Genomic DNA, 56,374 nt, shown 5'->3' on the forward strand with positions numbered 1-56,374 from the left:
CAGTTGAAAACTGCAAACCTCGCTCCAGATTTTACCATGTCCTCCACGTTCTTCTTCTGCACCTCCTCTGCCAGCTCATATTCACCCCACATCTGAAACACGGCTCCGCAGCAGATCCCATTCTCCCTGTCGTACTCTCTCTCAGTCCTCTCAACGCCGATGAGCTCGAAGACCTTGTCGAGAATCCTGTCCGTTTCGGGGCTTAGCCTGTTGGAGCAGTTCCTCTGATAGGCAACCTTAACGTTCAGCTTCCTTATCCTGTCCTCGTTCTCCTTCAGCCAGTTGTACAGGTACTCGTAGAGGTGGACGGTTTTGAAGGGCACATCTATGCCATAGGCCCTGGCATAGGAGTTGAAGAAGCCGTAGCACTCGTCGTGGAAGCAGACGAGCTCATCCACGCCGTACTTCCTTATATTCTCTATTGTCTGTCTGGCTCTTTCCTTTATAACAGACATGTTGGCGAAGTGCAGATAGACGAGGTTGCAGAAGACCTGTCTGCCCATTATAACCGGCAGACCCTCGAAAAGCTTGCCCTTCACGTTGTCTCTCAAATCGGGGAAAAGACAGAGGGAGAGGGCTTTGCTGCCAACCTCCCTTATTGCGGCCAGATCCTTTTCCTTTGCCGCATACATTTTAACAAGCTGCTTGGAGATCGGCTTCGGGGCGAGGTTTATTCCGTACTGCTCCTGAAGCTCCACTATGCGGTAGAAGGGGTGGTTGTCGTAGGGACAGTACTCCTCGCAGGCGTAGCAGGTCTTGCACTCCTCAAGAACCCTGCTGTACTCTCCCTTCGCGATCTTTATCCTCTCCTCCCTCGCAGACTCAAAATCGTAATTCAGATACTGACATTTCGTCAAACAGGCATAGCTATCGCAGTTAAAACACCTGTCTGGATCGAATTTAAGGTTCATAACATCACCTCCTCATAAATTCCTCCAAACCCATCTCCATGTAATGCTCATCCAACATCCTCTCCACATCTTCCTTAGTTAGCGGTTCGCCAGTAACGTAGTCCCGAAAGCCGTCATCTAACCAGTCCTCAGGTGGTAAATCATCTTCCCGAGTGAAACCAGCCCTGAAGTTTGCAAGCTTTAGCATCCTCCATACCTCCTTTGCCCTGTCCAAGAGCTGATTCTTGCTTATCTCTATTCCAGTAGCAGCAGAGTACAGTTCAGCGCAAATGTCAGCGTTGTAGAAGCGATTGATCTGAGCCCTAGCGCATATTCCGAGTGAAGCAAGGACTGTGAACCAGATGTGAGAGTAGCAGAGCAGCTTTCCTATCTTTATTCCACCACTCAGAATCTCCTCTATTTTTTCATCTGGTATGCCCATTCTGGCAAGGTGTTTTCTAAAACTCTCCGGAGGTCTCTTGGCGAAATAAGTAGGAGATCCGCCAGCAGCAACATGAGGGCCACGAGGATCAAGGATTTGGCCAAGCTCCATCGTTCCAAAGAGGTTCCATATCAATGGACCTTTAGGAGTTACATAAGCTCTCAAACCTTTAACAACGCTTTTTGGCTTAACTCCGAATTTCTTTTCCATCTCAGTAAAGCCGTTGGCGAGCAAATCTCCAGTGCCTTCTCTTAAGGCTATTTTCTTCGCCCAAGATAGCATTGAGTCAAGAGATGTGAAGTCTATCTCGCTATCAAGTTCAAGTTTCCCTTTCTCGCTCAGCTCCTTTGCAAAGTTGAGAATCCCCAAAAATTCGAACATGTCCATTCCATACTCATCGAGTTTTGCTGTAAGTCTCATCGCATCCTTGTAGTTCATGCCCATAACAGCCGGTGTCACCAAATTTACGGCTGAAGTCGTGTAAATCTCCTCTCCATCAAGCTCAAGGACATCTTTGTCTCCGATTGGACACGAAACGCAGGCTATTCTTCTCTTTCTGAGCTTCAGATAAACGTCTCGTGGAATCGCTGGAAGAGACTTCAGCAGACCGAGTTCCTGCCATTCCTTGAGGTAGGGATAGCTTCTCATTCTTTCAAGCAGCTCCTTAACGGCTTTATCGAACCTCCTCCTGTCCTTAACTTCAACACTTCCGCTTCCTCTGACGAACAAAGCCTTGAGGTTCTTCGATCCCATTACAGCTCCAATGCCTCCCCTTCCGACGGTTGAGAGTCTGTCTACATACATCATCGAGAATCTGACAAGGTTTTCTCCAGCCTGACCTATTGCCATAATTCCTCCCTCGCCGCATTCTTTCCATATCTTCTGGCATGTCTCGCTGATTCCAAAGCCCCAGGTATCCTCAGCATCACAAATACCAATGTCATTATCCTCTATCGTGATAAAAACCGGTCTGTCTGCTTTTCCTTCAATTATTACTGCATCGTAGCCTGCAAACTTAAGATTGCATGCAAAGGTTACTCCTCCACCGCCGCCCCACCCAATTGCTCCATTTGCGGGCAACTTGGTAAAAGCGTAAATTCTCGACGTTGCAGGAGCGTTTGTTCCAACAAGAGCTCCAGCACCGATTATTAGTGGATTTGATGGACTTAGTGGATCCATTTCAGGCTTAATATTGTCACAAGCAAGTTTTGCACAAAATCCGAACCCGCCAATGTAGTTCTTGGCCAAATCGGAATCATATTTGTTAATTTCGCAATTAGTTAAATCAATGCGCAGGATTTTTCCGGCAAAGCTCATTTTACCATCTCCAGCGCCCCATAAAAGCACTGCTCAACACACTTTCCACATTCATTACAGTCTTCGGTGAACTCTGCCCTGTACTCTCTTATTTTTATCCTTGAAGCTGAGAAGCTGAATTTTTTGGTGTACGTGTAAGAGCATACGAGCATACAGCGCATACAGCCAGTGCAGTTTTCAGGATGAACAACAATCATCCACAACCCTTACCTTATGTCCGCTTCGTCAATTCAACATCTGGAGACTTTTTTCTCGTTCTTATTACTTCTGATACCAAAATGACTGTTTGTACTTTGTATGATGCTAAACGCTCACCACTGACAAACTCTCCATCTTTTGTGATGCAAATTCCCATGTTTTTTTGTTTTATATGAAAATATATGAAAATTTCGATAGGTAAGAGAATAATCCAAGATTGTAGCTAACCTCTAAGGCCTGCTTAGGAAACTCCCAAAAAATTTAAATCACGATTTGGTGATTTGTAGGAAGTGTCCCAGATGAGCGCTGTCAAGCTTGTTGAACTTCTGCTTACCGCGGAAATATTTAACAGATATGAGGAGCTGACCGAGGACGACATACCAAAGGAAATCAGGAAACTGCTGTATAACAAGGGAGGTATAAAGAGACCTGTGGTGATTAGGGAGGATACTGTTGTAAGGTATGCTGGAAAAGTTGATCAAAGCCCACCATTCGTTGATTTGAACGCATTTTCAAAGCAGTACATTCTCACTTCTTTCGATCTGGCTGTTAAATGGTTCGCAAGTAGGGGAGTTGAGCTAATAAAGAAGAATCCTGCTCTCGCCTACTTCTACCAGAACTATGACTCCCTCGATGTTTCGTACGAGGAGGCGAAGAAGGCTAACCTGCCGAAGCATGGAGACAAAGAGTGGCTGAAGAGCTTGATAGAGGAGCTCGAGAAGAAGGATGAAACGAGGGAGATGCTCTCTCTTGTAAGAGTGCTATCTCCTGAAGAAATTCCCGTTGATTTCAGAGAGGTGGCTCTCAGTGAGGAGCAACTTGAAGAAGTGAGAAAGATTGAGATTGCGCTGGAAGAAAGAAGCTTTCTGAGAAAAATTGGGCTATCAGACATTGGAAAGCTTCTGTTCATCGGCCCACCGGGAACCGGAAAAACGACCACTGCAAGGGCATTGAGCAAGAAGCTCTACCTTCCGTTGCTCGAGGTCAAGCTGTCGATGATAACAAGCCAGTATCTCGGTGAGACTTCCAAGAATATAGAGAAAATTTTCGAAATTGCGAGGATGATGTCTCCCTGCATTCTCTTCATTGATGAGTTTGACTATGTCGCCAAAATGAGGACGAGCGATGAGCATGCGGCAATAAAAAGGGCGGTTAACACACTGCTGAAGTCAATTGATGATATCAACCTTGTTGAAGATGGTGTTCTGCTGATTGCCGCAACCAACCACCCCTCTCTTCTCGATCCGGCAGTATGGAGGAGATTCGACAAGGTTATCGAGTTCCCGGAGCCAGAAGAGGCGATAAGAAGGAGAATTTTTGAGATATTCCTGGCAAAAATCCAGGGAGATTTTGACATAGAAGAGCTTGTGAAGGAGACTGAAGGCTTCACGGGAGCAGATATAAAGCTTGTTGTCAGAGAGGCTGTTCTCGACGCTCTTCTTCAGGGGAGAAAGGAGCTTACTCAGGAAGACTTATTGAATGCGGTAAGAGAGGTTGGAGAGAGACTTAAGCTAAAGAAGTCTTACTAGCATGATAATTACCCTGCTCGGAACCGGCGACTCCCCAGGCACACCAATTCTCAACTGTCACTGCAGAACATGTGAAGATGCGAGAAGAAAAGGATGGGAGAGGAAGAGATTCTCGGTTATGGTTCAGAACAACGGCAAGACTGTTCTTATTGACACCTCTCCAGATTTGAGGAGACAGCTTCTCGATTGTAAGGTGGAGAAGGTTGATGCCGTAATCTGGACTCACTGCCACTTCGACCACTTTGGTGGGTTTGGAGAGTTTTACAGAGTTCAGAACAACGTCAGGGTTTACTCCACACCACAAATTCACGAGGATATCGGCCACTTCATGAAGTTCATGTCCTACAAGCCAATCGAGGTGGAAGCTTTTGAGAGCTTTAACGTGGGAGGTGTGGATTTCACCCTTCTGCCAGTGAACCACCCTCCCGTGAGTGCTGTTGGTGTAAAGGTGGAGTGGAAAGGTTACAAGGTGGTCATCAGCGGAGACACAAATGCAAGAATACCAGAGAGCACTCTGACGGAAATGCAAAATCCGGATTTGTTTATAGTTGAGGCTCTCGCTCCAACAGGCAGGTTCAGGAAACATATGAATGCCAGAGAGGCCATGGATCTCGGTAAAAGGCTTAACGCCGGAAAAATCGTTTTAACGCATCTTGGACACTTTTATCCACCACATCACATCGCCGTGAAGAGCTATCCTGTAGGTGAAGACTATCAATCCTTTTCGTTTGGAGAGGGGAGGCTAGATGAGTTCATTGGGGATTGATATTGGAGGAGCAAATCTTAAGGTTGCCTCACCTGACGGATGGGAAATTATCTACTTCCCCATGTGGAGGGAGGCTGAGAGGCTGGAAAGTAAGCTGAGAGAAATTGCTGAGAAATACTCAGCAAAAAAAGCCGGAGTTGTTATGACTGCTGAGCTTGCTGACTTTTTCAACTCAAAGTCCGAGGGAGTAGAATTTATTGCAAAGGCCTGCGAAAACGTTTTTGATGAGGTTTGCTTTCTGGATGTTGATGGCAATCTCAAATCCAGCATCGATGTCCCGGAAAACTTTGCTGCAAGCAACTGGGTTGCTTCATGCAGGTTTCTCTTAGAGGAAGGATACAGGAATTTTCTTTTCATCGACATGGGTTCAACCACAACAGACATAATCCCTGTTACTTCAAAAATTAATGCCGGAAAAACAGATTTTGAGAGGCTTAAAAGAAGAGAGCTCGTTTACTTCGGTATCCTTAGAACTCCAGTTTTTTATGTGCTTAAGGAGTTTAATTCTGTTCCTCTCTGCCCCGAATTTTTTGCGATAACCGCAGACGTTTTTATTCTAACCGGAGATATTCAGGAAAGGGACTATACCTGCAACACTCCTGATGGCAAAGGAAAGAGCGGAGAGGAGTGTATGCGGAGACTTGCGAGAACGGTTTGCAGTGATCTGGATGAGCTGGGAGAGAGTAACGTTAAGGAGCTTGCCCTTGAAGCCAAGTGGTCCATGATAGACACGGTTTCTGAAATAATAAAGGCCAAATCTGCAGAGTATGGTCTGAATAAGGTCTTCGCCTGCGGTATAGGGGAGTTTCTTATCAAAGAAGCTTGTGAGGAGGCAGAGATTGATTGCCAGCTGATTTCAGAACTCTATGGAGAGTACTCCAAGCTCTTCCCGGCCTACGCAATGCTAAAGCTTGTCGAGAAGCTTTAGCCTGTAAACAATCTCGCAGGAGTGCTCCGCATAGCTCGCCTTGTTGTACGCATCCCTTAAATTCTTCCCTGCTGCGTAAATACCGTGATTTCTTACAATCGCTATCCCCTTCATCCTGATAACTTCTGAGATTTTCTCTGCAAGTTCGGGAGACCCAAACTGTCCATCAACAACCTCTATTTCCCCAAAATACAGCTTACCCTCCAAATCTGCTGGCACGATTTTATCCATTAAACTCCCCAAAACGACATTGAACACACCGTGGCAGTGCAAAACTGCGTTGTAGTCCGTTTTCTCGTAAACTTTCATATGTATCAGCTGGTCAACCGAGGCTTCCTTAACGAATTCACCGGGCTTTACTTTAACAAAAGATGAGTCACTAAGGTCGTCAAGGTTTTCGCCAGAACGGGTTATGTAAATCGAACCGGCCATTTTGAAGCTCATGTTCCCGCTTGCACCGTCTATCAACCTCGATGCAGCGAGAAGCTTTCCAACTTTAATCGCCTCTTCGAACATAATTTCAAAAGAACGAAACATTTAAAAATCTTTTTTCTCTAATGAAAGATGCCTAAGGGCTATTTTAAAAACCAAAAACAAAGTGATGAGCATGATAGAGGAGAAGATATATAAAGGAACCACGACGGTAGGCTTGGTTTGTAAGGACGGAGTAGTCATGGCTACCGAAAAAAGAGCGACTATGGGCAACTTCATAGCGAGCAGAGCGGCCAAGAAGATATACCAGATCGCAGACAGGATGGCCATGACAACCGCAGGCAGTGTAGGTGACGCTCAGTTTCTCGCCAGAATAATCAGAATCGAAGCGAACCTTTACGAGATAAGAAGGGAGAGAAAGCCGACTGTAAGAGCCATCGCAACCCTCACATCGAACCTTCTCAACTCATACCGCTACTTCCCTTACTTAGTTCAGCTTCTCATAGGTGGGATAGATTCGGAAGGAAAGAGCATTTACTCAATCGACCCAATAGGAGGAGCCATAGAAGAGAAAGACATAGTTGCAACGGGAAGCGGCAGCCTGACAGCTTACGGTGTGCTGGAGGACAGATTCACACCGGAGATGAGTGTAGATGAGGCTGTCGAGCTTGCTGTGAGGGCAATCTACTCAGCAATGAAAAGGGACTCTGCTTCAGGCGACGGTATTGATGTTGTAAAGATAACGGAGGATGGGTTTTATCAGTACAGTCCTGAAGAAGTGGAGCAGATACTGGCAAAGTTCAGGAAATAAGGATGACGAAGTATCTGGATGAAATACGGGAGAAGGTAAAGGAGTATCTTCCATCGAAGGTCAGGGTTAAGAGCATAGAATTTGAGGGGCCTCAACTTGTAATCTACGTTGAGAACCCTCAGGAGCTGGCAGAAGTAGACATAGTTAAGAAGCTCGCCAAAGATCTGAGGAAGAGGATAATCATCCGCGCTGATCCAAAGTCGCTGAAACCCCCAGAGGAGGCAAAGGAGATAATACTGAAAATCGTTCCGGAAGATGCCAAGATCTCAAACATCTTTTTTGACGAAGAGAATGGAGAGGTAATTATCGAGGCAGAGAAGCCAGGAGTTGTGATAGGAAAACAGGGCTCTACATTCAGAGAAATAATGCGAGCTGTGGGCTGGAGTCCAAGGGTTGTGCGCACACCACCCATAAAATCGAAGATTATCGAGAACATCAGAAACTACCTCCTGAGCGTAAGGGAGGAGAGAGGCGAAATTCTGAAAAGAATCGGGGAAAGGATACACAGAACCTCGCTCATAGATGAAAAGTGGGTCAGAGTTACGTTTCTTGGGGGAAGCAGAGAGGTTGGAAGGAGCTGTTACCTGCTGCAAACACCGGAGAGTAGAGTCCTCATTGATTGTGGAGTGAATGTGAGCAATCTTTCAAGCACACCCTACCTCTACGTCCCCGAAGTCCAGCCACTCGACGCTCTTGATGCTGTTGTAATAACTCACGCACACCTCGACCACTGCGGTCTCGTGCCCTTGCTCTACAAGTTCGGGTATAAGGGGCCGATATACCTCACTCCACCTACGAGAGACCTCATGGTCTTGCTGCAGCTAGATTTTCTTGAAGTTGCAGGAAGGGAAGGCACTAATCCTCCTTACAGCTCAAATCTAATTAGAGAAGCTCTGAAGCATACAATCACTCTCGACTACGGTGTTGTTACGGATATAAGTCCAGACATCAGGCTGACCTTCTACAATGCAGGCCACATACTTGGGTCGGCAATAGCGCACTTCCACATCGGGGAGGGGCATTACAACATCGCTTTTACTGGAGACTTCAAGTTCGAGAAGACGAGACTTTTCGATAGAGCAGCGACAAACTTCCCGAGACTTGAGGCGCTTGTTATGGAAGCCACCTACGGTGGAGCAAACGATATACAACCATCAAGGAGAGAAGCTGAGGAAAGGCTGATCGAAATGATTAACCGAACACTTGATAGAGGAGGGAAGGTGCTTATACCGACTTTCGCTGTAGGAAGAAGCCAAGAGGTCATGATAGTTCTTGAGGAGGCGATGAGAGAGAAAAGACTAAGAGAAACCTACGTTTACCTAGACGGAATGATCTACGAGGCTACAGCGATCCATACAGCATATCCTGAGTATCTGAACGCACATCTGCGAGACCTGATTTTCTACCACGGAATAAACCCCTTCATAAGCGAGAACTTCGTGAGGGTTGACTCATCATCAAAGAGAGAAGAGGTAATCAGCGACCCCTCACCAAGCATAATTATCGCGACATCCGGTATGCTGAACGGTGGGCCGGTTATGGAATACTTCAGGCATCTCGCAGAGGACGAGAGGAACACGATCGTCTTTGTAGGTTATCAGGCTGAAGGAACGCTGGGCAGAAAAATCCAGAAAGGCTGGAAGGAGGTTCCATTCCCTGTTGCCGGTAGAAGAGAAGTTGTCGAGGTGAAGATGGAGGTTGAAACCGTCGATGGATTCTCTGGACATTCCGACAGAAGACAGCTAATGAACTACATACGTTATCTGAACTCCAAGCCTGAGAAGGTTGCGACTGTGCATGGAGACGAATCGAAATGCATTGATCTCGCTTCAAGCATATACAAGACATACAGAATTGAAACCAGAGCACCGATGAACCTTGAGACGATAAGGTTTGTTTGAGGAGAATAAATTTATTTGTTTGAAGTTGGTGAGATATTATGAAAAGAATTCTTATCTGTCCGGTATGCAAGTCAAAGGATGTTGAGCTTGATGCTGGAGGCTACACGGGAAAGTACTACTGCAAAAACTGCGGTTATGTGGGAAGCTTTGTTTTGGAGATGACTAAAGGAGAGTACAAAGAGATGATGGAAAAAGAGAAATTTGAAAGGATAGAAGATGAGAAATCGAAGCCAAAAGGAGTGAGAGAGGATTAAAATTAAGTTTATATTCCCTTGACCAACTTTTTTTATGCAAGAAATCTCTTCCCACGTAAAATCTGGAAAACCTGTCATGATTCTCGATTCGGAAAAAAGTGCTATATGCATTCCAGCAGAGGTTGTTAGCGGGGAGATACTCAACTTCATGATGAAGAACTGCGACGAAATTCGTCTGGCATTGACATGGAAACAGATTTTGAACTTGGGACTAAACAGGTTCAGATTTCAGAACGGTAATTTAATACCAATTGACCCGAATCTTGATAAGATTTCGGCTGATGAGAGAGCAGTTTTCATCAGGGAGCTCGTCGGTGGAAAGGTTAGGGACGTAAAGTATCCTGGCAGAATATTTGTGGAAGAGACGAAGGAGATGGGTGTGCTTGAAAGGCCGGGAATGGCTGAGGCATGTGTTGACCTTGCGAGAATGGCGGGCTTTGGCCCTTCAGCCGTCTATGCACCCCTCATGACAGCCGAGGGTGGTGTGGCTGGGGAAGATTACGCCCTCAAATTTGCAAAAGAACACTCAATGCCGGTTTTCAGAATAAAGGACATGATTGAGTTCAGAATCAAATCGGAGAAAATTGTTGAGAGAGTTGTTGAAGCCACACTTCCAACGAAATTTTATGGAACTTTCAAAGCAATGGGTTACAAAACGCCTCTGGGAGAGATCGTTGCACTCGTCAGGGGAGAAGTTGATAAGGGGGACGTGCTGGTGAGGATACACTCCGAGTGTCTAACCGGAGACGTTTTTCACTCCCTGCGTTGTGACTGCGGAGACCAGCTCGAAAATGCCCTTAAGATGATTGACAAAGAGGGCAAGGGTGTGGCAATCTATATGAGAGGACATGAAGGGAGAGGGATAGGTTTAATCAACAAGCTGATGGCCTACAAGCTTCAGGAGGAAGGGAAGGACACTGTTGATGCAAACATAGAGCTCGGCTTCCCGCCAGACATGAGAAGCTATGGAATAGCAGCTCAAATACTGATGGATTTGGGGGTTAAAAGCATAAGACTCCTCACAAACAACCCTCTGAAGATAGAGGAGCTGAAAAAATACGGATTCAAGATTGTCAGGGAGCCGATTGAGGTAGAGCCCTGCGAGGTCAACCTCCCGTATCTTAAGGCGAAAAAGGATAAGATGGGTCACATGATATGTTTCAACGATTAACCTGCGAATGTGGTGCAGAGTTAATCAGCGATGCTGCGTATTGCCTTAACTGCGGGAGAAAACACGCTATTGGCTGTGGTGTTTATGTTTCGGAAAGGAGAGTATACGTAAGAATTTTCGGTAAAAAAGGTTACGACGGGTTCAGTTTAAAAAGATACGACGAAGATGTTTCGATCAGAAACCTGTACGAGATTCTGGGTGAGAGAATTTACTTCTCAAGAGTGGAGGAGGTCGTTATTTCTGGAGAGAATAGGGAGTTGATAGAGGAAGGTGTTGAGAATCTTAAAAACAGCCTTTATCCCTTTGAGATTTCAGTCAGCGATGTTTTTGAAACGCATGAGGAATTTTTTGATAAACTGGAGCGTGTGCTGAGGTTGAAAAGGGAGCTGAAAACTGTCGATACACCACCAGAAGACAAGATACACGGCAGCCACTCAACGATAATTGGAGGGAGGGAAGGTTACAACCTCATCATTTCACTCGCTAAATCCCCATACGTGAAAAAGGTCGTTCCAGGAGTTATAGAAGGTAACGCGACGAGCATTGGTGGAGGAGTTAAGCTGAAGCTCACAAGAAGCGATGAAAAAGGGAATGTCAGGGCTTTGCTTATCGATGGCTCGTCTGTCCAGCAGGTTCACGTGATAACCACAGCGTCAAACAGGGAGAAGGGGGAGGAGGTTTTGAAGCTTCTGAGGGGGTATGTACGCGATATACAGGGCTGAGGGTATTGAGGTTGCAATCCCTTTCGAATGTAGAATGTGCGGGAAGTGCTGCGAAAAACTCAGCCAGTGCGTTTATGACCCGCTGTCGGGAAAAATAATCGCGGAGACAGAGTTTGGGTTGTTTGACTATATCGAGCTGAGTGTTGATGCGAAAAGTCCCGTTTTGATTAAACCCTGTCCTTTCCTCAAGGACGGAAAATGCGAGATTCATGAAATCAGACCGAAAAGCTGCCGGGATTTTCCTCTGACTGAGCGAGGTGACTGCGGTGTGGGATGCGAGGGTTACAGAGAGATCAAAGAGAGGGTTAAGAAAATTGAAAGTGCTGTGGGAAAGCTTGAATTTATTGGGGTAGAGCACGACAGCGATTAATATGTCTACAGAAGTCGTTAATTACCGAGATTATGAAGTGTTGGAAAGCAATCCGGGAAACAACAAACCTGTTCTTTGATTATAATTATTGGATAATCCAGTTTATAATTATATTTATAAATTTCCTCAAAAAGTATTAAATTTTGGTGAGGCTAAAGAACAACTATGAAATACGACGTTTTGATAATCGGTGGTGGGCCTGCAGGGATGGTTACAGCAACGACTGCAAAAAAGTTTTACCCTGACAAGAGCGTTGCGATAATCAAGAAGGAGGAGAAGGGTCTGGTTCCATGTGGAATACCCTACGTCTTCAGCACTCTCGGATCGGTTGAGAAGAACATAATGCCGACAAAGCCGGCAGAGAACCTCGGAATCGAGTTCATAATCGACGAAGTTACAGATGTTGACGTCAAAGCAAAGGTTGTAAAAACCAAGAGTGGCAAAAGCATCTCATACGAGAAGCTTGTTTTTGCCACCGGTTCAACGCCTGTAATACCGAGAATAGAGGGTGTTGAGAAAGAGGGAGTTCATGCGGTGTCCAAGAACATTGACGAGCTGAAGAAGCTCCATGAAGCTGTTGAAAAGGCTGAGAGAGTTGTCATAGTGGGCGGAGGCTTCATAGGTGTTGAGGTGGGGGAACAGATAGCCAGACTGGGAAAGAAGGTAGCAATAGTGGAAATGATGGACCAACTCCTTCCTGCTGCCTTCGACAAGGAATTTGCGAGAATTGCTGAAGAGGAGCTGAAGAAGCTTGGAGTTGAGCTTTACCTTAACTCAACCGTCAAAAAGATAGTCGGTAATTCCAAGGTTGAGGCGGTTGAGCTGGTGGATGGAAGGAAAATTGATGCTGACGTTGTCATTTTATCAGTAGGTTACAAACCGAACATAGAGCTTGCGGAAAAGGCAGGGTTGAGAATAAGCATAGGAAACAGGATATGGACGGATGAGTACGGCAGAACGAGCGAGAAAGACGTTTTTGCTGTTGGCGACTGCTCTGAGGAGAAGGACTTCTTTACAAGAGAGACGAGCAGAGTTATGCTCGCTTCAACCGCGACCTTTGAGGCAAGGATTGTTGGGGCTAACCTATTCTCTCTTAAAGTTGTGAGGGTGAACAAGGGAACTGTAGGCGTTTTCTCAACAGTTGTTGGAGAGGTCGCCTTTGGTGCTGCAGGTCTAACTGAAGAGGCTGCGAGAAAGGAGGGGTTTGAAGTTGTTGCAGGTTACGCTGAAAGCTTCAACAGACATCCTTCAAGTATCCCTGGAGGAACAGTAACAAGAGTGAAGCTTGTTTTCGCAAAGGAGAGCGGAACAATTCTCGGCGGACAGGTTGCGGGAGGTGCAGAGGTTGGAGAAATGGTCAACATGATTGCAATGGCAATCCAAAATCACCTCACTGCATCGGAGATCGACACATTGCAGATTGGTACACATCCGCTTTTAACCTCAGCACCTACGATGCCCCCGCTGATAATTGCAGCCGAGGATGCTCTGAGAAAAATGTAACTATCCAATATTTTTTTCAACCTCTCTGAGAACTTCTCGAAGAGGTATACCTAAGTCCTCTGCTATTTTCCTGAGATCCTCGTACTCCGGTTTTACGTTTATTACCTTTTCGCCCATCTTGGACGTTTTGACCGTTACTTCAAACTTCTTGCCAAAGAGCTCGATTTCAACCTTCTCCTTCTTTCTTTCTGCCACCAATCTCGGTAGCTCGTAAATCCTTACCCCTATCGTTCCTGTCTCCCTCATAAGAACCTCAGCCATTCTGTGGCAATTTTTGTAGTCACTGATCACGGAAATAACGTTTGCCGGTCGGTTTTTCTTGCCGATTACCTGAGTGACATACACATCAACAGCACCCTCATCGAACAGCCTTCTTACAGCATGCCCTACAATCTCCCCACTAGCATCGTCAACGTTGGTTTCGAGAATAACTATTCTGTCGTTCACAGCCCTGAAATCCTCTCCTTCTGCCACTCTCAGCACGTTAACGATTCCGTCAACCCTCTTAGTACCAGCCCCGTAGCCAATCCTACTTAGTTTCATAGGTGGAAAAACATCCACCACATTCTCAGTAAGATTTACCAAAAGCGCTGCTCCGGTCGGAGTTGTCAACTCCGTGTTGACATCAAAGTTTGAATATCTAAAACCATGTGCTGCCAGAATCTCAAGCGTTGCGGGAGCGGGAGAGGCAATTTTGCCGTGATCCATCTTTATATATCCCCCACCCAGCACGGGAGGAGTTGTGTAGATTTCAGCGTCGAAGTACCCCTCTCTGTCGAGTATTGTCGCAGTCCCAACAACGTCAAAAATTGTGTCCAGCGAGGCTATTTCATGCAGATGGAACTCCCCGCCGTGAAGTCGTGCCTCTGCCCCTACAAGGTCGTCAATTACGCGATAAACGAATTTTGATGCTCGCTCAGATATCTCTAAGCTCTCCACTACCGATTTAACAGCTTTTCTAAGATTTGCCGGACTTGAAAGCCTTCTCTCTTTGATGTCGATCTCCAGTCCCTTTGCAAGTATTCCCATATCTCTCTCAATCACTTCCACTTTGAACTTCTGACAGTTTTCAAGCCTGTTTATTGCCTCTTCTACGTCTAAAACTGCATCAGTGGAGTCTGTCAGATCAATGAGGGCCGAAAGTAGCATATCTCCAGAGATACCGGCAATTTTTGGATCCAAAACAAGGATTTTCATAAAAAATAAAGATTATGGAAGAATTTCTCCTCCCTCAACGAGCCTCGAATGTATTAGCTTGGCGAGTTTTGCAACCTCTTTTGCATTGTTTTTGGCACCTGGTATTGCCCTTGTCAGGTATGCACCGTTTTCAGCCTTCTTTGCAGCTTCATTCTCATCCATTCCGAGAATTGCTGCCACAGCAGCGGGAACAGTTACGTTGATGATAGTATGACCGATGTACTGAAGTTCCTGCCCAAGAACAGCGCCGGCAAAAAGAGCAGTTCCGTAGTCCGGATCGTCTCTTCCCTTACCTTCAAGTGCGTAATCCACGACAGCTTTGGCGGAGAGGTTCTCAATATGGTATGTTTTTCCGTCAATGGTTACATCGTAGGATATGTAGGAGTCGAAACCCCAGAACTTCTTGGTGAATCCGTCAGTTCTCCTCGCCTGCGGTCTGATTTCTGTAAACTTGAACTCAATCTTCTTGCCTGTGAAAGCCGAGAGTATTGCCGACCCCCTCTTCTCAACGTAAGCCTTCCTTTCTTCATCGAGGGTTCTCGCAACCTCTTCAACATCCTTGCCCTCTTTTAGCATTTCGTACGCCTTAACTGCCCTCCTGTAGATCGCTCTATCCCTCACGTCCTCACTTGCGAGCATGCATGCCCGTGTTACGGGACCCCTCTTAACCTCTTCAGCCTTCCTTGTGATCGTGTTGAGCGCGCACAAAGCCATCTCAGGATCTATGAAAGAGTTCATCTTGTAGTTCCTTATCTCCTCAGCAACCTTGTAAATGTCCCCGTACTTCATCATCAGCCTTATGGCCGGAACAGTATCACCGCACAGATGGCCCAGCGGTGGGTTTACCGGTCCACCTGAGAAACCGGCGCCAATGATGGGAGACTCCTCAAATCCCGCAAATATTTCATTTAGAGCCATTGATCCAATTACCGACGGTCCGCCTATGTCCTTCAGTATAAGTCCGAAGTCTCCAATTACCCTGGCAGTTTCGAATTCTTCCCTTGTGCCCCTTATGTGCAGCTTTTCTGGCAGGCCAGCAGCCTCCACAGCACCCTTTCCTGCCATGTATGCCGAATCGGCACTGCCAAACGCTCCGAATTCCTCCCCAAGGAAGGCATCTGGATGCACTATCTCCATCGCAACAGTTGCACCGATAAGTGCCGGCCAGAGTGGGTAGGGTGTGATTCCTGCCCCCTCCATCGCTCTCATCATCGCCTGAGTTCCGACCTTTGCAGCATTCTTGGCAAGTTCCGGTATGTTAACGTCCTCACCCAGAGCACTGTGTCCATAAATGGCTCCACCAGCTATAAACGGCGGAAGTACAGCTCCATCAACCTTCGTGAGCTTCTTATCGAGTAGTTCCTCAAAAACGGCTTTGTATGCCGGGAATGCGGGTATTCTATGAGTAAACTTGTTGGTAACAAGAGCTATACCGCTCGTTCTGCATGCCCCAGCATGCATCCTAGCCATCGCGCCAAGCTTTCTGTTAGCCATCGGAACTCCGGCTCTCGCTGCAGCACCGGCAAAGTAAGCAAGAGCCGCAACTATGAGCGCGGCATTCTCAGGAGAGGCTCCCGCATTTTTCGCCTCATTGACCGCCTTTTGAATTACGAGATCCAATGGAATTTGCGGTGCTGCAGCATCGACGAGCGTTGCCTCACTCATCAATTTCATTTCGGGCTCCTGAACACCACCAAACATATCCTCCGCAATAGAGTTTGCTGCACAAAAAACTGGGATTACCAGCGTACCATGACCCTTCGTTGCTGCTTCTATCTTGTCGTTTGTCATAAGGTCTGGCTTAAACGTTGCTGCAAGTGTTGCTGCTAATACTGCTTTCTCCTTTTCTTCCATACATTTCACCTCACAAAATTTAGGTTAACTTAAAATTGGATTGACCACTATAAAAACCTTCGGTTTAAATATTAAATTTTATTAAAATTTTATTAAAATTTTCGAAATTCAAAAAATTAATAACTTAAATTTATGAGAGTATGCACCGACTAACGCTGTTCAAAGTCGTTCTCTTAAGATTACGAGTGAACTTGAACTACCAGATTCGGATTTTTAGAAAAATTACTCGAAGTTTTTTGGTAATTATGATTTCCTGCCAAACGGCGCTTTGATAGCTGCAGCATGCAAGCATCGCGGGATAAAAAAGATTGCGGCTTTCGATTGAGGTGATTTTCTAGAGATGAGATGTTTAAGTTTGGCTGCTGCATATCTTTAAATAAACCTGAAGCAGCTAAAGTTCATGCAAAATAAATATATATCACCGGTCTAACACACATACATGAAAAAGCTCGTGATAGTACCCCTGCTATTACTTGCAATCTTTGTCATTGCTGCATACAGCTACCTCAACCTCCTTGCCCCCTTCAGCGGCAGCCTGTGGGAGGTGGACAGATCAACAGAGGTTCCAAATCCTTACGGCTGGGCTGAAGTTTACTTTGACGAATACGGTGTGCCACACATAGTTGCTGAAAATGAGAAGGCTATGGCTTTTGCAGTTGGTTACATCCACGCCAAAGACCGTCTCTTCCAGATGGACCTCCACCGAAGGATGATGAAGGGAGAGCTAAGCGAAGTTTTTGGTGAGGATTTCTTCGACTCCGATGAGTTCCACATAAAAATGGATTTTGCTGGTGCAGCAGAAGCTTCGTGGAGCATAATCAAAGATTCAGAAATTGGTGACTTTCTGGTTGCATACAGCGAGGGTGTGAATTACTACATCAACAACCGCCCTCTCCCGATTGAGTTCAAGCTCGCAGGCTACAAGCCCAAAGAGTGGACTCCGGTTGATTCTCTCCTGCTTGGAAAGGAGATATCGTGGAGTCTAACTGGTAACTTCTGGGATTTGAAAAGAGCTCTGATCGTCGAAAAGCTAGGAGAGAAGGCACTGGAACTATACCCGGAGTATATGAACCACTCTTACCCCATAATAAGGACCGAAATCGTTAACAAATCTCTCCTCGACTGGCTTAAGCCATTTGAGGCGAAAGAAGGATTGGGATCGAACAACTGGGTCGTTTCAGGAAAGTTCACAGAAAACGGAAAGCCGATGCTCGCCAACGACCCCCACCTGCTCCTGATGGCCCCGCCCGTCTGGTACGAGATGCACCTGAAGGTGGATGAGGAGAATGTCAGAGGTGTATCCCTTCCAGGCGTGCCGGTCATCCTGATCGGGATGAACGACTATGTGGCGTGGGGCTTTACCAACGTTGGGGCTGATGTAATCGACTTCTACTACTATGTCTGGGATGGCGAGAAGTACCTCTACAAAGGTGAGTGGCTCGAACCGGAGAAGAAGGTCAAGGTGGTGAGGGTTAAGACAGACAGCGGTGTTGAGGAGAGAGAAGTTGTTGTGGAAAAGACCGTTCATGGGCCTGTTATAGAGAAGCACGGAAGAAAGATTGCGGTTGCTTGGACTGGACTGACAGCAACGAGAGAAGCATTGGCAATTTACAAGTACAACCACGCACACAACATCTCTGAGTTCATTGAAGGTTTGAAGCTCTTTGATGTTCCCGCGCAGAATGTGGTTTATGCAGACATCTACGGAAATGTGATGTATTATCCAGCAGGAAAATTCCCGATAAGGCTTATTAACGGAACTGAAGTTCCCGGCAATGTCATATTCAACGGCTCGGCTGGAGAGGGAGAGTGGAGGGGGTTCAAACCCTATGGCGTTTCAACTTGGGAAGGCTTTATACCTTTCGAGGAGATCCCCCATCTCATAAATCCCGATTACGTTGGAACTGCAAACCAGAGGGTTGTTTTTGGCTATCAGCACTATCTTGGCGATTCGATGTACTTTGCAGACCCATACAGAGGTATGAGGATTTACCAAATGCTCGATGATGCTGCCAAATCAGGCAAAAAGATATCTCATGAGTACTTCATGGAAATGCAGAGAGACGTCTACTCCAAACCGGCGGAGTTCTTCACACCGTTCATTTTTGAGGCTGAAGGGAAAATGAGCGAAAAGGCGAAGAGCTACGCTGAGAAGCTGAGAAACTGGGACTTCAGAATGGTTAAAGACAGCGAAGCGGCACTGGTGTTCTCAATCTGGCTCGAAGAGTTTATAAACGAGACTTTTGGCGATGAGTTCTACTCAGCCGGGCTGGATAAAGACTTCTACCCCCACCTCTACGTTCTTCAGAACCTGCCTGCATACAGCATCTGGTTTGACGATATCAGGACTGAAGAAAGGGAGCAGAGAGCGGATATTGTGGCGAGAGCCATGGAGAAGGCAGTTGAAATAATAGAGTCTGAAGGTTACAGGGTTTATGGAGACTACAACAGGCTGAACATAGAGCACGCGTTCAGCAGCTTGGTTAAATTCTTCGACTATCCAAGCATGCCGATGAACGGCTCCACGTATACCGTTTTCAACTTCAGAAGGGCCGTTGACTGGGGAACTGGAGTATCGCAGGCAGGGAGTAGCTGGAGAATGATCGTCAACTTCGACAAGAACTACTGCATAATTCCGGGTGGAAATTCTGGCAACTACTTCTCCCCACACTACTACGATCAGCTTGAAATGTGGGCGAATGGAGAGTACAAGAGCTTCGATTTCAATGTTAGAGGTGAGAAAATTGTCTTCAGGGGGTGATTCCATGAACAGGTGGATTCTTATAGCTTTATCTTTCCTGTTAGCTCTCGCTTTATCCATCTTTCACTGGGCCAGCATAATAATCGGAGGACTGATTGCAGGATACTTCTCGAAAAATTTCAAGGAGGCACTTGCTGTTGGCTTCGCATTGGGCTTTTTCATATATGGGGCTTTCATGGCTTACCTGGCTTACATGGGAATGCTGGCAAAGTTTCTCGCCCTATCCCCACTGTCCTACCTAAGCTTGGTGCTGTGTCTGGCTCTTGCAGTAATTTCTACAATCATCACAAACTTTTTTTCACCTTACGCAGTAAAGAAATTGTGAAAGGTCTGCCGCCATCACTGAGAAGCAGAAAAAGATATATTGCCTTCAGGATTATAGCTGAAAAAAAGATAGACGAGAGGTCACTTTCCCGCGCACTCTCGGAGAAGATGCTTGGCCTGTTTGGTGAGTGCTTTGCAGCAAGCGGGCTGAGAGTAGTCAGCTTCGACGGGGAGAAAGGGATAATCAGATGCTACAGAGAGGCGCTCGAGATGGTGATGGTGGCCCTCACGCTAATGACCAGTGTTGGTGATGTAAAGGTAACTCCGCTGACAATCGGTGTCAGCGGGACTATAAAAAGGTGTAGAAGAAAGTATTTGGAGGTGTGAACATGCATTTACCGCAAATGGGATATGATAGAGCCATAACGGTATTCAGCCCTGACGGAAGACTGTTTCAGGTAGAATACGCCAGAGAAGCTGTAAAGAGAGGTGCTACTGCAATTGGCATGAAGTGCAGTGAGGGTGTTATTCTGATAGCCGACAAAAGGGTTGGCAGCAAGCTTCTTGAGGCAGATACGATCGAGAAAATTTACAAAATTGATGAGCACATCTGTGCCGCTACTTCCGGCCTTGTAGCCGATGCGAGAGTTCTTATCGACAGGGCGAGAATTGAGGCCCAGATTAACAGATTAACTTACGATGAGCCGATAACGGTTAAGGAGCTTGCAAAGAAAATCTGCGACTTCAAGCAGCAGTACACGCAGTATGGAGGTGTCAGGCCTTTCGGTGTCTCGCTGCTCATTGCTGGTGTCGATGAGGTGCCAAAGCTTTACGAAACGGATCCAAGCGGTGCTTTGCTTGAGTATAAGGCGACAGCAATAGGGATGGGCAGGAACACTGTTACAGAGTTCTTTGAGAAAGAGTACTGCGAAGATCTCAGCTTTGATGATGCGTTAATCCTTGGACTGGTTGCGATGGGGCTCTCCATCGAATCAGAACTCGCCCCTGAGAACATTGAAGTGGGCTACGTTAAAGTTGACGATAAAACTTTCAAGGAAGTGACGGCAGAAGAGCTCAGACCCTACGTTGAAAAGGCAAACGAGAGGATTAGAGAGTTGCTGAAGAAGTGAAGTATGGTATCCCTCGATAAGGCCGTAATTGCAAGGCTCAGAAAAGGAGGAGAGGAGTTCGAGGTCCTTGTTGACCCTTACTTAGCCAGAGACCTCAAGGAAGGAAAGGAAGTCAACTTCGAGGACCTTCTCGCTGCCGAGGAAGTCTTCAAAGATGCAAGAAAGGGTGAGAGGGCATCGGCAGAGGAACTGAGAAAGGTATTTGGAACGGAGGACATCTCCGAGATTGCCAGAAGAATAATAATCGACGGAGAAGTGCAGATAACTGCTGAGCAGAGAAAAGAAATGCTTGAGGCGAAAAGAAAGCAGATAATCAACTTCATTAGTAGAAACACAATCGATCCGAGAACAAACGCCCCACATCCCCCCTCAAGGATCGAAAGGGCAATGGAGGAGGCAAAGGTGCACATCGACATCTTCAAGTCGGTCGAGGCACAGGTAAAGGACATAGTTAAAGCCCTGAAGCCCATTATTCCGCTGAAATTTGAAGAAATGGAAATAGCCATTAAAATACCACCGGAATACACCGGAAAAGCCATCTCTGCCCTTTACAACTTCGGAGGAGTGACAAAAGAAGAATGGCAGAGAGACGGAAGCTGGATATGCGTGATGCGTATCCCGTCAGGAATGTACGGAGACCTGATGGACTTGCTCGGAAAGGTCGCGAAAGGTGAGGCTTTGACAAAAATTTTGAGGAGGATAGGATAATGAGGAAGATAGTACTGCCTGGAGATTTGCTCTCCACCAATCCACGTGCCGCTGGATACGGAACATACGTGGAAGGTGGGAAGGTTTACGCGAAAATAATAGGTCTTTTTGACCAGACTGAAACTCACGTTAGAGTCATTCCCCTAAAGGGCAGATACACGCCTTCCGTCGGGGATGTTGTTATCGGTATAATTAGAGAGGTCGCCGCCAACGGCTGGTCAGTAGATATTTACTCCCCATATCAGGCCTTTTTGCCCGTAAGTGAAAATCCGGAAATGAAGCCCAACAGGAAACCGAACGAGGTGCTCGACATAGGTGATGCAATAATAGCCAAGGTTCTCAACATCGACCCCAAAATGAAGGTCACACTGACGATGAAGGACAGAATATGCCGTCCTATCAGGTTTGGGAGAATCGTGGCCATCAATCCGGCGAGGGTTCCGAGAGTTATAGGCAAGAAGGGGAGCATGATAAAGCTTCTTAAGGGCGAGCTTGACGTTCAGATAGTTGTCGGGCAGAACGGTTTGATATGGGTTAATGGAGACCGCAGGAAAGTTTCCATTGCTGAGGAAGCAATCTACCTTATCGAGCAGGAGGCTCATACAGAAGGCTTAACAGATAGAGTTGCAGAATTTATAAAGAGGAGGAAGGCAGATGTCGGAATTCAATGAGAAACCAGAAAGGTTAATTGTGGATGGTTTAAGGCTCGATGGGAGAAAATTTGACGAGCTCAGACCAATAAAAATTGAGGCAAGTGTGTTGAAGAGAGCCGATGGCTCATGCTACCTTGAAATGGGTAAGAACAAGGTAATCGCAGCGGTTTTCGGTCCGAGAGAGGTGCACCCGAGACACCTTCAGGACCCAAGCAAGGCTGTTGTCAGATACAGGTACAACATGGCACCTTTCAGCGTTGAGGAGAGAAAGAGGCCCGGGCCGGACAGAAGGAGTGTTGAAATATCAAAGGTAAGCAAGGAAGCTTTTGAAGCAGTAATAATGAAGGAGCTGTTCCCAAGAAGTGCAATAGACATCTTCGTAGAGGTTTTGCAGGCTGATGCAGGGAGCAGGACAGCGTGTCTGAACGCTGCAAGCGTGGCACTGGTTGATGCTGGAGTGCCAATGAAGGGGATGATTACTTCAGTTGCGGTAGGCAAGGCTGACGGGCATCTCGTCCTGGATCCGATGAAGGATGAGGACAATTTTGGAGAGGCAGACATGCCCTTTGCATTCCTCATCAGGAACGGCAAGATCGAATCGATAGCGCTGCTTCAAATGGACGGCAGAATGACTAAGGATGAGGTGAGGCAGGCAATAGAGCTTGCAAAGAAGGGTGCGCTGCAGATTTACGAAATTCAGAGAGAAGCGATACTCAGGAGATATATAGAAGTTGGAGAAGAAATGGACGAAATAACAGAGGGTGGTGAAGATGTCTGAAGATATTCTGGCGGACATCAAGCGAGACTACGTCCTCTCAAAGCTTAGAGACAATGAGAGAATAGACGGAAGAGGCTTTGATGAGTTCAGAAATGTTGAAATAATTCCAAACGTTGTGGAGAAAGCCGAAGGTTCGGCTCTGGTCAAACTGGGTGACACGCAGGTAATGGTTGGAGTTAAGATGCAGCCAGGCGAACCTTATCCTGATACTCCCGACAAGGGAGTTATCATCGTGAATGCTGAGCTCGTTCCACTTGCTTCACCAACATTCGAGCCTGGACCACCAGATGAAAACTCGATCGAGCTTGCGAGAGTTGTGGACAGAGGAATTAGGGAAAGCGAGGCTGTTGATTTATCAAAGCTTGTTATCGAGGAGGGAGAGAAGGTCTGGATAGCATTCGTTGACATCCACGCTCTCGACGATGACGGAAACCTGCAGGATGCTTCAGCACTGGCAGCGATCGCTGCACTGATGAACACAAAAGTCCCGGCTGAGAGGTTCGAGGTAGGAGAGGACTTCCTGCTTCCAGTTCGAGACCTTCCAGTCTCAGTAACGTCACTCGTTGTTGGGAACAAGTACCTTGTCGACCCAAGCAGGGATGAAATGAGTGTTGGAGACACAACTCTAACAATCACCACCGACAAGGAAGACAACGTTGTTGCAATGCAGAAAAGCGGTGGATACTTGCTTGACGAAAAGCTTTTCGATGAGCTTCTGGATGTGAGTATAAACTGTGCCAGAAAGCTGAGGGAGAAGCTGAAGGAAATCTGAACTTTTTTTATTTTTAATATTTTCAGGCATAGTTTTTAGGTGTAGCACACCCAAACTTTAAATCCTTCTTTAGCATAATGTGTTTCGATGGAAAGAGTTGAAGGCTGGCTCATCGATGCTGACTACGAAACCATCGGTGGTAAGGCCGTTGTCAGGCTGTGGTGTAAAGATGATGAGGGGATTTTTGTCGCATATGATTACAACTTCGACCCCTATTTTTACGTTCTCGATGTTGATGAGGATATTCTCAAGAACGCCAGCGTTTCGACAAAAAAGGATGTTATTAAGGTAAAGTCCTACGAAAAAGCCCAGCTAAGGTCATTGGGAAGGGAGGTAGAAGGATACATCGTCTATGCTTACCACCCACAGCACGTTCCAAAGCTGAGGGACTACCTGTCCCAGTTTGGAGACGTGAGAGAAGCGGACATCCCGTTCGCCTACCGCTATCTGATTGACAAGGATCTGGCATGCATGGACGGGATTGCGGTTGAGGGGGAAAAGATTGAGGGAGTCATAAGAAGCTACAAGGTTGAAAAGGTGGAAAGAATTCCAAGAATGGAGTTCCCGGATCTCAAGATGCTCGTGTTTGACTGTGAAATGCTCTCGTCATTCGGCATGCCCGAACCTGAAAAGGATCCTATTATAGTTATCTCGGTAAAAACTGACGATGATGGCGAAATGATACTAACGGGAGAAGAGAGGAAAATCATATCGGATTTCGTGAAGCTTGTAAAGAACTGCGACCCCGACATCATCGTCGGATACAATCAGGATGCTTTTGACTGGCCCTACTTGAGAAAAAGAGCTCAAAAGTGGAATATCCCCCTTAACGTCGGAAGGGATGGCTCAAGCATCGTTTTCAGAGGTGGCAGGCCGAAGATAACCGGAAGGCTGAACGTTGATCTTTACGACATAGCGATGAGGATTTCGGACATAAAGATAAAGAAGCTGGAGAACGTTGCGGAATTTCTTGGGACTAAGATAGAAATCGCAGACATTGAAGCTAAGGATATCTACAGATACTGGAGCAGGGGGGAAAAAGAGAAAGTTCTAACCTATGCAAGGCAGGATGCCATAAACACCTACCTCATCGCCAAGGAGCTTCTGCCAATGCACTACGAACTTTCAAAGATGATAAGGCTACCAGTTGACGATATAACGAGAATGGGAAGGGGAAAGCAAGTTGACTGGCTGCTGCTGAGTGAAGCCAAGAAGATTGGTGAGATTGCCCCTAACCCACCGGAACATGCTGAGAGCTATGAGGGGGCTTTTGTTCTTGAACCAGAAAGGGGCTTGCACGAGAATGTAGCCTGCCTCGACTTTGCCAGCATGTACCCGTCGATAATGATAGCGTTCAACATAAGCCCTGACACTTACGGCTGTAGAGAAGACTGCCACGAAGCACCTGAAGTCGGCCACAAGTTTAGAAAAACCCCGGATGGATTCTTCAAAAGAATTCTCAGAATGCTCATAGAAAGAAGGAGGGAGATTAAAGCGGAACTCAAGAAGCTCGATCCCGAAAGTTCGGAGTACAAGCTTCTCGATATAAAACAGCAAACTCTGAAGGTTCTCACGAACTCATTTTACGGATACATGGGCTGGAACCTTGCAAGGTGGTACTGCCACCCCTGTGCGGAGGCAACAACCGCCTGGGGAAGGCATTTCATAAAGAAGTCGGCAAAAATTGCTGAAAGCATGGGATTCAAAGTTCTTTACGGCGACACGGACAGCATTTTCATCACGAAGGCGGGAATGACTAAAGAGGAGGTGGAAGAGCTGATTGCCAGGCTGCACGAAGAGCTACCAATACAGATTGAGGTTGACGAGTACTACTCATCCATCTTTTTCGTTGAAAAGAAGAGGTATGCTGGACTTACCGAAGACGGCAGGCTTGTGGTCAAGGGGCTGGAGGTCAGAAGAGGAGACTGGTGTGAACTGGCGAAGAAGGTTCAGAGGGAGGTTATAGAAATCATACTCAAAGAAAAGAATCCTGAAAAGGCTCTGTCGCTCGTAAAAGACGTCATATCTAGGATTAAAGAAGGAAAAGTTGCCCTCGAAGATGTAGTGATTTACAAGGGTTTGACAAAGAAGCCATCAAAATACGAGTCCATGCAGGCTCACGTCAAAGCCGCTCTTAAGGCAAAGGAAATGGGTATAATCTATCCAGTTTCTTCAAAAATAGGATATGTTATCGTAAGAGGTTCGGGGAATATAGGGGACAGAGCCTATCCAATAGACCTTATCGAGGACTTCGACGGTGAAAACCTGAGGATAAAAACAAAGAGTGGGACGGAAATCAAGAAACTGGACAAAGACTACTATATTGATAACCAGATCATTCCATCTGTTCTGAGAATACTTGAGAGGTTCGGATACACGGAGGCAAGTTTGAAAGGGTCTTTGCAGACAAGTCTGGACTCATTCTTTTAACAAAAATAGTAAAAACTTTAAATATTAATATTTTAAAATTGAATCAAAGAGTTTGTACTCCTCACAAGTCTTCCACAGTATTGCAAGTGGGGAAAAGGATTTTACAACCCTGGTAGAGCAATATGTGCATATCTACCCATAAAATTTTTAGAATAAGATTCAGTTTGATAGTCTTAAGTAAAGGTTATATATCAAACACAGAACCACCGCTATGGACTCTACTGTGGACTTGTTGAACCCGAAAAAGTATAAGGGAGACCACTTAGATGAGAGAAGCAGAGAAATAATGCTGAAGACCATTGAGTTTTTTGAGAACATGGGCAAGGCAAAGCTGAAAGAGAAGTCGAGGAAAAATGAGTGGTATGACGACTTTCTGGAGTTCATTAAGGAGAACAGAATCTTTTACACTCTCATGACCCCTCCAGAATACGCTGATGGTGATCCTGATGTAAGGTGGGACACCTGGAGGATATGCGACTTCAGCGAGCTCCTTGCATTCTACAGCTTGGATTACTGGTACACCTGGCAGGTTACGGTTCTGGGCCTTGGCCCTATATGGATGAGCAAGAATGAAAAAATAAAGAAAGAGGTCGCGGAATTGCTGAAGAACGGAGCAGTATTTGCCTTTGGCCTCTCAGAAAGGGAGCATGGAGCAGACATCTATGCAACTGAGACGAAGCTGGTTCCGCAGCCTGACGGAACGTACAAGGCTTACGGCAGGAAGTACTACATAGGAAACTCCAATGTTGCTGCAATAATCTCAACCTTCGCGAGAATCGCTGATCCAGACGGTAGCCTCCCAGATAAGCCGGACAAGAGCAGATTCGCCTTCTTCGCCCTGAGGAGGGATGAAAAATACTATGAGCTAATCAAGAACATTGTTGATGCCCAGATGTTCGTCGGAGACTTTCTTATTCACGATTATCCCGTTACTGAGGACGACATCCTTGAGAAGGGGGAGGAGGCGTGGGATGCAGCTCTGAACACTGTAAATGTGGGCAAGTTCAATCTCGGCTGGGCATCAATCGGAATTTGCACACACGCCTTCTACGAATCCATAAACCACGCATCAAAGAGGAGACTTTACGGAATGTACGTCACGGACTTCCCGCATATCAAGAGACTCTTTGTCGATGCATATGCAAAACTAATGGCAATGAAGCTCTTCGCAAGAAGAGCTTGCGATTACATGAGAGTTGCTTCCAGAGAGGACAGGAGATACCTGCTCTACAGCGCTCTCGTAAAGTCTAAAGTTACGAGAGAGGGTGAGCAGGTCCTCGAACTGCTGTGGGACATTATTGCTGCAAAGGGTTTCGAGAAGGATACCTACTTCGAGCTGGCTGCAAAGCGCATAAAGGCATTGCCGAAGCTTGAGGGGACTGTGCACGTCAACATGGCTTTAGCACTCAAATTCCTGCCAAAGTACCTCTTTGAGCCTGGTGAGTTCCCAGAAGTCCCGAAGATGGACATGCCAAAGCACGATGAATTCCTGTTCAATCAGGGCTCGGCAGGTGGACTCAGCCAGGTCAGATTCCACGACTATCAGGAGGTTTACGACAGCTGGGACCTGCCAAACATCAATGTCTTCAAGGAGCAGATTGCGACATTCAAGGAGATGTGCATGGCTGCGCCACCTACTCCACAGCAGATGATGGACTTCGACTTCATGCTGCCTTGGGGTGAGATGTTCGCGCAGCTTGTCTATGGGCACCTCATACTTGAAGCAGCAAAGCTCTATGACGTTGACGACGACTTGCTTGATGAGATCTTCGACTTCATGGTAAGGGACTTCTCAAAGTTCGCCATCGACCTGCAGGCAAAGCCATCTGCAACAGACAAGCATGTCGAGTACGCAACGAAAATGATTAAGAGGCCTGTTCCAAACAAAGAGCGCTTCGAGAGAATGGTGGAGAGAGTGTACTCCTACGCTGACGCGTACGAGATGAACCCCTGAATTTATTTTTTAATTTTTCAGAGTTGGGCAATTTAACCTTTTTTTGGGTCGGATCAAGTCCAGAATAGTTCTACACCTGAACAAAAAGTGGTTAAATAATTTTAGGTCAACTGTAACTGAAGCAAAAGTAAGACTAATGCCCCAGTTGAAAGTAGAATCATATCTCTAACCTCAACTATAGGTTTTGCTTCCATATCAACCACCAATATAACTTCTCTTTCATTGTATTTAAAACTTTTCCCTATACATAAACTAATATCTTATAATAACCATCATAATGAGATAAAAAATTCATAATTTTTTTGTATATTTTGGCTCTCCTAAGTTCAGAGAAAGCTCAGAATCAAATAAAAAAGCAAAAGGTTAATATAAGCTAAATATACAGCAGACAGAGAATCTGAAGTTTACAGAAAAGCTGTATTCGGAGGAATAAACATGATGTCGAGAAGAAAATTTCTGTTACTAACAGGAGCAGCGGCAGCGGGAGCTTTTCTAACTCCACAAATCTCAGCGAAAACTCAGTTCATCGAATCTCCTGAAGAAGTCGAGGCAAAGAGAAGATGGGGGATGGCTGTTGATGTTGAAAAATGTACAGAGTGCATGGAAGAACTAATAGCTAAAACTGGCAACCCTGAGGTCAAACCACCATGTGTAGTTGCTTGCGATAAAGAGAACAACGTTCCAGAGTTTGAAGAGAAAAGAATTGATCCGCAGTGGATGAGAATCGCAAAACTGGAGCTTGATAAACCAGGAATAAACCCCAAGGAATTTTACATCCCCCTGCTCTGTAACCACTGCGAGCATCCACCTTGCGTGCAGGTTTGCCTAACCCAAGCCAGCTTCAAGAGACCTGATGGAATTGTGGAGATAGACATGCACCGCTGTATTGGATGCAGATACTGCATGATCGCCTGCCCATACGGAGCAAGGAGCTTCAATTTCCGCGACCCGAGAGAAGGGCTTAAAGAAGTGAACCCGAACGTTCAGATGAGGACTGAGGGGGTGGTGGAGAAGTGCACTTTCTGCGTTCACAGGATTGATGAAGCTATTGCAAAAGGAGAGGAGCCGATTCCTGCTTGCGTTGAAGCATGCCATAAGTACGGAAAGGGAGCACTGGTGTTTGGAAATGTAAAGGATCCAAACAGCGAAATTTCAAAGATTCTAAGAGAAAACATCGTCGTTCAGCTTAGAGCCAATCTGGGAACTGATCCGCACGTTTTCTACACCAAGCTTGGAGGTGAGTAAATGGCGGTCGAGTTTAAGAAGATTGAGGGTGATTCGATCCAGTATTTCGCTTTAGTTATAGTGCTGGCAGCAGTAACAGCATCAGGCTTTTACGCTTACGTTCTCGATCATGAAATTGCAGGGTTAAACGGTCTAAGCAACAGGGTGCCATGGGGTATTGTCAACGCAGGAATCCCGTACTTCATCGGTCTGAGTGCCGGCTCGCTTATAGTCTCAGCTCTGGCAGGAGTGTTCAACATAAAGAAGTATAAGGTTTTCAGCAGAATCGCTGCATACATGGCTGCTGCGTGGATTATTGCTGCAATTCTCAGCATCGCCCTTGATATTGGAAAGCTCTACCACTTCATGAACGCTGTCAGATACTTCAACCCGACGTCAATCTTCTCATGGAACGCGTTTCTGTATTCAAGCTACTTCGTCATCTGTTCCGTTTATCTCCTTGTCCAGTTTGAGGAGATGGAGAGAGCAACAAGGTTCATGGCTGGCTTAGCAGTTTTCTGGGCTGTCCTCGTTCACAGCGGTACTGGAGCAATCTACAGCTTTGTTTATTCAAAGGAGCTTTACCACTCAGCCCTAACACCACCAATGTTCATCGTCTGTGCTATCACTTCAGGTCTGGGGTTGCTGCTGGCGAACCTGTACTTCACCTTCCGCTTTACCAAAAGAGAGCTCGATCCGAAGCTGATCAGAGGATTAGCGTTAATCTTCGCCGGGTTGATGATGATTCTCGGTTACTTCCTTGCGGTTGAGGGGTTTGAGAAGGGATACATTCCCGCTTTGCATGAGGCTGTTCAGTTTGTGTTCTTAACACCCACTTCCGGCGTCTTCTGGAGCTTCTGGCTTCTCGTGATTTTCGGCATTGCAATTCCGGTGATAATAGTCCTAAATCCAAAGACTGGCTACGATCTCCGCTGGATAAGCTTCGCAGGGATCTTGCACGCAGCTTTGGTGTTTGCAGAGCGTTTCTACCTGATCGTTCCAGGGCAAGTGTTTCCAGAGGAGTATCTCCCGGGTTACAAGATTGAGTCTCTGCACACACTTGAAGGATACATCGTTACCTACACACCAACGATCATCGAATGGCTGCAGATCATTGGCCTTATTGCAATGGTCTACCTGATCTTCGTTGTTGGAGTCAAGGTGTTCGCACTGATTCCTGAAAGGGCCGTGGAGGAGGTGGTGGAAGAATGATTGGAGTGATTTTCGGCGTAATAGTGCCTTACATCGCTGTTGCGATATTCGTTGTAGGAGTCGTTTACCGCATCGTAAACTGGGCCAACAGTCCCGTGCCACTCAAGATTCCCACAACGGGAGGACAGCAGAGATCACTCCCCTTCATTAAAAGAACTGTTTACGATCGCTTTGACTCACCCTACACATGGTGGGAAACTGCCGGAAGGATGCTCCTCGAAATCTTCCTCTTCCGCAGCTTGCTGAAGAACACTCGCTACTACCTTGACAGAGTGTCGCAGAAGGATGCACGCTGGCTATGGCTTTTCGGAATACTTTTCCACTACTCACTTCTGCTTGTACTCATCAGACATTCAAGATTCTTCCTTGAGCCAGTTCCAAGCTTTGTTGAGATGCTGAGCGAGATAGAGTCCTTCAAAGGTGTGTTCATACCCTCTGTGTACATCTCAGGACTGGCAATCGTTGCAGCCCTCTTCTTACTGTGGTTCAGAAGGATATTCCTATCGAGGGAAAGGACACTCAGCCTTCCGAGTGACCACTTTGCTCTGATTCTTCTGCTTGCAATAACAATCAGCGGAAACCTGATGAGGTACTTCTTCAAGGCTGATTTGTTTGCTGTTAAGGAGCTCCTCATGAGCCTAATGTCATTCAACATAGGCCATGCCGTTGAAGTCGCAGAGACGATAGAGCCAATATTCTACGTCCACTTCGCCCTTGCAAGCTTTCTTCTCGCCTACTTCCCGTTCAGCAAGCTAATGCACGCGGGAGGAGTGCTCTTCTCACCCACAAGAAACATGCCCAACGACAACAGAGCGAGAAGGCACGTCAATCCGTGGGATCCCGCAGATGTTCCGCTGCTTGCAAAGGGAATTACAGTTGCCGGAAGAACCTACAAGTCAAAGAAACTCGACTGGGAGACTTACTACGAAATGTACACAGATCAGCTGCAAGAGATTGAAGAGGCAAATTACAAGATCGTTCCTGAGGAGTTGTGAGGTGGTATAGATGGAAGAAATGCCTGAGAAAATAGAAATAAGGCAAAAATTCCCAAGCTGGAGAGAAATGCTCAAACCGGTTAAAGAATTCGAGGAAGGAAGATTAAGCTACCTCTCGCTGCCCAAGCAGGTTGATTCTGAGTTCTTCAAAATGCCGTTCGGTGATGTTGAAAGAGACTTTGATGACCTCAAGCTTCCCGAAAACTGGAAGGAAATCTTTCTGGAGGCTTTGAAGGAGACGCTGGAAAAGAACAGGTCATTCAAGCTTTTCATGGACATTTGCGTTAGATGCGGAGCCTGTGCGGACAAGTGCCATTACTACATCGGAACCGGTGATCCGAAAAACATGCCAGTTGCAAGAGCTGAGCTGATAAGATCAATCTACCGCCGCTACTTCACGCCAGCAGGAAAATTATTTGGCGAGTGGGCTGGGGCGAGAGAGCTTACTGAAGACGTTCTGAAGGAGCTTTACTATTATTTCAATCAGTGCTCCCTCTGCAGGCGTTGCAGCCTCTTCTGCCCATACGGCATTGATACAGCAGAGATAGTCTGGTGGGTAAGGAGAATACTTAGCAGAATCGGCCTCAACCAGAGATTCATGACCATATCAATCGAGGCTTCGTCAAGAACCGGTAACCACCTCGGATTGCTGCCAGGAGGTATGTACGGAGCGATACAGCAGGGTCTGGAGGAGCTGAAGGACTACACGGGCTTTGATCTGCACACATACATCAACAAGAAGGGTGCTGATGTACTGTTTGTAGCGCCTTCTGCAGACTACTTTGCCACTCCACACTGGTATGTGATGCTCGGATATCTGCTGCTGTTCAACGAGCTTGAGGAGAAGTACGGCCTCACAATAACATGGTCAACGTACGCCAGCGAAGGTGGTAACTTCGGAACGTTCCACAGCTACGAGGCTGCGCAGCTCCTAAACTCCAAGATTTACAAGGAGGCTGAGAGGCTGGGAGTTAGCTTCATAATTGGCGGAGAATGTGGCCACATGTGGAGGGACAAGCACCAGTTCATCAACACAATGAACCAACCACCAAAGCACGAGGAGTGGAAGAAGTTCTGGGAAGATCCCGACCTGGGCGAACTTGCAGAAGGATTGAGGGGAGTAAGGTTTGACAGCTACGCCTCAGGGGAGCACGGATGGATTCACATTCTTGAGTTTGTCGCTGCGCTGCTGGAGCACAAGAAAATCACCGTTGACAAGAGCAGAAACGACAAGTGGATCGCAACCTATCACGACCCGTGCAATGTCGCGAGAGGAATGGGGCTCATTGAGGAGCCGAGGTATGTGCTCAGAAACGTCATGAACCACTTCTACGACATGCCTGAGCACACGATAAAGGACAAGACCTACTGCTGCGGAGCTGGAGGAGGTATGCTTGCTGACGAGATAATGGACTTGAGAATGCGTGGAGTAATGCCAAGAATGATGGCTGTGAGACATGTCTACAGAAAATACGGCGTCAACATCCTGCTAACGCCATGTGCCATTGACAAGGCCCAGTTCCCGCCTGCACTCGAGTACTGGAAGATACCGATCGAAGTTGGAGGGCCAATGGAGATGGTCGGAAACGCTCTCGTTATGACTGCTTTTGGCGAGAAACCGGAGGACAGACAGTTTGACCTGAGAGGAGAGCCGCTGAGAGAAGAAGAGGGAGAGGAGGGTGAGTGAAATGTACAACAAGAAGTACGTAATTCCTCTAATTTTAATATTCCTCGTCGGCTTCTTCACGCCCTACTGGTACAACGCCATGGCAGGAACCTTCGGCTATGTTCCGGAACTCAAGGAACCTTCTGGAGAGTGTGTTGAAGATAAAGACTGGATGGCAGCCAACCACATGCTGCTGCTGCAAGAGTGGAGAACCCAGGCGATAAGACATGGTGCGGAAGGAGGAAGAATATACCACAGCTTTACAACCGGCGAGGAGTACCACGCCTCAACAAACACATGCTGGAGTTGTCATGAGGGCAAGGAAGAGTTCTGCGACCAGTGCCATGACTACATAGGCATACACCCCGAGTGCTGGGATTGTCATTATACTCCCAACATTGAAAAGCCGCACTACAGCGGAATTGAAGAGTTAAGCAAATATTTCTCCTAATTTTTATACATTTTGTAGAGCTCAGCCCTTCTTGCCTCAAGAAGCTCTTCTTCAACTCCTGCAAACTCTGCTGCAGATTGGACCTTTACACCTGCTTCTTCTCCGGCCTTAAAAACTTCCTGCATTTTTTCCCTCCAGTTCAAATCTCTCGTCAGATGGTGGTCAAGCACGAGTGTCTTTACATCTGTTTCAGCAATCAGCTTTTTTAAATTCTCAATGCTATTCTGGAAGGACTTCTGGGAAAAGCGATAGCCGAGCATGTATGTCATGGGGCCGTCAACAAAAACAACCTGGGCAGACTTCTCAAGCATGAAGGCTAGCTGTTCCGCATTGTTCGGCCCCTCAACATCTGACGAGAAGAGGAAGCTATTCTTCCCATCATCAATGTAAACCTCAACAACGAATCCAAGCCTGCTATCCGCTCCGTGGAAAACAGGATTTGATATCTCGACAACCGTGTTGTCGAATTCATAGCTTTTCCCGTCGCAGTAGTCTATCTCAACATCCACAGCCTTAAGCTGCTCTAAGAAGAACTTAGCCCTGCCCATCTGGCTTTTGTTGATTTTCTCCTTCGGGTGCTTCAGCAAAACCTTTTTCCCTGAAAAAATTTCCACCTCGTTTGGGTCGTGGTGGTCATAGTGGTAGTGCGTAATAACTGCTACCCCAGCCTTTTTCATCATCTCCTTAATCTCCTCCCATTTCTGATTCATCCTTTCGATCTCTATTCTGTGGGGAGGGAGACGGTAGCGTTTTGGAGCAAGGCTAACTCCGGGGTCGATAAGAATGGATACATCCTTTGTCTTAACAAAAGTCGCCATACTCCTTACTCCCATGGAGTCGTAGGCTATGGGAATTATCTCCATATACAATTTTCAGGCAAACAATAAAAAAACCTGACGATAATCTAAGTTGTGTTGAAAGCGGAGCTTCATGTCCACTCTTCCATCAGCGATGGGAAGGATGGGGTGAGAAAAATTCTGAATGCAGCGATGGAGAAAAAAATCGATGTTATATCCATAACCGACCACGACACCGTTCAGGGCTCTCTGGAGGCACTCGATATTGTTGAAGAGGAAAAACTGCCCATAAAAATCCTTCCAGGGTGCGAAATAACGTCCTCTTCAGGCCACATCCTGGCTTTCGGAATAATAAAGGATGTTGAACCAAAGATGTCCGCAGAAGAAACGTGCAGAGTAGTGAGAGAGCTTGGAGGAGTTTGTTTTCTTGCCCATCCCTTTGATTTTATTCGGGGGGGAAGCGTGAGGTTGAAAGATTTCAGAATTGTGGACGGTGTCGAGACCTTCAACGCCAAAAGTTACTTTAACTTCATGGCCAAAAGATATGCCAAGAAGTTTTCGAAACCTGAAATTGCAGGTAGTGATGCCCACTCTGCCAGAGCAGTCGGTCTGGCCGTTAATTACCTCCCTGACAACATTAACCTGATAGAATCCATCTTTCATGCTCGATACGACGGAAAAAGAGTCTCAATCAGGGAGAGATTAGCCTTTCTGCTATTTCAACTAAGTCAACGACTTTAATTTTATTGCCCAGCTTCTCCGCAGATTTGGAGAGGTGATATTCGCAGAAGGGACAGCAGGTGATGAGATACTCTGCTCCTGTCTCCATTGCTTCTATAACTCTTTGTCTTCCGATTTCAAAGGAGATTTCGGGGAACTGACTTCTAAGCCCACCACCTGCACCGCAGCAGAGTGCCTGCTCTCTGTTCCTCTCCATCTCAACAAAATCAATGCCAAGCTTCCTTATGACGTTCCTTGGTTCTTCATACATCCCCATATGCCTTCCGAGATGGCACGGGTCGTGGTAGGTTGCCTTTGCAGTTATGTTTACCCTCTCAAACACACCCATCTTATCCAGTATTGACACGGTGTGAACTACCTCGATGTCGAATTCATATCCCTTCTCCTCAGCGATCCTGGGGTAATCCAGAGATATCGTTCTGTAACAGCCAGGACAGGAGGTTATTACCCTCTCTATTCCTGCCTTTTGCCAGTACCTGTAGTTTTTCTCAAAGAGCCTTTCAACAATGTCTTTCTGCCCCGTTCGCAGGAACGGAGAGCCACAGCAGTACTCATTCTTACCAGCAATGGTGAAATCAATCCCGAGCTTGTTAAGAACGCTGGCTGTTGATTTGGCCAGATTTTGCAGTTTGAAGCTTGCCGTGCAACCTGCAAAGTAAAGTGTTTTTGCAGGCTTAATTTCAAAGTCCGCCCACTCACCTCTCCTCTCCTGATCCCCGCTGTAGGGGTTGTAGTTCCTGAAGGTTATTTCCCTCAGCTTTCTGTGTACGGAAAGAGGTGCCATTCCCTTCTGAACAAGTTCCCTTCTAAGTTCCTCCCAAAAATCGATTAGTGGAAGCTCCACAGGGCAGACTTCCTGGCATAAACCACAAACGGAGCATTTAAAGATATCTTTGACCACTTTCTGGTCAACGTTTATTTCCCCATTCAGATACTTGAGAGTTAGCTGAATTTTCCCCCTTGGCGAAACAGTTTCCCACCCTTCTATTCTATATGTGGGACAGGTTGTGCAGTATCCACACCTGCTGCACTTTGCCGCTATTTCTCTTATATTCATAGAACCATCTCCGTTAGTTTTATCATTCTGGAGAAGCTGTTGTTTTCAACTGCCTTTCCGGGATTGAGGAGCGATTCCGGATCGACGGTTTTTTTGTATTCTTTGGCAAAATCAGCAAGGCCTTTGTGGGGAAAGAGCATTCCCGTTGCATAGGTTCTCCCACCAAGTCTTTCTGCGATTTTTACGAACTTAATGGCTTTCATTGCAGCCCTGTAGTAGTTGTCAACCGGGATGAGACCGAGAAACACTACATTGTCCTTGGTAAAAACAGCCTCAACCGGAAACTCGACTTTGGAGAAGAAATCAGGTGCAGTTTCATATGGCAGGACAGCCTCTGTAAATATGATCTCTCTATCTCTGCCCGCCCTGAAGAGGTTGAAACGATTTTCCCACATTATACTTCCAAGCTCTCTATCCCTTTCCTTTTCCGCTTCACCCTCGTAACTAAGAAGGAGAAGGTTTGCCTCATTAAATCCAAGCATCTTTGCAAGCTTTAAATCGATGAAAGCCCCGTGATACGCTCCATCGAGCAAATCTATGGACTTTTCAAATTCCGTTTTAATCGCCACGCTGTCAATCCTTGCATTATCCCTCAGCTTAAGACATGCCCTGAGTATAACCCCTGTTGTGCCAAACAGCCCTACATAGTTTCTCAGCTCATCCCCCTCAACTTTCTTTATACCGTCAAAATCCGCAACTTCCAGCCACTCAATGTTCTCCCCCACGCTTCCGTACTTCAAACTGCCTATCCCGTAACCTCCCTGCGCTATCCACCCCCCAACAGTTCCTGCGGGTGCACTTGAAGGATAGACTCGCAATGCCAGTCCTTGCTTATTCAGCTCATTCTCCACATCGAGCCAAACCGCACCACTCTCAACTACTGCTTTTTTTCCAATAATCTCGATTTTTCTCATTCTTGTAAGGTCAACAACAATGCATGGCTTTATTGTAACCGCACCTCCGTAAGCAGACGTTGCGGCTCCCCTCGGAACTACGGGAACCTTGTACTTCCTGCTGACTTTCAGGACTGCTTTAACTTCCTTATCGCTTTCAGGTTGAACAACACAGATAGGGTATCTTATAAAACGTTCCAAAAATTTAGGTATTTTGAGCAGATCCTGCGAATAAAGGCTCATCTGTAAAGGATGGGCATCAACTCTTTTAATTAAGTGTGACAATTCCAATACTAACGAATCCATAATGAGGATAAAGCTTGCAAACTAAAAAATTTTGTGAAAATGATTTATAGTTTATAATATCTCATGTTGAGCCTCCATACGAGCCAAAGTTTATATTCAGCCATTGCGAAGTGATGACGATGAAGATAAACTTAGAAGAGCTAAAATTCGGCACAGAGCTAATTAAGAGAGGATTCGCCAAAATGCAGAAAGGCGGAGTGATAATGGATGTCACAAATGCGGAGCAGGCGGCAATAGCTGAAGAAGCGGGTGCTGTAGCAGTTATGGCTCTGCACAAAGTGCCTGCAGACATCAGAGCTACAGGTGGTGTTGCGAGGATGGCAGATCCAAAGAAAATTCAGGAAATCATTGATGCTGTCACGATCCCCGTGATGGCAAAGTGCAGAATTGGGCACATTGCTGAAGCCAGAGCACTTGAAGCCCTTGGTGTTGACATGATTGACGAGAGTGAAGTTCTTACTCCAGCGGATGTGTTCTTCCACATCGACAAGAGGAAGTTCGTCGTCCCATTCGTCTGCGGTGCAAGGAGTCTTGGGGAGGCTGTGAGAAGAATATGGGAAGGAGCTGCGATGATAAGGACGAAGGGTGAGGCTGGAACCGGCAACGTCGTCGAGGCTGTAAAGCACATGAGGCTGATAAACAGGGCGATTTTCGAGCTGCAGAAAATGAACGAAGAGAAAATATACATTACTGCCGAGAACTACGCCTACAGGTATGCGGAACTCGCTTCGAGAGTCAGAGAGGAAATGGGGCTTGAGAAAGTTTCCAGAAACGATGTGGTTTTCGAGGAATACACTCTCGGTGAAATCATTGACGGAATTTACGAAATTCTGCTTGAGATCAGAGAACTCGGAAGGCTTCCGGTTGTGAACTTCGCTGCTGGAGGTGTTGCAACGCCAGCTGATGCTGCACTGATGATGCAGCTCGGCGCTGACGGAGTCTTCGTTGGTTCGGGAATATTCAAGTCATCCAACCCGCCTGAGTATGCCAAGGCCATTGTTGAGGCGGTTCAGCACTATGATGAGCCGGAAGTGATTGCTGAAGTCTCAAAAGGGTTGGGTGAGGCGATGAAAGGTCTCGATGTCTTCAAGCTCAGTGAAGAAGAGAGACTGCAGACAAGAGGTTTATGAGAGTAACGGTCGTTGGGGTTCAGGGGGATGTTGAGGAGCACGTTTTAGCCACAAAACGGGCTCTGAAGAACCTGAAAATTGATGGCGAGGTTGTAGCTACAAGGAGGAAAGGTGTAGTTTCAAAAAGCGATGCTGTAATCCTTCCTGGTGGAGAGAGCACCACAATAAGCAAACTAATTTTTTCTGATGGCATCGCAGATGAGATTTTACAGCTTGCAGAGGAAGGAAAACCTGTTATGGGCACATGCGCTGGCTTAATTTTGCTCTCGAAATATGGGGATGAGCAGGTTGAAAAAACTGACACGAAGCTCTTGGGTTTGCTTGATGCAAAGGTTAAGAGAAACGCGTTTGGAAGGCAGAGGGAGAGCTTCCAGGTGTCCCTGGATGTGAAGCATGTTGGAAAATTCGAGGCTGTATTCATAAGGGCTCCCGCGATAGTAGAGGTCGGCAAAGATGTCGAGGTTCTTGCAACCTTAGAAAATTTTATCGTTGCAGCAAAGCAAAAAAACGTTTTAGGGCTGGCTTTCCATCCTGAACTGACCAATGACACGAGAATTCACGAATTTTTCCTGAAAATCGGAGAATGTCAATGAACTCGAAAACTCACCTCCTACTAGGCTTAACTATGCTAATATGGGCGGGTTCGTTTATTTTCATTAAGGTTGGTTTGAGAGAACTCGACCCATACAACCTCGCATTCTACCGATTTCTCATAGCCTCTCCACTTCTGTTGGCGTGGGTCTTCTGGAGGAGAGGTGTAGTAAAGCCAAACGGTTTTGATTGGGTTTACTTATCAATTCTCGCCCTCTCGGGAGTTACCCTGCTCTATGCCTTTCAATTTCTGGCTTTGAAGTACACCACAGCAACAAACGCTTCGATACTAATCAACACCTCTACGGTATTTGTTGCCATCTGGGGATTTGTCAAGGGAGAAACAAATCCGTGGAAGGTGGCAGGGGTGTTCCTATCCTTTGCCGGAGTAATACTAATAGTTTCAAAGGGCACACTGGAGTTTTTCAGCTCAAAAACTCTGTTTGGAGATATTCTTATGATTATAGACGGTTTTCTGTGGGCTGTTTACACAGTTCTCGGCTCGAAAATGCTTTTGAAGTACGACCATGAAACTCTTACAGCATATGCATTTGTATTGGGGACGGTTTTTCTCCTGCCATTCGCCCTTTATGCCGGACTTGCGAACCCTCTTATGCTTAATTCGGAAACGATTGCCGCTCTGCTTTACCTTTCCATCTTCTGCTCCGTTTTTGCCTATGTCGTGTGGTACTACGCTCTAAGCAATGCTGATTCGACAAGCGTTGCAGTTTACGTCTACCTCGTCCCGCTCTTCACTGCAATATTCGCATTCTATGCACTCAACGAGAGACCCGATTTATTCACTGCAGTGGGAGGAATAATTACAATTTCTGGCGTTTATCTCACCACGGCCAAGCAGCATCAATAGTTTTATAAATCCTTGACTCAAGCAACTTCTGCATGGAGTTCAGGGTTGTTATTTCAGATCCAAAGACAGGAAGAGCGTATCAGAAGGTCATTGAGGGAGCTAATGCTAACAGACTTATAGGAAAGCAGATAGGAGATGTAATCAGCGGTACAATCGTTGAGCTCCCGCCAGACTACGAGCTGAAGATCACAGGCGGAACGGACAGAGATGGATTTCCAATGAGACCTGATCTACCAGGTACAGCAAGGAGAAGATTGCTGCTCAGTGGAGGAGTGGGATTCAAGCCAAAGGAAAAGGGACTGAGGAAGAGGAAGAGTGTAAGAGGTAAGGTGATTTCAAAGGACATTCTGCAGATCAACACTGTGGTAGTGAAACACGGAAAGGTTCCGCTTGAAGAGATATTCAAGCAGAAGGAAGAGTGAAGTAGAGTGAAATGGGAATTTTAGAGGACAAAAAGAGAGCTCGGATTTTTTACAGGTACTTTTCTAAAATTTACGATTATATCAATCCCATCTTCTATTCTGACGAAATGCGAAAAACAGTAGTGGACATGGCCAATATTAACGGCGATTCTCTTGTCCTTGAAGTCGGATGCGGAACTGGCTTCACCACTGAAGAAATAGTCAGGAGAACTGGAGAGAACAAGGTAGTGGCGGTCGATCTCACCCCCGAGCAGATGATGAAAGCAAGAGCAAAACTCACTAATGTGAACTACTTTCTGGGAGATGCGGAAAACCTACCGTTTAAGGACGACTTTTTCGATGCAGCCATATCGGCGGGGAGCATAGAGTACTGGCCACACCCGCAGAAGGGGATAGAGGAGATGGCAAGAGTCACCAAAAGCGGAGGAAAGGTTGTAATTCTCGCCCCAAGAAAGCCGGACAACATCATTGTGAGAAAATTCGCGGAAAGCATAATGCTCTTCCCCTCAACCCAGCAGTGCGTTTACTGGTTCATGAAGGCCGGTTTAGAAGATATAAGATTCGTCGAAATGGGTCCTTACCGGTTTTGGAGTAAGCTTGTAGTGATTATAAGCGGCACAGTTCCCTGACCAGAGAAATTTTAAACAGTAAAGGACTTCATCATTTATGGACAAAGTGAGTTACATAGGTCCAGTAATTCTCGACGATCCAGAGGAGTTTTCCCTTTCAGAGTTTGCAAGGCAGGTTGTGGCAATGGAGGCCGAGAGGCTGTACTACTCCAACGGCAGAATATTTTTCGTCGAGTACGACACGATCCACGGCATTCTTGATGACAGGCTGGTAATTGTTGAGCTCATAACCTACACCTCCTTCACCACGGTCGGTGAGTACAGGAACTGGATTGTCTATTACGGAAATGACGACACTGCCGACTATGTGGAAAAAATAAAGGATATAAGAGGAGACATGACGATCATTCCAGTTCTCAGAACTCACGACAGGTTTATCAGAAAGATTGAGGAACAAATTAATAAGGGGCAGTTCAGAAGTTTTGCTTCTCAATGAAATCAGCCACTATTCTGGCTATGAGGTCAAACTTTCCGAAGTAGAAGTGGTCTGTCTCAACTTTCACCATCTCTTTAGGCTCTGAAGCCAGTTCAAAAACTTTTAGTGATTCCTCTAGAGACACAAACTGATCCTGCGTTGCTACGATGAAAAGCTTCGGTACTTTGGCATCCTTGAAGTAGATGGAGTTTATCTCAGGAAGTGGAGAGAGGTAAACGGCAGCGTCACAGTATTCAGCGACGTTTGAAGCTACCACACTTCCAAACGAGTATCCGACAATAGCTATTTTATCATGCCTGTCTTTAAGATAGGCTATGCACTTCTTCGCATCCTCTACCTCTCCTATACCGCTTCTGAACGGCTGCTGGTAGTCAAACCTTAAGACTGAGATGTCCCTTTTTGTCAGCTCCGAAGCTATTCTTTCAAGCCTCACATCAAATCTGCTTCCACCCATAAGCGGGTGTGGAGGGCAAAGGAGAATCGCGTTCTCTCCCCGGATGCTGTAAGTTGCCCTGACACCATCAACAACTACCTCAGCCATTGTCCCTCCTCCTTATCTCCTCAACAGCCTCGCGGGCTGAATCAGCAACTCTACCTCCTTCAGAAATTAAATTTTCGAGCTCTTTCACATCTTTCTCATCGCCAAGCATTCCGAGCATCATAGCCGCATCTTCCCTAATCCTCGCATCCTCGTGTTTGAGAAGTCGTCTAAGAGCCTTCTTAACCCCCTCTACAACCTCTTTCTCGTCTTTAAGAGCTTCTGCAGTAGCCATCGCTCCCAGTCTGACCATGAACTCCTCGTGTCCCATCAACTCCCCAAGAAGCTCTCCGAGCCCTTCCTCTACAACGAGTGCTTTCGCGTCCTCTATTTCACCGCTCATAAGTTTTTCCGCAAGGTAATCTCTGTAATCCCCGTTTATAGCATCCCTTATGTACTTTTCAGCCTTGGCCAAGCTGATTGCCCCAACGAACCTCATCTTGCCCATTAAAGTGGTGGGAACGCTCATCACCCCGTATTTTTCCGCAAAATCCGGAAACATTGTTGCATCAACAATATGGTGCTCGATGGCAAATTTCTGGGCGAGAGTATTGATGGAATCGACCGTTGCCCTGCAGTTGGGACATACCGGGGCTACAAAGGTGATAATCCTGATTTCTGCGCCATTCTTTATACCATCAGCAACGATTTTAATTGCGTGAATAAAGCTTTGAAGCTCGTTCTGCTTTGGAACTGCATGAAAGTAAATTTCTGAGTAATCTATCTTAACTCCGGGAAGAGAGAGACTTGGCTCAGGAGTAGGGTTGAATTCGAGACTTATCCTTTCCTCATCGTTAAACAGTTTTTTGAGGTAATTGTAAATCTCCTCGCTGCCGAAAACTTTGAGTCTGACACTTCTTTTCAGTTCGTCCAGTCGCATCATCTGAACTTCCAGCAACAAGTTTTAAAGCATTTTTTGATTATATCTCAATAATGGGTATTAGCAGTCCGGCACTTTGGACGGAGTTCTTTGAAAGGTACTACAGAGAAGAAATCAACAAGCTTGCTTACAAGCTAAAGTCAGGCGGAGATAGTAGATCCCTTTACGTAAACTTTGTTAGAGACTTGTCCATATTTCAGGAGGGGAAGCTGGGAGAAGAGCTGATTGAAAAGCCCGATGAAGTATTGATTCACGCTGAAAGGGGTTTGGCGAACGCCACCAACATTTATGGCATCTCTCTTGAAGGTTGTAAGCCCAGATTCTACTCACTCCCTACTGCGAGAAAAGTTCTGATAAGGAACCTCAGGTCAGAGCACATCGGGAAATTCATGGCGATTGAAGGGATCGTCAGGAAGGTCACTGAGGTGAGGCCAAGGATAGTGGAGGCAGCATTTGCCTGTCTCAACTGCGGGAGCATAACAATGGTTCCTCAGGAGGATAGCCAGCTCAGACATCCGTTTGAGTGCAGCAAGTGCAGCACGAAGAAAATGGTCTTTCTCCCTGACAGCAGCATCTCTGTTGACAGCCAGAGGGTGAAGATTCAGGAGTATCCTGAGAATCTAAGGGGAGGAGAGCAGCCACAAACGATAGATGTAATTCTTGAAGGAGATCTTGCCGGTTCCGTGAATCCCGGAGACAGAGTGGTAATCAACGGTATCGTGAGAGCAAAGCCCAGAGGTCTCGGGCAGAGGAAGATGACCCACATGGACCTCTATATAGAGGGAAACTCCGTTGAAGTTCTCCAGCAGGAGTACGAGGAGTTCGAGATAACAGAAAAAGACAGAGAGCTGATAATGCAGCTTGCCGCAAGCGACGACATCTATGATAAAATAGTCAAGTCCATAGCCCCGTCAATTTACGGCCATGAGGACGTCAAGCTCGCCATAGCCCTGCAGCTCTTTGGAGGTGTGCCAAAAAAGCTTCCGGATGGAACTGAAATCAGAGGTGACATTCACATTCTCCTCGTCGGTGATCCGGGTGTTGCCAAGTCACAGCTTTTGAAGTACGTCCACAGGATAGCTCCGAGAAGCGTTTACACCACGGGAAAAGGGACGACGACCGCAGGCCTTACTGCTACAGCGGTCAGAGACGAGGTTGATGGGAGGTGGACTCTCGAAGCTGGAGCGCTTGTTCTTGCGGATAAGGGTATAGCTCTCGTTGATGAAATCGACAAGATGAGGAAAGAAGATACTTCTGCACTTCACGAAGCTCTGGAGCAGCAAACCATCAGCGTCGCCAAGGCGGGAATTAACGCAATTTTGAAGGCAAGATGTGCTTTACTTGGTGCCGCAAACCCCAAGTACGGAAGGTTCGAGAAGTTCACGCCGGTTCCGGAGCAAATCGAGATGTCTCCAACACTCCTCTCCAGGTTTGACCTCATCTTCGTCCTGAAGGATGAGCCGGATGAGGAAAAGGACAAAAGACTTGTTGAGCACATCCTCTACTCCCACCAGCTTGGAGAGATTACGGAGAAGGTCAAAAATGTTGTAGCGGAGTATGATGAAGATTACATAAAGCAGAGAGCGGAGAAGATAATTCCCGAAATTGATCCTGATTTGCTCAGGAAGTACATAGCCTACGCCAGAAAGACCGTTTACCCCGTTTTAACAGATGAGGCAAAGGAGAAGATCAAGGAGTTCTACCTATCCCTCAGAGCGAGAGTGAAGGAGAACTCGCCAGTTCCCATAACCGCAAGACAGCTTGAAAGCATAGTCCGCCTTGCCGAGGCTTCAGCGAGAGTCAGGCTAAGCGACAGAGTTGAGCCTGAAGATGTGGACAGAGTTATTGAAATCATGATGAGGAGTCTCAGAGAGATTGCGGTAGACCCTGAAACTGGCGAGATGGACATCGATCTCGCTTATTCCGGCACCTCGAAAACGCAGAGAGACAGAATTATGATTATGAAGAAAATAATCGACAAGCTTGAGAAGGACCATGAAAAGGGAGTCCCTGAGGAACTGGTACTGGAAGAAGCTGAGAAAGAAGGGATCGACAGGATGAAAGCGAAAGAAATTCTCTCAAAGTTAAAACTGCATGGGGAAGTCTACACTCCCAAGCACGGACATTACAAATTGGTAAGCAAACTTTAGAGAGATAAAGGTTAAATATTTTGCGGTCAAAATGCTTAACAATGAAACTCGTAAAGACAGGGATCCTACCCCTCGACACACAGCTTGGCGGAGGGATGCCTGCAGGTAGCGTTGTCTCGGTCTTTGAAGAGCCAGGGGCAGGAGCTGATGTGCTTTCGTACCACTTTACAGTTGAGGGAGCAAAGCAAGGCGAGAATGTGTTCTACTTAGCCACGGACGATAGCAGTGAGGAAATTAGAGAATATATCAACCTTTACTTTGACCTTGACGAAGCTGTTTGGGAGAACATAACACTTCTGAGCCTGAATACTTCAGTTCTAAGCGAGGAAGGGGAGAAGGACGCAAAGGATTTCCTTAAAAAAACCATTTACGATCCCATCGGAGGGATAAAAACAATACTAAGCCATGAAGAGTTTGAAAGAGTTGTGTTCAACAATTTCACGTACTTCCTCGTAAACTATCCGATAGAAGACGTCATATCGCTGATTGATGTTCTGTCCAATTATGCAAAGAAAAACCAGTCAGTGGTGATGCTCCTTGTTACCAAAGGCATGTTCGATTCAAGAACTGAAACTACGCTTAAGCACTACTCCGATGGAGTTATCGAACTAACGCTGAGAGAAGTTGAAAATGAAGTCCAGAGAAGGTTGAAAGTCGTGAAGTTCAAGGGAATTCTTGTTCCCAAGGCGATTCTGAGGTATGAGTTAACCGACAAAGGTATAAAAATGGAGTCTGTGATGAGAGTTTTATGAGAGTTACATTCGGGGAAATTTATGTTGAAGACCCCTCAAATTTCAGGGCAGAGAATGCTGCATTTATAAACTCTAAGTACGTAGTCTCTCTTGAAGTTGTTGAATTTGCCGCTGAAAAGGCAATAAAGAACTGGCAGACTGGAAGGAGGATTTCAAGATTACTTCCAATTGAAATACTTCTCCACTACGCTGCAACAAGGCAGATAAGGGACGCTTTAAAACTGGGTGTTGGAAAGGGTCTCAATAGGGTGGCTGCTGTAATCCTTGATGAAAGCAAAATTGAAGGTTTTGAGGAAAGAGAATTCAAGCCCGAATATGACGTAAATGCTGTTGTTAAGCACTACGGTATAACAAAGGAAGAGCTGGAAATTGCAGGACTGGAGAAGCTTCCTTTGCTGGTTAGAGAGAGAATTGCCCTCTTTTCCGCTTTTGAAGAAGTGGTGTGATGAAGGCAAAGGCCTACGCTGCTGGAACGGTTTTAAACGCCTTACCCACAGGAATAGGTTCAGCCTTTGGGATAGAGATGAAGACCGTCGTAAAACTGAGACCATCTGAAGATGTAAGAGTTGTGATAAACGGAGTTGAGAGAAAAAACATTGTTGCTCAAAGAATTCTTCATTCAACGGGTGTTAGGGCTGAAATCTTCGTAGAGTCTGAAATTCCTGGAGGTAGTGGTTTAGGAAGCAGCAGCGCCTTCGTGAACGCCCTTATCTGTGCCATCAAAAAGATGAAGGGTGAAAAACTCGATGCTTTCGAGATACTCAGGTCAAACGCAAGATTCTCTCTTGAAGCAGGTATAAGCTACACAGGAGCTTTTGACGATGCGTCTGCCTCACTGCTCGGTAAATTTGTTGTTTCGGACAACAGGAAAATGAGATTGATAAGAATCGACGATTTTGAAGGTTACTCTGCAGTACTTCTTCCTGAGTTCAGGAGGAGTAGGGTTGACTGGAAGAAGCTCAGGAATAATGCAAGCGAAGTCAAGGAAGGTATAGATGCAGCTCTGAAAGGGGATTACTGCGAGGCTATAAGGTTGAATACAGAATATATCTGTAAAATGCTTGGTTATCCGGTAGAGATTGCGAAAAAAGGATGGAAGAAGGGATTTTGCTGTGGTTTATCAGGGAATGGTCCGAGTTATGTGGCTTTTGGAAGCAAAAATGAGATGGAAGAACTTGAAGAGATCTGGAGTAATTATGGAAGGGTTTATGTTAGAAAGCTCGCAAATAAGCCGGCTGAAGATGTTGTAATTTCCGATGCCATTTTTGAAGGGTTTGATGGCTGATGGCTCTGTAGGGCAATAGGCCTTTTTACTTACTCAACTTCTTTCTCATTCTTATCCACTTTCCCCATTCCCCGCCCTCCTCGAAGCTTTGAGATGCGTAAAACCTTCTCGCCCTGTAGTTTGTTCTCCCTACCCATAACTCAGCCACTTTTCTTTCCCTCTCCCGAGCATATTCTAAGGCTTTTCCCAAAAGCTTTGCACCAATCCCTTTTCCCCTGTACTCAGGAAGGATGAAAAGCTCGTGAACCTCTCCAACCTTCTTTCGCTCGAACACGCTGAACCAGTTCGTGTCACATGCGACAAATCCAACAGCTTCACTGTTAATCAAAGCGACCATCACGCCATCTTTATCTCTTGAAAGAAGCCATTTGAAGTAATTTTTAATGTCTCTTTTTCTGGTATATGCGTAATTTTCAAGTCCCCTGTAAGATTCTATGTACACTCTTACAAAATCATCAATATCGCTCCTGTCTGCTTTTCTTATCTCCACGAATCAGGCTTATATACTGGACTTTTAAAAGCTATGATTATGTTGCTGAAGAAACTCGTGGAGATCGAGTCCCCGTCAGGGAGCGAGGAGGAGCTTAAAAACTTCATTAAGGACTTCCTCGAAAGGAGCGGCTATGAAGTTGTTGAGGGGGACTACTTCATCTCCACAAAATCAAAATCCGAGCTTATTGTATCAACGCATCTCGACACAACCGCGGTTAAGGCCCCTTTCAGCACAGACGGAGTTTATGCATACGGAACGGGTGTTTGCGATGCAAAGGCGAGCATTGCAGCGATTCTCGAAGCTGCAGAAAGGGGTGTTGACTTCACAATTGCATTTTTCTGCGATGAGGAGGAAAGCGGAAAAGGGTCAAAAGAGTTTGCGGAGAAATGGAAACAAGGCAGAATGGCGGTGGTTATGGAACCAACTGATCTGAAAATAGCCTCAAGACATTACGGCAACCTGGATCTAACAGTTGAGGTGAGGGGAATTCAAAGTCATGGTTCTCTGCCAGAAATGGGTGTCAACGCCATAGAAAGAGCTTTTGAGATGATAAATGAGCTGAAGAGACGTTTCAAAGTTACACCTCTCAAAATTCATGGTGGAAGTGACGATTATGTCATTCCCGATTACTGCAGAGTGAAACTGGATGTTGTGATAGAGCCAGAACTCAAACTGGATGATATGTTGAAGGAAATCGAGTTTCTCAAGACTTACGGGGACTACAAGGTTTCCAACGCATATGACGGTTTTGTAAGCAGGGTGGTTGCAAGACTGCTTGAACAGGCGATGAGGGCTGCTGGAGTTGATGTGGAGTATGTGATTATGCCATCCTGGACCGATGCTCTGAACCTGAAAAATAGGTACGATGTTGTGGTCTGGGGGCCTGGAGAGTTACACTACTGCCACACGGCAAGAGAGAGGGTAAGGCTGAAGGATATAGAAACTGCGAGAGACGTTTTAATTAAGCTCAATGAAATTGTTAAACGAAAAATTTAAGTTAATCCATGCTTACAAGAGTCATGGCTCTTGGCTCGCAGTTTCTGGCTGAAATGTATCCGATCCTAGCGCCACTAACAGTTGTTCTTGCGACGGGAATACTCTTCCTCATCATGCTGGGCCTTTTTGGCAACAGGCTTTCGAAGCTCGACAAGAGACAGATCAGAAGAGCGTTAACAGTAGCCGTGATCTCGTTTTACTTTGGCACCATTCTCTGTGCAGTGGCGGGAATCTTCAAACCAGATGAGGAGTTTTTCAAGTTGATAGATGGGCTTAATCTGGCCTTCATCACTACTGTGTCGTTTTACTTCGGTTCCAGAACTGTTGAGAGATACATCGAGGCTAAATACCCAGAATCTGCTGAATCACGTCACCATAAAGAAGATGAAGGGCTACAATGATAACCGGATGCTGAACAACGTAAATTTTTAGAGAGTTTCTGCCCAGGTATGGCACCAAAGGCACGTTAAGATTGATGCCCTTAGGTCTCGCAACGTTTCCAGAGAACATCCCGATAAGGAATACGCCCAACCATGGAAGAAGAGGGTAGTAGTCGAGTGTGGAGAAGCCGTAGGGCATCAGGCCGAGCCATACTAACGTCTCCGTATCCACCCTTACCCGGTTCATGATGAGACCTATTACGAAAAATGTTAAACCAGCTGGAAGCTGGATTTTTGGATATCTCAAGAAAATGTAGCCAATAAGCGTGGCGAGAGTAAAGAAGTGGATTATCCCAAACACTACCACTTCATCGGGAACGAGTGCGAAGGTGACCGCTGTAATTGTTGCAGCAAGAGCAGCGAGTTTTAAAACCTTCTTTTTCAACCTGCTCAGATCGGGATTAATGACAGAGAGAGTGTATCCTGAAATGAAGATGAACATCCCACCGATGAACCTCGGAAAATAGTACCAGAAGGCTCCCGAAAGCTCGATTTTGCCGAAGTAGTACGCATCAAAAAAAGAGTGGAAGACGAGCATTAAGATTACTGCTACTCCTCTGGCAATGTCTATTTCAGGATATCTCATCTGAAGTATCTCAAATCCTCGTCGCTCTTCCACTGCTGAACTGCCATCTCCTGCATTTCTTTTATCTGGGCAATGATCTTTTCCATCTCCTTGGCCCTCTCCTCCAGAGCCTCAACTGAGACTTTCAGGTTCAGCATTTTGCACAGCACATCAAGAACCACCTTTGCACTCTTAGGATCGACCATGTATCCCGAAGTGACACCCATCAAACAAGCTGCAGGAATGTTCTCAAGCTTCGAAACACCGAGCAGAAGACCTGAAGCACCGATAATACCTCCTCCCGGCTCACCGGGCTCGAACTTCACTCCGTATTCCTTAAGCTCCTCAACGATTTCGGAGGAGTTGGCAGCACCTATGACGTAGGGCTCCTCAACAAGCTTACCTACACCGTATCCACCAAGCGTGTATATCATCCTGGCAGAGAACTTCTTTGCGACGTCGATGTAGGCATTAACGAGCTCGAAGTGTCCCTCGTTGCTTATGCTCTGAAAATCTCCCACGAGGATCAGCAAATCCGTGCCATTTCCATCAGATTTCCATGCATAAACCTCATTTTTGGGCATTCTTATTGTCCCATCCTCAAGAACCATCACCTGAGGTGGGAAGTAGTAGGAGTATATCTCAACAACCTTTTCAGCCTTCAACTCGTTCACCAGATGATCTGCAACAAGCTTGCCAACATGGCCTATACCCGGTAGCCCTTCTATGAAGACCGGGTTTTCAAGACCGACTTCTTCAGGGCTCTTCAAAAATCTGACATCAACTTTCTCTAACATTTATTCACCTCCTGAAGCTGAAAAATCCAATTTCCTTCCTCAACTTCCTCCTGTACTTTCCGTAAGGGTCCTCAATAGAGAATCTCGGTGGAATTGGCATGTAGGTTTTCTCACCACAAGCAGGGCACTTTTCCTTTAGCGTATACCTTCCGCATTTACCACATTTCCTCATCAAAACCTTCATGCTGCCTCCCTGACGAAGTTACCCTCCCCACCGAGTTTTTTAATTGCTTTCAAAACATTTTCAGTTGCCTTTTTCAAAACGTTTTCGGCTGTCTTGTAGTCATCCGCCTCAACAACGATTCTGTACTTTGGAGCGCCTACGTACTCTAACCTCATCTCCACACCGTCTTTTACGGCTTTTTTGGCCTCAAGTAGAGCCTTCTTTATCCTCTCTATTCCGTCAGAAGCAGAGCTTTTAAGCTCAAAGTAACCCCTCACTTTAACTCTCTTGGGCTTTATGTTTTCTCTGGCTATTTCAGCCATCTCCTTTGCGAACTCCTCACCCACAATCGGGGCAATGAGTTCGTATCCTTCAAAGGCAGCCTCTTCGAAAGCTGCGTAAACGGAATCGTACTCCTTCATGAGCTTCTTGCCAATCTTCTCAAGTTCTCTGAAATCAACGTTTAACTTTTCACCGATTATCTCCAGCCATTTGAAGGCTTTCATCTCGTTCTTCCACTGCTGAAGCTTCTCTCTCCGCTGCCTCTCGTTAACATCCTTGATTGAAAGGTCGATGTGCCCCCTTTTTGGATTCACATCGAGAACCTTGCAAATTACCTTCTGACCTTTTTTTACATGCTCTCTGATATCCTTAATCCACCCGGATGCCACTTCACTTATATGCACCATCCCCTCTCTACCCTCATACTCGTCAAGAGAAACAAATGCCCCAAAATCAAGTACTCTCTTGACGGTTCCTATTACAATTTCGCCTTTTGAAGGATAACCGCTTCTTTTTATAATCAGTCTCTTTTCTTTCATCCTTTTTCCCTCCTCTTTCAATGAATTTAAATATTGTCACCAGGTCAGATCCGATGCCTTGAAAACCGGGCCATCAGTACACACTCTCAGACCGTTCTCAACGACGCATGAACCACAAACACCTAAGCCACATCTCATAAACCTCTCAAGCGAAAACTCTGCTTTATCCAAAGCATCACGCTCCTTTAAGAACTCATATGTTGCTCTGAGCATACCCTCGCTACCACAAACATAGATTTTCTCAAATTCGTCAAGGTTTTCAAGGCTTAAAGCGTCGATGACGGTTCCTTTTAACCCCAAAGTTCCATCTTCAGTTGTAATCGTAATTTTATCGAATTTGTCAATCCAGAACAGGTTTTGGGACGTTCTGTCGCCATAAATAACACTCACTTTTGCATTACATTTCCGCAGATAATCATAGAGGTATTTCAAGGGAGCAATTCCGATACCGCCAGCAACAATGAGGGCGCTTTTAGAAGGTGAGAAAGCATTACCAAAGGCCCCCCTTATCCCCACATACATCCCTTCCTCTGACTTGACAAGCCTTTCAGTAGTCTCACCCACCGCCTTTACAGTAACCGAATTTGGAGATGAAAGGCTTAGGGGTATTTCCTCATAGCCCGGAACATTCACCATAACAAACTGTCCCGGATATGACTGCAGCCTGATATTAAAGTTGATCGTGACGATTTTTTCAGTTAACCTCTCTAATTTTGTTATTTTTGCGTGATACATATTTTTGGCTCAGGAGACAAGAGTTTATAAATGTATTTTAGCTCTTTTTTAAATGATTAATTGTTTAATATTTTTACAACTCAGTTGTAATATATTTGCAATTTTGTGAAATTTACTATTAAGTTTGTACGCATAACATGCAACATCTTAGGAAAAATTTAAAAAACGTGCAAGGAAGTAACACACAATGATAAGCGATTTGCCAGACAATATCCGCAAAACAGCAGTTGCGCTGCTAAGGCTGAGAGAGGCCACTGCAGAGGATATTGCTAAGATTACCGGACGCAAGAGGTCCACGGAAAGTTACTATCTTAATCTGATGGCTGATATGAAACTCGTTAAGAAAAAGAAAGTTGGTAGGAAAATATATTTCGTGTTCAACTCAAATCAGGGCGAACAATAAAAGTCCACCACAAGCATTTTTGAAAACTCACTTTTTTGACATAAGTTAAAGGGAATGAACGTTTCATTATATACCAAGCGGGACAAATATTGCTAAAAAATATTGCTAAAAATTAATTTAAAATTTATGTTAAAAATTATTAGTTTGATTATGAATTATTTTAAAAAAATTTAAGTTATAATTTATTTTTTTATTTTAAGGTATCATTTTCAAAGTATGCTTTCTTAACCATTTCATATTAATGCTAAAAAATTTCGTTACAGATTTTTTGTAATAAAAATTTTTAGGCAAACCTAAAATCCCGTGATTCAAGAATTCAGTTATTTCAAAAATTATGTGAATATCAGGATTTGGATGTGTTTAATGGGGGGTAACTAGAAAAATAGCCCAAGTTGTTGAATCTATCACGATTTGTATAATATTCTGTTACAATTTTCATGTAATAAATAATTTTGAAGTTTTTAATCTATTTTAAAAAATTAATATACTTAAAATTTTTATTTTTTAATTTTTGAATATATCGAGTAATTTTTGAAATACTTGTTCAATAAAGTTAAATAAAATAGTTTTAAAATATGGAAATTTTTTATTTTATAAATGTTTTTAAAATAATAATTTTTTAGGTATTGAAAAACAAAGTGCTTATTAACAAAGAAGTCGTAAAAAAGTTGTGAGTCCCGATCAAACGGCTGTTGAGTATTCGGCAAAGGATATTGAAGTTCTTGATGACCTGGAAGCTGTCAGAAAAAGACCTGGAATGTACGTTGGAGGTGTGGGAGTTCGTGGACTGCATCACCTATTGTGGGAGGTAGTTGACAATGCTGTTGATGAAGCCCTTGCAGGGTACTGCGATACAATAAAAGTGAGTCTTCACAAAGATGGTTCAGCGTCTGTAGAGGATAACGGAAGAGGGATTCCCACCGAGATGCATGAACTGGGCAAGTCTGCGCTAGAAATTGTAATGACAAAGCTCCACGCTGGAGGGAAGTTCTCTAAGAAGGTTTATCGCGTTTCTGGTGGTTTGCACGGTGTTGGCGTTTCAGTTGTTAACGCGTTATCAGAGTGGCTGGAAGTGTGGGTTAAGAGAAACGGAAAAATTTACTATCAGAAGTACCAGCGTGGAAAGCCCGTAACAGAGCTTAAAGTTGTAGGAGAAACAAAGGAACATGGTACAAAAGTGAGATTTAAACCAGACAGAGAGATATTCGAGACGACGGAGTTCAAGTATGAAATTGTTAGCCAGCGTTTGAAGGAGCTTGCTTACCTCAACCGGGGATTGAAGATCATACTGGTGGATGAAAGAGAGGGTAAGGAAGAAGTCTTCCACTTTGAGGACGGAATAGTTGGTCTGGTAAAGAGCCTAAACAAAAATCGAAAGCCTCTTCACGACCCCATATACATAGAAACCATAAAAAATGGAGTAAGTGTTGAAGTGGCTATTCAATTTGTGAATTCTGACATTGAAAATATTCAGGCGTTTGCAAACAACATAAACACCTCTGAGGGCGGTTCTCACGTAGTAGGGTTCAGGGCCGGACTTACGAGGGCTGTAAATGAGTACGGCAAAAAGCATCTGAAGAAGTTTGAGCCAGTAACAGGAGCAGACATAAGGGAAGGGCTTACGGCAGTGATAAGCATCAAAGTCCCTGAGCCTCAGTTTGAGGGGCAGACGAAAACGAAGCTCACAAACAGCGATGTCAGAACTGTGGTTGAGTCAGCTGTTTATTCGGGAGTGTTAAAATGGTTCGAAGACAACCCCAATTTTGCAGAAATCCTACTCAACAAATTCATTCTGAACAAAAAAGCAAGAGAGGCAGCAAAAAGGGCTAAAGAACTCGTAAAGAGAAAAAACGAGCTGATTACAACTTTGCCGGGGAAGCTTGCCGACTGCTCATCAAAGAACCCTGAGGAGAGAGAGCTTTTCATTGTTGAGGGTGATTCCGCAGGAGGTTCTGCCAAACAGGCGAGAGACAGGAGATTTCAGGCAATCCTTCCGATAAAGGGCAAAATCATAAATGTTGAAAAGGCAGGAATGGCGAGAGTGCTTAAAAATGACGAGATAAAGGCGATAATATCTGCAATAGGGGCTGGAATAGGCAAAGATTTTGACATAACAAAGGCGAGGTACCGCAGAATCATAATAATGACCGATGCTGATGTTGATGGGGCGCACATCAGGACTTTGCTGCTCACGTTCTTCTACAGATACATGAGGCCGCTGATAGAGAGCGGGTACCTCTACATAGCCCAGCCTCCGCTCTACCAGATAAAGAAGGGGAAAAAGAGCTACTACGCCTACTCTGATGATGAGCTAAAGAGGACACTGGAGCAGGTTGGAAACGGAGAGGTGCAGAGATACAAGGGTTTAGGAGAAATGGACCCACATCAACTCTGGGAGACCACGATGAATCCGGAAAACAGAATCCTGATACAGGTCACCCTCGAAGATGCCAAAAAGGCAGATGAGCTGTTCAGCATTCTTATGGGTGAGGATGTGGAGAGCAGGAGGAACTTCATAATGGCCCACTCTAAGGAGGTACGGAATCTTGACATCTGAGAGATACAGCAGGCAAATCATGGTTTTCGGGGAAGGGGGGCAGAAGAGGCTACGTGAGGCAAGTGTTCTCGTAGTGGGTGCGGGTGGGCTTGGCAGTCCAGTCATCGCCTACCTCGCAGCGGCTGGCGTGGGCAGGATCGGGATAGTTGATGCAGACTCAGTTGAAGAATCAAATCTCCAAAGACAGATAATACACGCCGGAAACATTGGAAAAAACAAGGCTGAGTCTGCGGCTGAATTTGTAAAAAAACTCAATCCGGATGTTGAAGTTGACATTTACCCTTTTTCTTTAACTCCAAAAAACGTTCTTGACACAATAAAACCTTACGACGTTGTTGTGGGCTGCCCCGATAGCTTCAGGGTAAGATATATGCTGAACGATGCCTGCATGCTTCTAAGAAAACCTTTCGTCCATGCAGCCGTTTACGCCTGGGAGGGGGAAGTGGGAGCTTTCTTTGGTAAACCTTGCTACCGGTGCTACCTTCCAGCATCTCCAGAGGAGAGTGGAAGAGCCATAGTAGGAGCAACTGCCGGCGCTTTTGGATGTCTGCAAGCAGCTGAAGTAATAAAGATAATTACCGGAAGTGGAAAACCGCTTTCTGGAAAGCTGGTTAGAGGAGACCTTGCCGAGATGGACTTTTTCACGATCAACATACCCAAAAATATTGACTGTCCTGTCTGTTCAGGAAGACTGAAAGGAATATTTGAGGAAAACTATACGGGAAGCTGCGATATTAAGCGTCTTGAATGATTTATCAAACTCAAAAATGAATTATTTGGGCGAAACGTATTTATTGCAGAGTTAAGAAGTCAATAAGTATGACTACAATTAACTTTCTTGGAGGATGCAGAGAAGTGGGAAGGTCAGCGGTAATGATAGACGGTATTGTAATCGATTACGGTGTAAAACCTTCTGATCCTCCCGAATTCCCGTTAAATGGTGTATCTCCTAAGGCCTTAATACTTTCCCATGGTCATCTGGACCATATCGGAGTTGCACCTAACCTCATGTACTACGACCCTGAGGTCATCTTGACACCCCCATCTCATGAGCTTTCAATGATACTTCTGAGAGATTCAATGAAAATTATGCATCCACCTCCGTTTACCAAGAGAGAGCTCAGACAGTTTGAAAGCAACATCAGAGAAGTTGAGTATGAGGATCCGATCACGGTTGGAGATTACGAGGTTGAATTTTTTAACGCAGGACACATTCCGGGAAGCGCCAGTGTGCATTTGCGAGGGGACATGAACATTCTCTACTCAGGAGACATCAGGTTAGAGAAAACAAGACTGCTTGAAGGTGCCAACACAGATTACCCCGAGACAGATATCCTTATTGTTGAGAGTACTTACTTCGGCACCGAGCATCCTGACAGAAAGGAGCTCGAAAGAAGCTTTGTCGAGAGCGTAATTGACACTCTTGACATGGGGGGCCATGCAATCATCCCTGCATTTGCTGTAGGCAGAACTCAGGAAGTTTTGATGATACTCGAAAGGTATGGCATAACACCTTATGTAGATGGAATGGGTAAGGAGGTTGCACAGGTTATCCAGAGGCATCCAGATTTCATCAGAAGTCCTAAAGAGCTAAAAAGAGCGATTAGAAATGCGATCCCGGTCGAGTGGAGGCAGAGAGAAAAGGT

Annotated in this window: 59 protein-coding genes (1 of these 59 cut by a window edge); 42 read left to right on the forward strand and 17 right to left on the reverse strand. The window is 45.8% G+C overall.

The genetic code is table 11. The features are described 5' to 3' along the window. The 3 genes from H0Z19_RS00005 to H0Z19_RS00015 all read right to left on the reverse strand — a co-directional run. Nucleotides 1–911, reverse strand: a 911-nt coding sequence (locus tag H0Z19_RS00005) for a (Fe-S)-binding protein (RefSeq protein ID WP_290722601.1), incomplete at its 3' end; no start/stop codon positions are given. A 4-nt stretch (nucleotides 912–915) separates the two neighbouring features. After that, a complete protein-coding gene (locus H0Z19_RS00010) occupies nucleotides 916–2,679 on the reverse strand; it encodes an aldehyde ferredoxin oxidoreductase N-terminal domain-containing protein (RefSeq protein ID WP_290722602.1) in 1,764 nt (587 codons plus the stop codon). Further along, nucleotides 2,646–2,846: a 4Fe-4S binding protein gene (locus H0Z19_RS00015; protein WP_290722604.1), complete on the reverse strand. Its 201-nt coding sequence runs from the start codon at nucleotides 2,844–2,846 to the stop codon at nucleotides 2,646–2,648. Before H0Z19_RS00015 ends, H0Z19_RS00010 begins: the two co-directional genes overlap by 34 nt. Before the next feature lie 300 nt (nucleotides 2,847–3,146). Here H0Z19_RS00015 and H0Z19_RS00020 point away from each other — a divergent pair, with 300 nt between their 5' ends. Genes H0Z19_RS00020 through H0Z19_RS00030 form a run of 3 tightly spaced genes read left to right on the forward strand, consistent with a single transcriptional unit; the run spans nucleotide 3,147 to nucleotide 6,070 of the window. Beyond that, a complete protein-coding gene (locus H0Z19_RS00020) occupies nucleotides 3,147–4,376 on the forward strand; it encodes an ATP-binding protein (RefSeq protein WP_290722606.1) in 1,230 nt (409 codons plus the stop codon). Between the two features lies 1 nt (nucleotide 4,377). Next, nucleotides 4,378–5,142: an MBL fold metallo-hydrolase gene (locus H0Z19_RS00025; RefSeq protein WP_290722607.1), complete on the forward strand. Its 765-nt coding sequence runs from the start codon at nucleotides 4,378–4,380 to the stop codon at nucleotides 5,140–5,142. Continuing rightward, nucleotides 5,123–6,070, forward strand: a complete 948-nt coding sequence (locus H0Z19_RS00030) for a hydantoinase/oxoprolinase family protein (protein ID WP_290722609.1) — start codon at nucleotides 5,123–5,125, stop codon at nucleotides 6,068–6,070. Before H0Z19_RS00025 ends, H0Z19_RS00030 begins: the two co-directional genes overlap by 20 nt. Here the strand turns inward: H0Z19_RS00030 and H0Z19_RS00035 are convergent. Next, nucleotides 6,047–6,586: a class II aldolase/adducin family protein gene (locus H0Z19_RS00035; RefSeq protein ID WP_290722610.1), complete on the reverse strand. Its 540-nt coding sequence runs from the start codon at nucleotides 6,584–6,586 to the stop codon at nucleotides 6,047–6,049. The genes H0Z19_RS00030 and H0Z19_RS00035 overlap by 24 nt on opposite strands. A gap of 85 nt (nucleotides 6,587–6,671) precedes the next feature. Between H0Z19_RS00035 and psmB the strand changes: the two genes are divergently transcribed. The 7 genes from psmB to H0Z19_RS00070 all read left to right on the forward strand — a co-directional run bounded on the left by psmB (nucleotide 6,672) and on the right by H0Z19_RS00070 (nucleotide 13,234). After that, nucleotides 6,672–7,313, forward strand: coding sequence for an archaeal proteasome endopeptidase complex subunit beta (psmB, locus tag H0Z19_RS00040; protein WP_365892103.1), 642 nt, complete (start codon nucleotides 6,672–6,674; stop codon nucleotides 7,311–7,313). A 2-nt stretch (nucleotides 7,314–7,315) separates the two neighbouring features. Then, a complete protein-coding gene (locus H0Z19_RS00045; RefSeq protein ID WP_290722614.1) occupies nucleotides 7,316–9,214 on the forward strand; it encodes a beta-CASP ribonuclease aCPSF1 in 1,899 nt (632 codons plus the stop codon). 38 nt (nucleotides 9,215–9,252) lie between these two features. Further along, a complete protein-coding gene (locus H0Z19_RS00050; protein WP_290722616.1) occupies nucleotides 9,253–9,468 on the forward strand; it encodes a TFIIB-type zinc ribbon-containing protein in 216 nt (71 codons plus the stop codon). 34 nt (nucleotides 9,469–9,502) lie between these two features. Continuing rightward, complete coding sequence (gene ribA / locus H0Z19_RS00055) at nucleotides 9,503–10,639, forward strand: GTP cyclohydrolase II (RefSeq protein WP_290722619.1); 1,137 nt, start codon at nucleotides 9,503–9,505, stop codon at nucleotides 10,637–10,639. Then, entirely contained in the window at nucleotides 10,624–11,361 is a 738-nt protein-coding gene (locus H0Z19_RS00060; protein ID WP_290722620.1) for a DUF2103 domain-containing protein, read from the forward strand. The genes ribA and H0Z19_RS00060 overlap by 16 nt, the downstream gene beginning before the upstream one ends. Next, a complete protein-coding gene (locus H0Z19_RS00065; protein WP_290722622.1) occupies nucleotides 11,339–11,731 on the forward strand; it encodes a YkgJ family cysteine cluster protein in 393 nt (130 codons plus the stop codon). Before H0Z19_RS00060 ends, H0Z19_RS00065 begins: the two co-directional genes overlap by 23 nt. Nucleotides 11,732–11,896: 165 nt before the next feature. After that, complete coding sequence (locus H0Z19_RS00070) at nucleotides 11,897–13,234, forward strand: FAD-dependent oxidoreductase (protein ID WP_290722623.1); 1,338 nt, start codon at nucleotides 11,897–11,899, stop codon at nucleotides 13,232–13,234. Here the strand turns inward: H0Z19_RS00070 and larC are convergent, their stop codons facing one another. Continuing rightward, the gene (larC, locus tag H0Z19_RS00075) at nucleotides 13,235–14,431 is read right to left on the reverse strand and encodes a nickel pincer cofactor biosynthesis protein LarC (protein WP_290722625.1); all 1,197 of its coding nucleotides are present in this window, start codon (nucleotides 14,429–14,431) and stop codon (nucleotides 13,235–13,237) included. Between the two features lie 12 nt (nucleotides 14,432–14,443). After that, the gene (locus tag H0Z19_RS00080) at nucleotides 14,444–16,285 is read right to left on the reverse strand and encodes a hypothetical protein (protein WP_290722627.1); all 1,842 of its coding nucleotides are present in this window, start codon (nucleotides 16,283–16,285) and stop codon (nucleotides 14,444–14,446) included. A 439-nt stretch (nucleotides 16,286–16,724) separates the two neighbouring features. Between H0Z19_RS00080 and H0Z19_RS00085 the strand changes: the two genes are divergently transcribed. The 15 genes from H0Z19_RS00085 (at nucleotide 16,725) to dsrJ (ending at nucleotide 33,283) form a co-directional block, all read left to right on the forward strand. Beyond that, entirely contained in the window at nucleotides 16,725–19,046 is a 2,322-nt protein-coding gene (locus H0Z19_RS00085) for a penicillin acylase family protein (RefSeq protein WP_290722630.1), read from the forward strand. Between the two features lie 4 nt (nucleotides 19,047–19,050). Continuing rightward, nucleotides 19,051–19,371: a hypothetical protein gene (locus tag H0Z19_RS00090; RefSeq protein ID WP_290722632.1), complete on the forward strand. Its 321-nt coding sequence runs from the start codon at nucleotides 19,051–19,053 to the stop codon at nucleotides 19,369–19,371. Next, a complete protein-coding gene (locus tag H0Z19_RS00095) occupies nucleotides 19,368–19,697 on the forward strand; it encodes an Rpp14/Pop5 family protein (protein ID WP_290722633.1) in 330 nt (109 codons plus the stop codon). The genes H0Z19_RS00090 and H0Z19_RS00095 overlap by 4 nt, the downstream gene beginning before the upstream one ends. A 2-nt stretch (nucleotides 19,698–19,699) precedes the next feature. Further along, entirely contained in the window at nucleotides 19,700–20,440 is a 741-nt protein-coding gene (gene psmA / locus H0Z19_RS00100) for an archaeal proteasome endopeptidase complex subunit alpha (RefSeq protein ID WP_290722634.1), read from the forward strand. Between the two features lie 3 nt (nucleotides 20,441–20,443). Then, nucleotides 20,444–21,148, forward strand: a complete 705-nt coding sequence (locus H0Z19_RS00105; RefSeq protein WP_290722635.1) for a ribosome assembly factor SBDS — start codon at nucleotides 20,444–20,446, stop codon at nucleotides 21,146–21,148. Beyond that, nucleotides 21,148–21,819, forward strand: coding sequence for an exosome complex protein Rrp4 (gene rrp4, locus H0Z19_RS00110; protein WP_290722636.1), 672 nt, complete (start codon nucleotides 21,148–21,150; stop codon nucleotides 21,817–21,819). The genes H0Z19_RS00105 and rrp4 overlap by 1 nt, the downstream gene beginning before the upstream one ends. Next, nucleotides 21,803–22,579, forward strand: coding sequence for an exosome complex exonuclease Rrp41 (gene rrp41 / locus H0Z19_RS00115; RefSeq protein WP_290722638.1), 777 nt, complete (start codon nucleotides 21,803–21,805; stop codon nucleotides 22,577–22,579). The genes rrp4 and rrp41 overlap by 17 nt, the downstream gene beginning before the upstream one ends. Next, the gene (rrp42, locus tag H0Z19_RS00120; protein WP_290722640.1) at nucleotides 22,572–23,351 is read left to right on the forward strand and encodes an exosome complex protein Rrp42; all 780 of its coding nucleotides are present in this window, start codon (nucleotides 22,572–22,574) and stop codon (nucleotides 23,349–23,351) included. Before rrp41 ends, rrp42 begins: the two co-directional genes overlap by 8 nt. An 87-nt stretch (nucleotides 23,352–23,438) precedes the next feature. Continuing rightward, a complete protein-coding gene (locus H0Z19_RS00125) occupies nucleotides 23,439–25,781 on the forward strand; it encodes a DNA-directed DNA polymerase (RefSeq protein ID WP_290722641.1) in 2,343 nt (780 codons plus the stop codon). Between the two features lie 223 nt (nucleotides 25,782–26,004). Further along, on the forward strand, nucleotides 26,005–27,735 hold the full coding sequence (locus H0Z19_RS00130; RefSeq protein WP_365892132.1) for an acyl-CoA dehydrogenase: 1,731 nt from the start codon (nucleotides 26,005–26,007) through the stop codon (nucleotides 27,733–27,735). Between the two features lie 435 nt (nucleotides 27,736–28,170). After that, complete coding sequence (gene dsrO, locus H0Z19_RS00135) at nucleotides 28,171–28,980, forward strand: sulfate reduction electron transfer complex DsrMKJOP subunit DsrO (RefSeq protein WP_290722644.1); 810 nt, start codon at nucleotides 28,171–28,173, stop codon at nucleotides 28,978–28,980. After that, complete coding sequence (hmeB, locus tag H0Z19_RS00140; protein WP_290722645.1) at nucleotides 28,981–30,171, forward strand: Hdr-like menaquinol oxidoreductase integral membrane subunit HmeB; 1,191 nt, start codon at nucleotides 28,981–28,983, stop codon at nucleotides 30,169–30,171. Then, nucleotides 30,168–31,166 (forward strand): sulfate reduction electron transfer complex DsrMKJOP subunit DsrM, encoded by a 999-nt coding sequence (dsrM, locus tag H0Z19_RS00145; RefSeq protein WP_290722646.1) that lies wholly within the window; start codon nucleotides 30,168–30,170, stop codon nucleotides 31,164–31,166. The genes hmeB and dsrM overlap by 4 nt, the downstream gene beginning before the upstream one ends. Nucleotides 31,167–31,176: 10 nt before the next feature. Beyond that, on the forward strand, nucleotides 31,177–32,853 hold the full coding sequence (hmeD, locus tag H0Z19_RS00150) for an Hdr-like menaquinol oxidoreductase iron-sulfur subunit HmeD (RefSeq protein WP_290722647.1): 1,677 nt from the start codon (nucleotides 31,177–31,179) through the stop codon (nucleotides 32,851–32,853). A 1-nt stretch (nucleotide 32,854) separates the two neighbouring features. Beyond that, entirely contained in the window at nucleotides 32,855–33,283 is a 429-nt protein-coding gene (dsrJ, locus tag H0Z19_RS00155; protein ID WP_290722796.1) for a sulfate reduction electron transfer complex DsrMKJOP subunit DsrJ, read from the forward strand. Here dsrJ and H0Z19_RS00160 read toward each other — a convergent pair. Then, nucleotides 33,280–34,146, reverse strand: a complete 867-nt coding sequence (locus tag H0Z19_RS00160) for a hypothetical protein (RefSeq protein WP_290722649.1) — start codon at nucleotides 34,144–34,146, stop codon at nucleotides 33,280–33,282. The genes dsrJ and H0Z19_RS00160 overlap by 4 nt on opposite strands. A gap of 48 nt (nucleotides 34,147–34,194) precedes the next feature. Here H0Z19_RS00160 and H0Z19_RS00165 point away from each other — a divergent pair, with 48 nt between their 5' ends. Further along, nucleotides 34,195–34,821 (forward strand): PHP domain-containing protein, encoded by a 627-nt coding sequence (locus H0Z19_RS00165; RefSeq protein WP_290722650.1) that lies wholly within the window; start codon nucleotides 34,195–34,197, stop codon nucleotides 34,819–34,821. Here the strand turns inward: H0Z19_RS00165 and H0Z19_RS00170 are convergent. Both H0Z19_RS00170 and H0Z19_RS00175 read right to left on the reverse strand, forming a co-directional pair. After that, a complete protein-coding gene (locus H0Z19_RS00170) occupies nucleotides 34,772–35,878 on the reverse strand; it encodes a (Fe-S)-binding protein (RefSeq protein WP_290722652.1) in 1,107 nt (368 codons plus the stop codon). The genes H0Z19_RS00165 and H0Z19_RS00170 overlap by 50 nt on opposite strands. Continuing rightward, nucleotides 35,875–37,077, reverse strand: a complete 1,203-nt coding sequence (locus tag H0Z19_RS00175; RefSeq protein WP_290722654.1) for an FAD-binding oxidoreductase — start codon at nucleotides 37,075–37,077, stop codon at nucleotides 35,875–35,877. The genes H0Z19_RS00170 and H0Z19_RS00175 overlap by 4 nt, the downstream gene beginning before the upstream one ends. A gap of 119 nt (nucleotides 37,078–37,196) precedes the next feature. Here H0Z19_RS00175 and pdxS point away from each other — a divergent pair, with 119 nt between their 5' ends. From pdxS to H0Z19_RS00205, 6 genes are read left to right on the forward strand one after another with little or no spacing between them, the layout of a single operon-like run. Continuing rightward, nucleotides 37,197–38,207 (forward strand): pyridoxal 5'-phosphate synthase lyase subunit PdxS, encoded by a 1,011-nt coding sequence (gene pdxS / locus H0Z19_RS00180; RefSeq protein WP_290722656.1) that lies wholly within the window; start codon nucleotides 37,197–37,199, stop codon nucleotides 38,205–38,207. Beyond that, entirely contained in the window at nucleotides 38,204–38,800 is a 597-nt protein-coding gene (pdxT, locus tag H0Z19_RS00185; protein ID WP_290722658.1) for a pyridoxal 5'-phosphate synthase glutaminase subunit PdxT, read from the forward strand. The genes pdxS and pdxT overlap by 4 nt, the downstream gene beginning before the upstream one ends. Further along, nucleotides 38,797–39,666: a DMT family transporter gene (locus H0Z19_RS00190; RefSeq protein ID WP_290722660.1), complete on the forward strand. Its 870-nt coding sequence runs from the start codon at nucleotides 38,797–38,799 to the stop codon at nucleotides 39,664–39,666. Before pdxT ends, H0Z19_RS00190 begins: the two co-directional genes overlap by 4 nt. Before the next feature lie 32 nt (nucleotides 39,667–39,698). Continuing rightward, the gene (locus tag H0Z19_RS00195; protein ID WP_290722661.1) at nucleotides 39,699–40,088 is read left to right on the forward strand and encodes a 30S ribosomal protein S6e; all 390 of its coding nucleotides are present in this window, start codon (nucleotides 39,699–39,701) and stop codon (nucleotides 40,086–40,088) included. An 11-nt stretch (nucleotides 40,089–40,099) separates the two neighbouring features. Then, on the forward strand, nucleotides 40,100–40,717 hold the full coding sequence (locus H0Z19_RS00200) for a methyltransferase domain-containing protein (protein ID WP_290722663.1): 618 nt from the start codon (nucleotides 40,100–40,102) through the stop codon (nucleotides 40,715–40,717). Between the two features lie 37 nt (nucleotides 40,718–40,754). Continuing rightward, on the forward strand, nucleotides 40,755–41,153 hold the full coding sequence (locus tag H0Z19_RS00205; protein WP_290722665.1) for a hypothetical protein: 399 nt from the start codon (nucleotides 40,755–40,757) through the stop codon (nucleotides 41,151–41,153). Here the strand turns inward: H0Z19_RS00205 and H0Z19_RS00210 are convergent. Next, complete coding sequence (locus H0Z19_RS00210) at nucleotides 41,131–41,694, reverse strand: dienelactone hydrolase family protein (protein ID WP_290722667.1); 564 nt, start codon at nucleotides 41,692–41,694, stop codon at nucleotides 41,131–41,133. The two genes, H0Z19_RS00205 and H0Z19_RS00210, sit on opposite strands and share 23 nt — an antisense overlap. Then, complete coding sequence (locus H0Z19_RS00215; RefSeq protein ID WP_290722670.1) at nucleotides 41,687–42,574, reverse strand: thioredoxin family protein; 888 nt, start codon at nucleotides 42,572–42,574, stop codon at nucleotides 41,687–41,689. Before H0Z19_RS00215 ends, H0Z19_RS00210 begins: the two co-directional genes overlap by 8 nt. Nucleotides 42,575–42,624: 50 nt before the next feature. On the opposite strand from H0Z19_RS00215, the gene H0Z19_RS00220 reads away from it, so the two are divergent. The 4 genes from H0Z19_RS00220 to H0Z19_RS00235 are packed head-to-tail and all read left to right on the forward strand — an operon-like array spanning nucleotide 42,625 to nucleotide 46,758. After that, nucleotides 42,625–44,721 (forward strand): minichromosome maintenance protein MCM, encoded by a 2,097-nt coding sequence (locus H0Z19_RS00220; RefSeq protein WP_290722672.1) that lies wholly within the window; start codon nucleotides 42,625–42,627, stop codon nucleotides 44,719–44,721. Between the two features lie 41 nt (nucleotides 44,722–44,762). Then, entirely contained in the window at nucleotides 44,763–45,473 is a 711-nt protein-coding gene (locus H0Z19_RS00225) for an RAD55 family ATPase (protein ID WP_290722674.1), read from the forward strand. Further along, nucleotides 45,470–45,919 (forward strand): KEOPS complex subunit Cgi121, encoded by a 450-nt coding sequence (gene cgi121 / locus H0Z19_RS00230; protein WP_290722676.1) that lies wholly within the window; start codon nucleotides 45,470–45,472, stop codon nucleotides 45,917–45,919. The genes H0Z19_RS00225 and cgi121 overlap by 4 nt, the downstream gene beginning before the upstream one ends. Continuing rightward, the gene (locus H0Z19_RS00235) at nucleotides 45,919–46,758 is read left to right on the forward strand and encodes a shikimate kinase (RefSeq protein WP_290722678.1); all 840 of its coding nucleotides are present in this window, start codon (nucleotides 45,919–45,921) and stop codon (nucleotides 46,756–46,758) included. Before cgi121 ends, H0Z19_RS00235 begins: the two co-directional genes overlap by 1 nt. Nucleotides 46,759–46,783: 25 nt before the next feature. Here H0Z19_RS00235 and H0Z19_RS00240 read toward each other — a convergent pair whose 3' ends face one another. Continuing rightward, nucleotides 46,784–47,248 carry a GNAT family N-acetyltransferase gene (locus H0Z19_RS00240; protein ID WP_290722680.1) on the reverse strand — a complete coding sequence of 155 codons (465 nt, stop codon included), beginning with the start codon at nucleotides 47,246–47,248 and terminating at the stop codon, nucleotides 46,784–46,786. Nucleotides 47,249–47,287: 39 nt separating this feature from the next. Here H0Z19_RS00240 and H0Z19_RS00245 point away from each other — a divergent pair, with 39 nt between their 5' ends. Continuing rightward, nucleotides 47,288–48,247 carry a M20/M25/M40 family metallo-hydrolase gene (locus H0Z19_RS00245; protein ID WP_290722682.1) on the forward strand — a complete coding sequence of 320 codons (960 nt, stop codon included), beginning with the start codon at nucleotides 47,288–47,290 and terminating at the stop codon, nucleotides 48,245–48,247. An 8-nt stretch (nucleotides 48,248–48,255) separates the two neighbouring features. Continuing rightward, nucleotides 48,256–48,648 carry a hypothetical protein gene (locus H0Z19_RS00250; protein ID WP_290722684.1) on the forward strand — a complete coding sequence of 131 codons (393 nt, stop codon included), beginning with the start codon at nucleotides 48,256–48,258 and terminating at the stop codon, nucleotides 48,646–48,648. Here H0Z19_RS00250 and H0Z19_RS00255 read toward each other — a convergent pair. Genes H0Z19_RS00255 through H0Z19_RS00275 form a run of 5 tightly spaced genes read right to left on the reverse strand, consistent with a single transcriptional unit; the run spans nucleotide 48,590 to nucleotide 51,768 of the window. Beyond that, nucleotides 48,590–49,273, reverse strand: coding sequence for a heparan-alpha-glucosaminide N-acetyltransferase domain-containing protein (locus H0Z19_RS00255; protein ID WP_290722686.1), 684 nt, complete (start codon nucleotides 49,271–49,273; stop codon nucleotides 48,590–48,592). The two genes, H0Z19_RS00250 and H0Z19_RS00255, sit on opposite strands and share 59 nt — an antisense overlap. Beyond that, complete coding sequence (locus H0Z19_RS00260) at nucleotides 49,270–50,049, reverse strand: proteasome assembly chaperone family protein (RefSeq protein ID WP_290722688.1); 780 nt, start codon at nucleotides 50,047–50,049, stop codon at nucleotides 49,270–49,272. Before H0Z19_RS00260 ends, H0Z19_RS00255 begins: the two co-directional genes overlap by 4 nt. A gap of 4 nt (nucleotides 50,050–50,053) precedes the next feature. Continuing rightward, nucleotides 50,054–50,233, reverse strand: coding sequence for an RNA-protein complex protein Nop10 (locus tag H0Z19_RS00265; RefSeq protein WP_290722689.1), 180 nt, complete (start codon nucleotides 50,231–50,233; stop codon nucleotides 50,054–50,056). Beyond that, nucleotides 50,230–51,033 carry a translation initiation factor IF-2 subunit alpha gene (locus tag H0Z19_RS00270; RefSeq protein WP_290722690.1) on the reverse strand — a complete coding sequence of 268 codons (804 nt, stop codon included), beginning with the start codon at nucleotides 51,031–51,033 and terminating at the stop codon, nucleotides 50,230–50,232. The genes H0Z19_RS00265 and H0Z19_RS00270 overlap by 4 nt, the downstream gene beginning before the upstream one ends. A 36-nt stretch (nucleotides 51,034–51,069) precedes the next feature. After that, nucleotides 51,070–51,768 (reverse strand): dihydroorotate dehydrogenase electron transfer subunit, encoded by a 699-nt coding sequence (locus H0Z19_RS00275; RefSeq protein WP_290722691.1) that lies wholly within the window; start codon nucleotides 51,766–51,768, stop codon nucleotides 51,070–51,072. 187 nt (nucleotides 51,769–51,955) lie between these two features. On the opposite strand from H0Z19_RS00275, the gene H0Z19_RS00280 reads away from it, so the two are divergent. From H0Z19_RS00280 to H0Z19_RS00295, 4 genes are all read left to right on the forward strand, one after another. After that, nucleotides 51,956–52,171, forward strand: coding sequence for a helix-turn-helix domain-containing protein (locus H0Z19_RS00280; RefSeq protein WP_290722692.1), 216 nt, complete (start codon nucleotides 51,956–51,958; stop codon nucleotides 52,169–52,171). 670 nt (nucleotides 52,172–52,841) lie between these two features. Continuing rightward, nucleotides 52,842–54,728, forward strand: coding sequence for a DNA topoisomerase (ATP-hydrolyzing) subunit B (gene gyrB, locus H0Z19_RS00285; RefSeq protein ID WP_290722694.1), 1,887 nt, complete (start codon nucleotides 52,842–52,844; stop codon nucleotides 54,726–54,728). Next, on the forward strand, nucleotides 54,718–55,479 hold the full coding sequence (locus H0Z19_RS00290; RefSeq protein WP_290722695.1) for a HesA/MoeB/ThiF family protein: 762 nt from the start codon (nucleotides 54,718–54,720) through the stop codon (nucleotides 55,477–55,479). The genes gyrB and H0Z19_RS00290 overlap by 11 nt, the downstream gene beginning before the upstream one ends. Nucleotides 55,480–55,547: 68 nt before the next feature. Continuing rightward, nucleotides 55,548–56,374, forward strand: partial view of an MBL fold metallo-hydrolase gene (locus H0Z19_RS00295; RefSeq protein WP_290722696.1) — the 5' portion only. 397 nt of this gene lie beyond the right edge of the window; the window shows 827 of its 1,224 coding nt (coding positions 1–827); it begins with the start codon at nucleotides 55,548–55,550; the stop codon falls past the right edge of the window.

Origin of the sequence: Archaeoglobus sp. (assembly GCF_017656475.1) — an archaeon.
GTDB lineage: Archaea > Halobacteriota > Archaeoglobi > Archaeoglobales > Archaeoglobaceae > Archaeoglobus.

Coding starts and splice junctions, on each gene's coding strand:
- H0Z19_RS00015 (WP_290722604.1), bottom strand. CDS start 2,846: ATGATTGTTGTTCATCCTGAAAACTGCACTGGCTGTATGCGCTGTATG.
- H0Z19_RS00020 (WP_290722606.1), top strand. CDS start 3,147: ATGAGCGCTGTCAAGCTTGTTGAACTTCTGCTTACCGCGGAAATATTT.
- H0Z19_RS00025 (WP_290722607.1), top strand. CDS start 4,378: ATGATAATTACCCTGCTCGGAACCGGCGACTCCCCAGGCACACCAATT.
- H0Z19_RS00030 (WP_290722609.1), top strand. CDS start 5,123: ATGAGTTCATTGGGGATTGATATTGGAGGAGCAAATCTTAAGGTTGCC.
- H0Z19_RS00035 (WP_290722610.1), bottom strand. CDS start 6,586: ATGTTCGAAGAGGCGATTAAAGTTGGAAAGCTTCTCGCTGCATCGAGG.
- psmB (WP_365892103.1), top strand. CDS start 6,672: ATGAGCATGATAGAGGAGAAGATATATAAAGGAACCACGACGGTAGGC.
- H0Z19_RS00045 (WP_290722614.1), top strand. CDS start 7,316: ATGACGAAGTATCTGGATGAAATACGGGAGAAGGTAAAGGAGTATCTT.
- H0Z19_RS00050 (WP_290722616.1), top strand. CDS start 9,253: ATGAAAAGAATTCTTATCTGTCCGGTATGCAAGTCAAAGGATGTTGAG.
- ribA (WP_290722619.1), top strand. CDS start 9,503: ATGCAAGAAATCTCTTCCCACGTAAAATCTGGAAAACCTGTCATGATT.
- H0Z19_RS00060 (WP_290722620.1), top strand. CDS start 10,624: ATGTTTCAACGATTAACCTGCGAATGTGGTGCAGAGTTAATCAGCGAT.
- H0Z19_RS00065 (WP_290722622.1), top strand. CDS start 11,339: ATGTACGCGATATACAGGGCTGAGGGTATTGAGGTTGCAATCCCTTTC.
- H0Z19_RS00070 (WP_290722623.1), top strand. CDS start 11,897: ATGAAATACGACGTTTTGATAATCGGTGGTGGGCCTGCAGGGATGGTT.
- larC (WP_290722625.1), bottom strand. CDS start 14,431: ATGAAAATCCTTGTTTTGGATCCAAAAATTGCCGGTATCTCTGGAGAT.
- H0Z19_RS00080 (WP_290722627.1), bottom strand. CDS start 16,285: ATGGAAGAAAAGGAGAAAGCAGTATTAGCAGCAACACTTGCAGCAACG.
- H0Z19_RS00085 (WP_290722630.1), top strand. CDS start 16,725: ATGAAAAAGCTCGTGATAGTACCCCTGCTATTACTTGCAATCTTTGTC.
- H0Z19_RS00090 (WP_290722632.1), top strand. CDS start 19,051: ATGAACAGGTGGATTCTTATAGCTTTATCTTTCCTGTTAGCTCTCGCT.
- psmA (WP_290722634.1), top strand. CDS start 19,700: ATGCATTTACCGCAAATGGGATATGATAGAGCCATAACGGTATTCAGC.
- H0Z19_RS00105 (WP_290722635.1), top strand. CDS start 20,444: ATGGTATCCCTCGATAAGGCCGTAATTGCAAGGCTCAGAAAAGGAGGA.
- rrp4 (WP_290722636.1), top strand. CDS start 21,148: ATGAGGAAGATAGTACTGCCTGGAGATTTGCTCTCCACCAATCCACGT.
- rrp41 (WP_290722638.1), top strand. CDS start 21,803: ATGTCGGAATTCAATGAGAAACCAGAAAGGTTAATTGTGGATGGTTTA.
- rrp42 (WP_290722640.1), top strand. CDS start 22,572: ATGTCTGAAGATATTCTGGCGGACATCAAGCGAGACTACGTCCTCTCA.
- H0Z19_RS00125 (WP_290722641.1), top strand. CDS start 23,439: ATGGAAAGAGTTGAAGGCTGGCTCATCGATGCTGACTACGAAACCATC.
- dsrO (WP_290722644.1), top strand. CDS start 28,171: ATGATGTCGAGAAGAAAATTTCTGTTACTAACAGGAGCAGCGGCAGCG.
- hmeB (WP_290722645.1), top strand. CDS start 28,981: ATGGCGGTCGAGTTTAAGAAGATTGAGGGTGATTCGATCCAGTATTTC.
- dsrM (WP_290722646.1), top strand. CDS start 30,168: ATGATTGGAGTGATTTTCGGCGTAATAGTGCCTTACATCGCTGTTGCG.
- hmeD (WP_290722647.1), top strand. CDS start 31,177: ATGGAAGAAATGCCTGAGAAAATAGAAATAAGGCAAAAATTCCCAAGC.
- dsrJ (WP_290722796.1), top strand. CDS start 32,855: ATGTACAACAAGAAGTACGTAATTCCTCTAATTTTAATATTCCTCGTC.
- H0Z19_RS00160 (WP_290722649.1), bottom strand. CDS start 34,146: ATGGAGATAATTCCCATAGCCTACGACTCCATGGGAGTAAGGAGTATG.
- H0Z19_RS00170 (WP_290722652.1), bottom strand. CDS start 35,878: ATGAATATAAGAGAAATAGCGGCAAAGTGCAGCAGGTGTGGATACTGC.
- H0Z19_RS00175 (WP_290722654.1), bottom strand. CDS start 37,077: ATGGATTCGTTAGTATTGGAATTGTCACACTTAATTAAAAGAGTTGAT.
- pdxS (WP_290722656.1), top strand. CDS start 37,197: ATGAAGATAAACTTAGAAGAGCTAAAATTCGGCACAGAGCTAATTAAG.
- pdxT (WP_290722658.1), top strand. CDS start 38,204: ATGAGAGTAACGGTCGTTGGGGTTCAGGGGGATGTTGAGGAGCACGTT.
- H0Z19_RS00190 (WP_290722660.1), top strand. CDS start 38,797: ATGAACTCGAAAACTCACCTCCTACTAGGCTTAACTATGCTAATATGG.
- H0Z19_RS00195 (WP_290722661.1), top strand. CDS start 39,699: ATGGAGTTCAGGGTTGTTATTTCAGATCCAAAGACAGGAAGAGCGTAT.
- H0Z19_RS00200 (WP_290722663.1), top strand. CDS start 40,100: ATGGGAATTTTAGAGGACAAAAAGAGAGCTCGGATTTTTTACAGGTAC.
- H0Z19_RS00205 (WP_290722665.1), top strand. CDS start 40,755: ATGGACAAAGTGAGTTACATAGGTCCAGTAATTCTCGACGATCCAGAG.
- H0Z19_RS00210 (WP_290722667.1), bottom strand. CDS start 41,694: ATGGCTGAGGTAGTTGTTGATGGTGTCAGGGCAACTTACAGCATCCGG.
- H0Z19_RS00215 (WP_290722670.1), bottom strand. CDS start 42,574: ATGATGCGACTGGACGAACTGAAAAGAAGTGTCAGACTCAAAGTTTTC.
- H0Z19_RS00220 (WP_290722672.1), top strand. CDS start 42,625: ATGGGTATTAGCAGTCCGGCACTTTGGACGGAGTTCTTTGAAAGGTAC.
- H0Z19_RS00225 (WP_290722674.1), top strand. CDS start 44,763: ATGAAACTCGTAAAGACAGGGATCCTACCCCTCGACACACAGCTTGGC.
- cgi121 (WP_290722676.1), top strand. CDS start 45,470: ATGAGAGTTACATTCGGGGAAATTTATGTTGAAGACCCCTCAAATTTC.
- H0Z19_RS00235 (WP_290722678.1), top strand. CDS start 45,919: ATGAAGGCAAAGGCCTACGCTGCTGGAACGGTTTTAAACGCCTTACCC.
- H0Z19_RS00245 (WP_290722682.1), top strand. CDS start 47,288: ATGTTGCTGAAGAAACTCGTGGAGATCGAGTCCCCGTCAGGGAGCGAG.
- H0Z19_RS00250 (WP_290722684.1), top strand. CDS start 48,256: ATGCTTACAAGAGTCATGGCTCTTGGCTCGCAGTTTCTGGCTGAAATG.
- H0Z19_RS00255 (WP_290722686.1), bottom strand. CDS start 49,273: ATGAGATATCCTGAAATAGACATTGCCAGAGGAGTAGCAGTAATCTTA.
- H0Z19_RS00260 (WP_290722688.1), bottom strand. CDS start 50,049: ATGTTAGAGAAAGTTGATGTCAGATTTTTGAAGAGCCCTGAAGAAGTC.
- H0Z19_RS00265 (WP_290722689.1), bottom strand. CDS start 50,233: ATGAAGGTTTTGATGAGGAAATGTGGTAAATGCGGAAGGTATACGCTA.
- H0Z19_RS00270 (WP_290722690.1), bottom strand. CDS start 51,033: ATGAAAGAAAAGAGACTGATTATAAAAAGAAGCGGTTATCCTTCAAAA.
- H0Z19_RS00275 (WP_290722691.1), bottom strand. CDS start 51,768: ATGTATCACGCAAAAATAACAAAATTAGAGAGGTTAACTGAAAAAATC.
- H0Z19_RS00280 (WP_290722692.1), top strand. CDS start 51,956: ATGATAAGCGATTTGCCAGACAATATCCGCAAAACAGCAGTTGCGCTG.